General features: G+C 62.3%; 52 protein-coding genes. 22 read left to right on the forward strand and 30 right to left on the reverse strand.

Going from position 1 to position 43,063, the window contains the following annotated elements; all coding sequences use genetic code 11:
- Nucleotides 1–793: 793 nt before the first annotated feature.
- The 7 genes from NKK47_RS28895 to NKK47_RS28925 form a co-directional block, all read right to left on the reverse strand.
- Nucleotides 794–2,188, reverse strand: coding sequence for a helicase HerA-like domain-containing protein (locus NKK47_RS28895; RefSeq protein WP_352579169.1), 1,395 nt, complete (start codon nt 2,186–2,188; stop codon nt 794–796).
- Nucleotides 2,185–2,454 carry a hypothetical protein gene (locus tag NKK47_RS28900; protein ID WP_352579170.1) on the reverse strand — a complete coding sequence of 90 codons (270 nt, stop codon included), beginning with the start codon at nt 2,452–2,454 and terminating at the stop codon, nt 2,185–2,187. The genes NKK47_RS28895 and NKK47_RS28900 overlap by 4 nt, the downstream gene beginning before the upstream one ends.
- Before the next feature lies 1 nt (nt 2,455).
- Complete coding sequence (locus NKK47_RS28905) at nt 2,456–2,824, reverse strand: hypothetical protein (protein WP_352579171.1); 369 nt, start codon at nt 2,822–2,824, stop codon at nt 2,456–2,458.
- A 13-nt stretch (nt 2,825–2,837) separates the two neighbouring features.
- Complete coding sequence (locus NKK47_RS28910; RefSeq protein ID WP_352579172.1) at nt 2,838–3,065, reverse strand: hypothetical protein; 228 nt, start codon at nt 3,063–3,065, stop codon at nt 2,838–2,840.
- Between the two features lie 16 nt (nt 3,066–3,081).
- Complete coding sequence (locus tag NKK47_RS28915; RefSeq protein ID WP_352579173.1) at nt 3,082–4,545, reverse strand: S49 family peptidase; 1,464 nt, start codon at nt 4,543–4,545, stop codon at nt 3,082–3,084.
- Nucleotides 4,532–4,843, reverse strand: a complete 312-nt coding sequence (locus tag NKK47_RS28920) for a hypothetical protein (protein ID WP_352579174.1) — start codon at nt 4,841–4,843, stop codon at nt 4,532–4,534. Before NKK47_RS28920 ends, NKK47_RS28915 begins: the two co-directional genes overlap by 14 nt.
- 169 nt (nt 4,844–5,012) lie before the next feature.
- On the reverse strand, nt 5,013–5,309 hold the full coding sequence (locus NKK47_RS28925; protein ID WP_352579175.1) for a hypothetical protein: 297 nt from the start codon (nt 5,307–5,309) through the stop codon (nt 5,013–5,015).
- Between the two features lie 172 nt (nt 5,310–5,481).
- Between NKK47_RS28925 and NKK47_RS28930 the strand changes: the two genes are divergently transcribed.
- The 3 genes from NKK47_RS28930 to NKK47_RS28940 all read left to right on the forward strand — a co-directional run bounded on the left by NKK47_RS28930 (nt 5,482) and on the right by NKK47_RS28940 (nt 8,097).
- Nucleotides 5,482–6,657 carry a hypothetical protein gene (locus NKK47_RS28930; protein WP_352579176.1) on the forward strand — a complete coding sequence of 392 codons (1,176 nt, stop codon included), beginning with the start codon at nt 5,482–5,484 and terminating at the stop codon, nt 6,655–6,657.
- 205 nt (nt 6,658–6,862) lie between these two features.
- A complete protein-coding gene (locus tag NKK47_RS28935; RefSeq protein ID WP_352579177.1) occupies nt 6,863–7,396 on the forward strand; it encodes a hypothetical protein in 534 nt (177 codons plus the stop codon).
- Nucleotides 7,397–7,554: 158 nt separating this feature from the next.
- Entirely contained in the window at nt 7,555–8,097 is a 543-nt protein-coding gene (locus tag NKK47_RS28940; RefSeq protein ID WP_352579178.1) for a helix-turn-helix domain-containing protein, read from the forward strand.
- Between the two features lie 277 nt (nt 8,098–8,374).
- Here NKK47_RS28940 and NKK47_RS28945 read toward each other — a convergent pair whose 3' ends face one another.
- Entirely contained in the window at nt 8,375–8,596 is a 222-nt protein-coding gene (locus tag NKK47_RS28945) for a hypothetical protein (RefSeq protein ID WP_352579179.1), read from the reverse strand.
- A gap of 14 nt (nt 8,597–8,610) precedes the next feature.
- Nucleotides 8,611–8,907: a helix-turn-helix domain-containing protein gene (locus tag NKK47_RS28950; protein WP_352579180.1), complete on the reverse strand. Its 297-nt coding sequence runs from the start codon at nt 8,905–8,907 to the stop codon at nt 8,611–8,613.
- A 123-nt stretch (nt 8,908–9,030) separates the two neighbouring features.
- Between NKK47_RS28950 and NKK47_RS28955 the strand changes: the two genes are divergently transcribed.
- Both NKK47_RS28955 and NKK47_RS28960 read left to right on the forward strand, forming a co-directional pair.
- Nucleotides 9,031–9,480, forward strand: coding sequence for a hypothetical protein (locus NKK47_RS28955; protein ID WP_352579181.1), 450 nt, complete (start codon nt 9,031–9,033; stop codon nt 9,478–9,480).
- A 2-nt stretch (nt 9,481–9,482) separates the two neighbouring features.
- The gene (locus tag NKK47_RS28960; protein ID WP_352579182.1) at nt 9,483–9,887 is read left to right on the forward strand and encodes a hypothetical protein; all 405 of its coding nucleotides are present in this window, start codon (nt 9,483–9,485) and stop codon (nt 9,885–9,887) included.
- 142 nt (nt 9,888–10,029) lie between these two features.
- Here NKK47_RS28960 and NKK47_RS28965 read toward each other — a convergent pair whose 3' ends face one another.
- Complete coding sequence (locus NKK47_RS28965; protein ID WP_352579183.1) at nt 10,030–12,183, reverse strand: hypothetical protein; 2,154 nt, start codon at nt 12,181–12,183, stop codon at nt 10,030–10,032.
- A gap of 230 nt (nt 12,184–12,413) precedes the next feature.
- Between NKK47_RS28965 and NKK47_RS28970 the strand changes: the two genes are divergently transcribed.
- Together NKK47_RS28970 and NKK47_RS28975 are read left to right on the forward strand one after the other, a co-directional pair.
- Complete coding sequence (locus tag NKK47_RS28970; RefSeq protein WP_352579184.1) at nt 12,414–12,893, forward strand: hypothetical protein; 480 nt, start codon at nt 12,414–12,416, stop codon at nt 12,891–12,893.
- A 108-nt stretch (nt 12,894–13,001) separates the two neighbouring features.
- Nucleotides 13,002–14,177 carry a hypothetical protein gene (locus NKK47_RS28975; RefSeq protein WP_352579185.1) on the forward strand — a complete coding sequence of 392 codons (1,176 nt, stop codon included), beginning with the start codon at nt 13,002–13,004 and terminating at the stop codon, nt 14,175–14,177.
- Nucleotides 14,178–14,331: 154 nt separating this feature from the next.
- On the opposite strand, the gene NKK47_RS28980 is transcribed toward NKK47_RS28975, so the two are convergent.
- The gene (locus NKK47_RS28980) at nt 14,332–14,514 is read right to left on the reverse strand and encodes a hypothetical protein (RefSeq protein WP_352579186.1); all 183 of its coding nucleotides are present in this window, start codon (nt 14,512–14,514) and stop codon (nt 14,332–14,334) included.
- Nucleotides 14,515–14,564: 50 nt separating this feature from the next.
- On the opposite strand from NKK47_RS28980, the gene NKK47_RS28985 reads away from it, so the two are divergent.
- Nucleotides 14,565–14,984 carry a hypothetical protein gene (locus tag NKK47_RS28985; protein ID WP_352579187.1) on the forward strand — a complete coding sequence of 140 codons (420 nt, stop codon included), beginning with the start codon at nt 14,565–14,567 and terminating at the stop codon, nt 14,982–14,984.
- Here NKK47_RS28985 and NKK47_RS28990 read toward each other — a convergent pair.
- From NKK47_RS28990 to NKK47_RS29030, 9 genes are all read right to left on the reverse strand, one after another.
- A complete protein-coding gene (locus NKK47_RS28990) occupies nt 14,951–15,298 on the reverse strand; it encodes a DUF6074 family protein (protein ID WP_352579188.1) in 348 nt (115 codons plus the stop codon). The two genes, NKK47_RS28985 and NKK47_RS28990, sit on opposite strands and share 34 nt — an antisense overlap.
- Entirely contained in the window at nt 15,295–16,350 is a 1,056-nt protein-coding gene (locus NKK47_RS28995) for a hypothetical protein (protein WP_352579189.1), read from the reverse strand. Before NKK47_RS28995 ends, NKK47_RS28990 begins: the two co-directional genes overlap by 4 nt.
- Nucleotides 16,347–16,622 (reverse strand): hypothetical protein, encoded by a 276-nt coding sequence (locus NKK47_RS29000; protein WP_352579190.1) that lies wholly within the window; start codon nt 16,620–16,622, stop codon nt 16,347–16,349. The genes NKK47_RS28995 and NKK47_RS29000 overlap by 4 nt, the downstream gene beginning before the upstream one ends.
- The gene (locus tag NKK47_RS29005) at nt 16,619–17,002 is read right to left on the reverse strand and encodes a hypothetical protein (protein ID WP_352579191.1); all 384 of its coding nucleotides are present in this window, start codon (nt 17,000–17,002) and stop codon (nt 16,619–16,621) included. The genes NKK47_RS29000 and NKK47_RS29005 overlap by 4 nt, the downstream gene beginning before the upstream one ends.
- Nucleotides 17,002–17,187, reverse strand: a complete 186-nt coding sequence (locus NKK47_RS29010; protein ID WP_352579192.1) for a hypothetical protein — start codon at nt 17,185–17,187, stop codon at nt 17,002–17,004. The genes NKK47_RS29005 and NKK47_RS29010 overlap by 1 nt, the downstream gene beginning before the upstream one ends.
- Nucleotides 17,187–17,432, reverse strand: coding sequence for a helix-turn-helix transcriptional regulator (locus NKK47_RS29015; protein WP_352579193.1), 246 nt, complete (start codon nt 17,430–17,432; stop codon nt 17,187–17,189). Before NKK47_RS29015 ends, NKK47_RS29010 begins: the two co-directional genes overlap by 1 nt.
- Nucleotides 17,433–17,485: 53 nt before the next feature.
- Nucleotides 17,486–18,088 (reverse strand): hypothetical protein, encoded by a 603-nt coding sequence (locus tag NKK47_RS29020; RefSeq protein ID WP_352579194.1) that lies wholly within the window; start codon nt 18,086–18,088, stop codon nt 17,486–17,488.
- Entirely contained in the window at nt 18,085–19,404 is a 1,320-nt protein-coding gene (locus tag NKK47_RS29025; protein ID WP_352579195.1) for a tyrosine-type recombinase/integrase, read from the reverse strand. Before NKK47_RS29025 ends, NKK47_RS29020 begins: the two co-directional genes overlap by 4 nt.
- A 734-nt stretch (nt 19,405–20,138) precedes the next feature.
- Nucleotides 20,139–21,032 carry a LysR family transcriptional regulator gene (locus NKK47_RS29030; protein WP_352579196.1) on the reverse strand — a complete coding sequence of 298 codons (894 nt, stop codon included), beginning with the start codon at nt 21,030–21,032 and terminating at the stop codon, nt 20,139–20,141.
- 180 nt (nt 21,033–21,212) lie between these two features.
- On the opposite strand from NKK47_RS29030, the gene NKK47_RS29035 reads away from it, so the two are divergent.
- Nucleotides 21,213–21,863 (forward strand): hydrolase, encoded by a 651-nt coding sequence (locus tag NKK47_RS29035; RefSeq protein WP_352451920.1) that lies wholly within the window; start codon nt 21,213–21,215, stop codon nt 21,861–21,863.
- A gap of 431 nt (nt 21,864–22,294) precedes the next feature.
- On the opposite strand, the gene NKK47_RS29040 is transcribed toward NKK47_RS29035, so the two are convergent.
- Entirely contained in the window at nt 22,295–23,164 is an 870-nt protein-coding gene (locus tag NKK47_RS29040) for a LysR family transcriptional regulator (protein WP_352579197.1), read from the reverse strand.
- An 83-nt stretch (nt 23,165–23,247) separates the two neighbouring features.
- Between NKK47_RS29040 and NKK47_RS29045 the strand changes: the two genes are divergently transcribed.
- The 5 genes from NKK47_RS29045 (at nt 23,248) to NKK47_RS29065 (ending at nt 29,371) form a co-directional block, all read left to right on the forward strand.
- Nucleotides 23,248–24,321, forward strand: coding sequence for an alkene reductase (locus tag NKK47_RS29045; RefSeq protein WP_352579198.1), 1,074 nt, complete (start codon nt 23,248–23,250; stop codon nt 24,319–24,321).
- A gap of 127 nt (nt 24,322–24,448) precedes the next feature.
- Nucleotides 24,449–25,429: an NADP-dependent oxidoreductase gene (locus NKK47_RS29050; protein WP_352579199.1), complete on the forward strand. Its 981-nt coding sequence runs from the start codon at nt 24,449–24,451 to the stop codon at nt 25,427–25,429.
- Between the two features lie 251 nt (nt 25,430–25,680).
- The gene (locus NKK47_RS29055; protein ID WP_352454534.1) at nt 25,681–26,166 is read left to right on the forward strand and encodes a (2Fe-2S)-binding protein; all 486 of its coding nucleotides are present in this window, start codon (nt 25,681–25,683) and stop codon (nt 26,164–26,166) included.
- Nucleotides 26,163–27,152, forward strand: coding sequence for an FAD binding domain-containing protein (locus NKK47_RS29060; protein WP_352579200.1), 990 nt, complete (start codon nt 26,163–26,165; stop codon nt 27,150–27,152). Before NKK47_RS29055 ends, NKK47_RS29060 begins: the two co-directional genes overlap by 4 nt.
- Entirely contained in the window at nt 27,149–29,371 is a 2,223-nt protein-coding gene (locus NKK47_RS29065; protein WP_352579201.1) for a xanthine dehydrogenase family protein molybdopterin-binding subunit, read from the forward strand. Before NKK47_RS29060 ends, NKK47_RS29065 begins: the two co-directional genes overlap by 4 nt.
- On the opposite strand, the gene NKK47_RS29070 is transcribed toward NKK47_RS29065, so the two are convergent.
- Complete coding sequence (locus tag NKK47_RS29070) at nt 29,349–30,548, reverse strand: amidohydrolase (RefSeq protein ID WP_352579202.1); 1,200 nt, start codon at nt 30,546–30,548, stop codon at nt 29,349–29,351. The two genes, NKK47_RS29065 and NKK47_RS29070, sit on opposite strands and share 23 nt — an antisense overlap.
- Before the next feature lie 84 nt (nt 30,549–30,632).
- Between NKK47_RS29070 and NKK47_RS29075 the strand changes: the two genes are divergently transcribed.
- Both NKK47_RS29075 and NKK47_RS29080 read left to right on the forward strand, forming a co-directional pair.
- Nucleotides 30,633–31,463, forward strand: coding sequence for an AraC family transcriptional regulator (locus NKK47_RS29075; RefSeq protein WP_352579203.1), 831 nt, complete (start codon nt 30,633–30,635; stop codon nt 31,461–31,463).
- 70 nt (nt 31,464–31,533) lie between these two features.
- A complete protein-coding gene (locus tag NKK47_RS29080; protein ID WP_352454539.1) occupies nt 31,534–31,965 on the forward strand; it encodes a cupin domain-containing protein in 432 nt (143 codons plus the stop codon).
- Between the two features lie 54 nt (nt 31,966–32,019).
- Here the strand turns inward: NKK47_RS29080 and NKK47_RS29085 are convergent, their stop codons facing one another.
- The 4 genes from NKK47_RS29085 to NKK47_RS29100 form a co-directional block, all read right to left on the reverse strand.
- Nucleotides 32,020–32,466, reverse strand: coding sequence for a nuclear transport factor 2 family protein (locus tag NKK47_RS29085; protein ID WP_352454540.1), 447 nt, complete (start codon nt 32,464–32,466; stop codon nt 32,020–32,022).
- Nucleotides 32,467–32,596: 130 nt separating this feature from the next.
- The gene (locus NKK47_RS29090; RefSeq protein WP_352454541.1) at nt 32,597–33,151 is read right to left on the reverse strand and encodes a nuclear transport factor 2 family protein; all 555 of its coding nucleotides are present in this window, start codon (nt 33,149–33,151) and stop codon (nt 32,597–32,599) included.
- Nucleotides 33,148–34,131, reverse strand: coding sequence for an alpha/beta hydrolase (locus NKK47_RS29095; protein WP_352500888.1), 984 nt, complete (start codon nt 34,129–34,131; stop codon nt 33,148–33,150). The genes NKK47_RS29090 and NKK47_RS29095 overlap by 4 nt, the downstream gene beginning before the upstream one ends.
- A gap of 59 nt (nt 34,132–34,190) precedes the next feature.
- Nucleotides 34,191–34,694 carry a nuclear transport factor 2 family protein gene (locus NKK47_RS29100; protein WP_352454543.1) on the reverse strand — a complete coding sequence of 168 codons (504 nt, stop codon included), beginning with the start codon at nt 34,692–34,694 and terminating at the stop codon, nt 34,191–34,193.
- 125 nt (nt 34,695–34,819) lie between these two features.
- Between NKK47_RS29100 and NKK47_RS29105 the strand changes: the two genes are divergently transcribed.
- Entirely contained in the window at nt 34,820–35,728 is a 909-nt protein-coding gene (locus NKK47_RS29105) for a LysR family transcriptional regulator (RefSeq protein WP_352454544.1), read from the forward strand.
- A gap of 27 nt (nt 35,729–35,755) precedes the next feature.
- Here NKK47_RS29105 and NKK47_RS29110 read toward each other — a convergent pair whose 3' ends face one another.
- Both NKK47_RS29110 and NKK47_RS29115 read right to left on the reverse strand, forming a co-directional pair.
- Nucleotides 35,756–36,211 (reverse strand): carboxymuconolactone decarboxylase family protein, encoded by a 456-nt coding sequence (locus tag NKK47_RS29110; RefSeq protein WP_352579204.1) that lies wholly within the window; start codon nt 36,209–36,211, stop codon nt 35,756–35,758.
- Nucleotides 36,212–36,330: 119 nt separating this feature from the next.
- Nucleotides 36,331–36,774 (reverse strand): SRPBCC family protein, encoded by a 444-nt coding sequence (locus tag NKK47_RS29115; RefSeq protein WP_352454545.1) that lies wholly within the window; start codon nt 36,772–36,774, stop codon nt 36,331–36,333.
- 225 nt (nt 36,775–36,999) lie between these two features.
- Between NKK47_RS29115 and NKK47_RS29120 the strand changes: the two genes are divergently transcribed.
- Nucleotides 37,000–37,764, forward strand: coding sequence for a copper homeostasis protein CutC (locus NKK47_RS29120; protein ID WP_352579205.1), 765 nt, complete (start codon nt 37,000–37,002; stop codon nt 37,762–37,764).
- Between the two features lie 19 nt (nt 37,765–37,783).
- Nucleotides 37,784–38,281 (forward strand): GNAT family N-acetyltransferase, encoded by a 498-nt coding sequence (locus NKK47_RS29125; protein WP_352579206.1) that lies wholly within the window; start codon nt 37,784–37,786, stop codon nt 38,279–38,281.
- Between the two features lie 19 nt (nt 38,282–38,300).
- On the opposite strand, the gene NKK47_RS29130 is transcribed toward NKK47_RS29125, so the two are convergent.
- Complete coding sequence (locus tag NKK47_RS29130) at nt 38,301–39,323, reverse strand: acyltransferase family protein (RefSeq protein WP_352579207.1); 1,023 nt, start codon at nt 39,321–39,323, stop codon at nt 38,301–38,303.
- 374 nt (nt 39,324–39,697) lie between these two features.
- Between NKK47_RS29130 and NKK47_RS29135 the strand changes: the two genes are divergently transcribed.
- Genes NKK47_RS29135 through NKK47_RS29145 form a run of 3 tightly spaced genes read left to right on the forward strand, consistent with a single transcriptional unit; the run spans nt 39,698 to nt 42,130 of the window.
- Nucleotides 39,698–40,408 carry a fumarylacetoacetate hydrolase family protein gene (locus tag NKK47_RS29135; protein ID WP_352579208.1) on the forward strand — a complete coding sequence of 237 codons (711 nt, stop codon included), beginning with the start codon at nt 39,698–39,700 and terminating at the stop codon, nt 40,406–40,408.
- Nucleotides 40,405–41,055 carry a maleylacetoacetate isomerase gene (gene maiA / locus NKK47_RS29140; RefSeq protein WP_352579209.1) on the forward strand — a complete coding sequence of 217 codons (651 nt, stop codon included), beginning with the start codon at nt 40,405–40,407 and terminating at the stop codon, nt 41,053–41,055. The genes NKK47_RS29135 and maiA overlap by 4 nt, the downstream gene beginning before the upstream one ends.
- A 34-nt stretch (nt 41,056–41,089) precedes the next feature.
- Entirely contained in the window at nt 41,090–42,130 is a 1,041-nt protein-coding gene (locus NKK47_RS29145) for a zinc-dependent alcohol dehydrogenase family protein (RefSeq protein WP_352579210.1), read from the forward strand.
- A gap of 42 nt (nt 42,131–42,172) precedes the next feature.
- Here the strand turns inward: NKK47_RS29145 and NKK47_RS29150 are convergent, their stop codons facing one another.
- The gene (locus NKK47_RS29150; protein WP_352579211.1) at nt 42,173–42,922 is read right to left on the reverse strand and encodes a hypothetical protein; all 750 of its coding nucleotides are present in this window, start codon (nt 42,920–42,922) and stop codon (nt 42,173–42,175) included.
- Nucleotides 42,923–43,063: the final 141 nt, after the last annotated feature.

The raw sequence follows: 43,063 nt of genomic DNA on the forward strand, positions 1-43,063 counted from the left end.
GCTCTGCTCTGTCCACATCTAAAGCTTGAATCACAACCAAGCCTCAGACGGAACCCATAGCCAGCCGATTTTCAAAACGGTCTCTTACGTCCAAGCAAGTATTGATCTGCTCGGTCATTCGATGGCCGCGGCTTGAAAAAAGTGACGGATTTGACTGGAACCTCGTCCATGAAAGCGGATGCCGGGGCGACCACATTGAAGGTCAACCGGTAACCAGGGTATCTTTCCGCAAAGTCTCGAAGCATTGCGCTGCGCACGAACGAGACACATGACCGGCCCTGGAATGATTGGAACGCCATCAGAGCGTGAAACGACCCGCTTGGCACCCATATCTGAAAAAACAAGGGTATCTCTTCTAAATCCGAGGTTTGCCTTTTGTATTTTTCTTTCCGCGTCCTTACGTCCTTGAACTTGCTCTCAAAGCCGTGAGTTCCATAATTGATAAGGCCTTGCACCGTTCTTATTGACGAGGTGGCAATTGGTTCGAAGAACCATGTCCTCGGCTCGGAAGTTTCGACCGTCGGATCGATACGCCGTTGCGCAAAGTCAGACGCGAAATCCATCAAATCGCATGGTTCGCAGAATGCCCCCACCTCTAAAGCGGCGTCACTCCCCTTCTTACGAACAGATATTCGATAGAACCGTAGACCGATAGCAAATGACACCGACTCGCCCCCCCATTCCGACCCATGAAATCGAGAAAAGAAGTAAAAGTCTATATTATTGATTGTTCACAGTATTGATCCAATACCCCGTCGGGGCGGCTACTTCTCTCGAACCTGACGGCGACGGACTATATCACCCCTGCCATCTTCAATCCGATCGCAGCTACAGCCCCCCAGCTCGCGATCCCGACCAGCCGGCGCTTGACGCTCTTGCCTGGATCGGCGCTGATATCGATCGACGGAACGTGCCTCAGATAGATGTTAGCCTCCGGCGCTGCGGTGCCTTCCGGACCGGGATCAATCCCCCTCGCCTCCATCATGCGCCGGCTGAACGCCCGCCCTGCGGCGTTCTCGTCCAGCCCGGCATGGTATTTCTTCCGCAAGGGTGTCGACTCGAGCACGACCTGGCGCTCTTCATCTGAAATCGATCCGATCTGCCCGGCCGGCATGATGACCTGGACCTTCTCGACCTCGCTCGGGACGTTGTCCTCGCCGATGACGGAGATCAGCGCCTCGCCGATCTTCAACGTCGGCAATTCCTCGCGCGTCTTGAAGCCCTTGCGCGGGCGAATTGTATCGGCCGCCGCCTTGATCTTCTTCAGCGATTCCGCGGTGTGCGCGCGCATAGCATGCAGGATCCTCGTTCCGAGCTGTTCCAGGACTGCGGCCGGCACGTCCGTGGGCGATTGCGTGACGAAGAACACGCCCACGCCCTTGGATCTCACGAGACGCACAAGCCGCTCGATCTTCTGCAGCAGGTGTTTCGGTGCATCGGCGAACAGCAGATGCGCCTCGTCGAAGAAGAACACGAGCTTGGGCTTGGGCAGGTCGCCGGCTTCGGGCAATTTGCGGAAGAGCTCGGACAGCAGCCACAGCAGGAACGTGGCGTAAAGCTTCGGCGCCTCGAGCAATTGGTCGGCGTGCAGCAAGTTGATAGTGCCCCTGCCCTCTGCGTCGACAGCCATCAGGTCGAGGATATCAAACGGCGGCTCGCCGAACAGGCGATCCCCGCCTTGAGCTTCCAGCGCCAGCAAATTGCGTTGGATGGCTGCGATCGAAGCAGCGGTCACATTGCCATACTTCCGGCAGACGTCCTCCCGCTCTTCGATCATGTCGTTGAGCGACCAGCGCAGATCGTCCAGCGACAGCATGTAGGCCTGCTCGTCCTCCGATTTGCGGAACACGATATCCATCGCGCCTTCCTGCGCCTGATTGAGCCCGAGCATGCGCGCCAGCAGGCCAGCGCCCATGTCCTGCACGCTCGTCCGCACCGGCAGCCCGTGGCGGCCGAAGATGTCCCAGAAAGCGACGGGCGCAGCGGTGGCGACCCCTGAAAGGTCGCCCTTGATGTCGGCCGCGAAGACGGGAACGCCGGCGGCGCTGAATTGCTCGGCAAGGCGTTGCAGTGTGACGGTCTTGCCCGTGCCGGTGGCGCCGGTCACCAGGCCATGTCGATTGGCCAGGCGGAGCGGCAACGCGACAATTGCGCCGGCGGCAGTGCGGCCGATATCGATCCTGCTCATGATGCTGCTTCCTCCTGGACCCGCGGCGCCTCGAGCGCGCCGGAGAACGAACTGGCGTCCCAGCCGCCAGCAAAGAGCTTCTCGAACTTCGCCACCTTCGACGGGCTGGCGATGTAGGCCCGCTCCCGGCCGGACCAACGGCAATTCAGGCCGTCGCCGATCAGGCGAGCGGCCCGAGTTTTATAGCCTGTCGACGAAGGGCAGCGGACCGCGAGCATGCCTTTGGCGAAGCGAGCCTTTCCGATTGCGTAAGGCAGGTCGGTCATCTCAGCTCTCCGCCTTCGGCAGCCGGAAACCTTCCAGCCATGATGAGCCGTGGGTATTGCGCAGGTTGCGCAGCGTGCCGGTGTCGTCATATGGCGGACGGCCCATCCAGGCATCGCGAAGGACGGACTTCCATTTGCGTCCATGCTTGGCAGCATAGGCCTGCACGGCAGCAAGCTGTTCCGTTGTGAGGTGATTTTCAGATGCAAAAAGGGTATGAGCTTGGACAGCCATGCGAGGTTCCTTCCGTGAACTCGTTTCGGTGAGGCCCTGCCAGGAGCGCCAACTCTCGGCAGGGCCGTTTTGCATGGAATAGTCGCATAAATGGACGCTTTTCGCAAACGAAAAGGGCAAAAACAGCAATAAAAGCATGCGCTTAGGTCACTCAGGCAGCCTTGTCATGCGGCTGTTCAGCAGTGCCCTTGAATGTCGCCACCAGGTCGGCCTCCTCCACGATGTCGGCCTTGAACAGCGTCACGAGTGTGGCGGCGTGCGCCTCACGCTCCCTCGCTGATGCGCCCTTTGGCAAGGTCATATCCAGCACGCGGCACAGCAGCTCGAGGTCGCTTGGTTTGAAGATGCCGGCATAGGCAGCTTGGTGTTTCAGGCTCATGCACGCTCACTCACAATCACGGGCCACTGCGGCCCGGCCTCATAATGCGCAAGCTGGCGTCTGGTTGCGCACGCTGCGCTGCTGCCTCGCTCGCTCGCACAGAAGCAGGCGCGGACGCCGCGCGGCTTGCTTGCTTACGTGGGTGCTCTGCTGCCCGCACGCGCCCTGCAGAAAACGCGTTAAGGGACCGTATGAACGCCTCGCCGCCATTCGGCGAATGGTAGTCTGGATGCCAATCAAGCCCGAGGGCGCCGTCTTTGGCCTTCTGCGCGAGATAGGCTTCCGCCGGATCCACGGCGATCACCACGACGAGAGCCTGCAAGTCCTCCTTGGCCGCTTTCAGGATCTTGGCCGCCTGGTCGGCCGATATGTCGGTCTCGTCTCGTAGGTGGGCATAAAGAGCCGGGACAGCCAAACGATCGTCCAGTGCCAAGAAGGCGCTGTACCGTTGCCGGACCGCAAGGGCGCCTTTGCGTTGTGCGTCGGCGACAACTGCGATTTGCTCGGAGGAGAGCCCCTGTGACTGGTAAGACCGGATTTGAGCGTCTGTCAGCGTAGCATCAACGTGCACCGGGGCCGGCAAGGCCGCTGGCGCGGCTGCCAGCGCCAGCGAGGACCCCGCCGGCGGCATCGAGCCGGTGAGGGCGGGGCGAATGCTCCTGGCGCCCTTGCCGCGAGCGGAGAGGGCTCGCAAGGTGGCTTCGAACTGGCCAACCTCGTCGGCCATCCTGCGTTTGACGGCATTGGCGCCGACTTCCATGCCGCCTTGGCCGAAATCGTTCAGCACAGTCGACTTGGAAACACCGCGATACTTGGAGACGGCCGTCACGAAGACGTCGCCCAGATCATCGACGAGCTTCTGGACTCGAGCGCGGCCGGCGTCCGTGGTGTGATCGGGCCGCTTGCCTGGTGACTGCGACGAGACAAACTCGAGGCGCGCAATGCCCGCGCGCTCATCAGCTTTGGTCCTGTCCGTGACCCCGAGGACGACCCCAATGGAACCCAGAATGGCGGCGTCGCTCACCACGATGCGATCGGCAGCAGCAGCCAGCCAGTAGCCGCCGCTCGCGGCCATGCCGCTGACGTAGGCGGTGATGGGCTTCTGCGCGCGCGCAGCAAAGATGGCCGCCGCCAGTTCATCACAGCCCGATGCCTCTCCACCGGGGCTATCGATGTTCAGGATGATCGCGTCGACGGCTTTGTCGTCGAGCGCAGCTTGAAGATCCCGGCGCAGAATCTCGTACGACGTTGCGCCGGAAAAGGAGACCAGCAGATTGGCCCGCTTGAAAAGGGGGCCAGCAATGTTGAGGATCGCGACGTTGTCTCGAATGCCCAATCGCTCACCACGATCAGCGCGGTTCGCTCGATACGCCTCAAGGGCCTGTGGATCATGTTCACGAGCGGCGATCGTCAGCAGGTTCTCGACATGCTCGGGCAGCATTGCCCAGGGCGCCGACATTGCACTGTCATAGGCTCGCATGCGTGATCTCCTTCGGATCGCCATCTACAACCACCGCTTCCACCTCGTCGGCGAGCTCGGTCAACACTTCGCGGGCGATCCTTTTGGCCGTCTCGCCGTCGTGCGCCGTCATGTGGGGAAGTTCCGATCGCAGCCGGCCGGGAATCGACAAGACCGCTGCCTTCACGGTTGATGCGAAGGTCGTCCAGCTCTCGGTCACCTCCTCGAGCGTGAGAACCTCGCCTCGGATCTGTGCCAGCTTCAGCTTCTTGATTTCGCGGTCGACCTGTTCGGTCTCCGCTCGCTCGTCGGCAAGCAACTTTCCCGTGCTCGAGGCCTGGCCCGCCGCTTTGCTGCGAAGATCGTCAGCATACGCTTGGATCGAAGCGAGCGTTTCGAACCGCCCGCGGCCAGCCGCTCGCACGAAAACTCCACGCTGGATCCAGCGGTCGACACTGCGTCCGCCCATACCGAGAAGCACGGCAAGATCAGCAGCTGAACATGTTTCTGGGATCCATCGACCGCCTATCGGCTGGCCCTTCGACTTCGCCGCCAAAGCGGTACTCCTCAACGCCACAAACTGTGAGGAAATCTAACAGAGTTGCCACCGGAAACCAACTCTTCTGGGCATTCTCGATTGAACGACGACGTCGGCCCTTGAGAAAAACTAAATTCGGCGAATAACCGCGGGTCGCGGCGGCCGAAATTGATTCTGCCGTTGCGGCCGCGGCGAAGCTTTCAGCGGCCGCCTGGCCGAAGAATGAACCAAAGGCCGGCGTCGGCATCGGGACACCCGAACCGATCGGCGGCGCGCCAGCCGCGGAGGGATGGCACCGGGCCGTTGCCAACGTCAATCGTCACATCGGCGATGATGCTGTCGATGGCAAGGCTGACGCTGGCTGGAAGCGCGCTGTCGGCTCGGCCGGCCGGTAGTCTGAAATAACGACCCCCGAAGAATTGGCGGCCGGCCTTCGGGCCGGCGCCGCACGGCCCCTCAACCCCGTTGGAGTAGCTATCGTGAAGAATCCATTTTCGAAATCCAGTCCTATTTCAAAGATCGAAGCAGATATCGCGCAGAAGGAAGCCGCGCGCGGCGAACTGACGAAAAAGCAGTCCCTCGTCGACAAGGCGCTCGAGGAGCACAAGACCGCGATGCGCGCATTTGTGCGCGATAATCCGTCACTCGACCCGCCGGCGGAGCTCCGCCACTCGGTCGCGATTGCCCGCGACCACCTCGAGGCGATAGTCGAGAGCATCGCCGAGGGGGATCAGCAGTTGGTCGACCTTCGCACCGCACTGGCCGCCACGCGCGACCAGGACACGCGTGACGAGGCAGCCCGGGCCGACGAGGCGCTCGCGGACTTCGTCGACAAGGAAGTCGCTCCCGAGCTCGCCAAGGCCGCTGCTATCTTCGGCAAGGCGTGCGCTGCCTTCATGGCGAGGGTGCCCGAGGGGTTGAACGTCGTCGAGGCCCGATCATGGTCACGCGAGCAGCATCATCCGCTTCGGCACCATGACCATTTCATCCCGGCTGAGCTGCTCCGGGCGATCGTTGCCGAGAACCTCTTCGCCGCCGCGCCCGACCTCTTCGAACACCGGAGCTCGGTGTTCGGTCGCGACCAGGTTCTCGCCCGGATGTTCGGGCTCGATCGCCAGATCCCGGAAATGAGATCTGACGGAACGCCGCCGGCGGCCATTCGGGATCCTGCGACAGTGCTGTTGTCGGACCGGCTTCGCGCCCGGGCTGCTGCCAAGCGCGCGGGCCAGCCTACCGCGGTCGACTCCGACCCCGCGCCGGCGGCAGCCCCCGAGCCTGACATTGCGGCGGACGTCGAGGTTTTCGCCACACGCGACTTTGCCTTCGTCGAGAACGCAAGCGGTCGTCATCACATTTGCCAGCGACGGTGGGTGCACCTCGTGCCGTCGCTCGTCGCTGATGCGGCCGTCGACCAGGATGTCGCGCTGCGCACGGACACGCCAGAAGGGCAGGACGCCTTCGATGCCGAGAAGCAATACAGAAAAAACAGCATGTCGATCCCAGAATCCGGCCTCGGCCTGGCGGATTGTTTCGACCTTGGCGACGTGCTCGGCCTGGTAGAGGATCCCGGCGAGGACCTGGCCGCGGCGGAGTGAAGGCGAGTGGCGCGGCTTCGGCCGCGCCACCCGTTATTTTCCCTTTTTTTCGGGGTTCGGTGTTGGCCGAGGTTGGGGGCGAGGCTCCGGCTTGTGAACTTTGGCTCCCTCGAAGTTGCCCTGTCGGCTACCGGACGAAGACCCATCGCTTTTCTTGCCGGTATCTGTTTTCCTTGGCTGTGAATAGATTTGATGGTGTGTATGCATGAATAACAATCCCCTCTCGCAAAAACTGCAAACAGCCCAAGAGGACAGCCTAAAGGAAATCCTGCGTCAAGCTGAAGCTCATCTGGATGCACAGATGTTATCCGCGATCGCAGCGGATCAGCGGGCGTACACCTTTGCCGGATTAGCTTCGGCGGCTGCAGTGGTTCTAATCAGTGGGGCTTACGGTCTCGCCAGCGCGGAGCCGCCAAACGCTCCTCTCGCAATAGTGGCATCTACAGTCGCAGCGGTACTTATCGGCGCTTCGTGGTCGGCTGTTCATTCAGGTCGCTCTGTCGATTTCGGGTTTTCGGGCAGTCAACCTGGAAACTGGGAGGACGACATTTCGATCAAAAAACCTTGGGAGGCGTCACTTGCGGAGCAATGCGAGCACTATGACGAGCTAATCGTTCAGAATCGAACAGTCATGGCTGCAAACAGCCAGCTATTCAACAATGCCACCGACGCCGCACTGAAGGGCCTATTTCTCGGCGGAGTTGCGTTCGTTGGTTGGCTGCTTAATTCGCTTTTTTGAGCACAATCCGTCGAGCAGATCAGCGCAAGCTTTCGCTCGCGTGGCTTCGAAGCAGAACCAGCGCTCCGCCGTCGATCGCAATTCGATGTGGAAAGCGGGGACAGCGGCGCGCGCTGGTCGCGCTGCCCGGACGATCATGCTTTTATGAGACATTCCACATGCTGCCCGATCGTGGGCTCTCGGAAGGACACGCGGCGGCGGCCGTGCAGTTCATTTCGGGGGCGCCGCCGAGTTCCCGAAGCGAGGGACAGGGAATGCCAGGTGTCTTAATCAAGCCCCGCGAAGCGGCCGCTATGCTGGCGATTTCAATTCGCCAACTAACAGATCTGACCATGGCGGGAGAGATTCCCTTCGTAAACGTCGGCCGGTGGTCGAGAGTGTCGCGTCGCTACCATCTCAGCGACATTGAGGCTTTCATGGAAGCTCGGAAGACTAGGGTCACGCCATACACCAAGCCGTTTGGTAGCTACGCGTACAAGAGGTCAGCAGAAATCGATCGTGACCGGCGCGACGCGGAGCAGAGCGCTCGAGCACTGGCATGTTGGAACGCGGCCGTGGCCGCGCGCGAAGAGCGCGCCCGGGCCAAACAGGCGATGCATGAAAGAGCTGCAGAAAGGCGTCGGCTTCATGCTGAAGGGGTCGCCGCGCGGAAAGCCGAGCGCCTGAAAAAGAAGGCTAAAGCGGCCAAGCCAGCTATTTGATGCGTGACGTTTATCGCCGCCGCCGAGCGGCAATGTATTTGTCCATTGCATCGTCCGGGGCGCACGGCGTGCATACCGTCACGCCCGAAGAGAGCGTTTTGCCGTCATATCGATGCGGACCAAATTGGAACCACTGGCTGCATGCCGGGCAGCGCCGAAAGACCTTGCCGTCTCTCATTTCCATGTCCGGCATTGTCAACCTCCCCAAGCGTTATGAGGAAGTGCGCCATGAGTCGGCGATCGCGCGCAAGTTCCTCATCTTACGGCGGGCGCGCCTTTAATTGAGTTCGATCGAGATGATGCTCTCACCTCGCATTTTGAAACGATAGAAGGTGAGCGGATCGCCGTGGCTGCAAGTTCCGAAAATTACATCGGCGTTATCCGGCAACTGCGCGATCGCGTCCCTGAGGTCGCCGACGGTCAATCGGCCGGTGCTGCTGCCCGATATCATCCCGCCTGATGCAATGTGCTCTCGATTATAGTTCTTTTCTTCGGCCATTTCGATTTCCGTCCCTACATCTCGTTGTTTTGGATCATGCCGGCTTCCCCGCCTGGCAACAGAGTGGCAGGCGGCAACACTTTCTTGAGCCTCACACCCGGCCCGCCCTCGACGCAATCGCCATCGCCCAGAAAGACCACGCCGGCGGCCTCAAGGGCGAGGCACAGCACTTGCAAGGTGGCGCTTCGCGGCTCGGAGCCGCCACCTTCGAACACCCGGATGGTGGCTACGCCAATTGATGCAGCGTCCGCTAGCTGCTGCTGCGACCAACCGACGAGCGCGCGGGCAGCGCGACATTGTTGCGGCGTCATGATTTTTCGTCCCCCATTATTTTGAGCAGAACTATATGAAACATATTGACACGAAGTGAATGACGCCGCAACTTCGCTTGCACGCCAACAATCCCTGTTGTCGATCCCGTAGGGGGGAATATCATGTCGAACTCGTTTCGGGCAGCCGCCGAAGGCATGCCAAAAATCAGCCGCCGCTCCGTAATGGGCGGAATTGCCGCGATTCCTGCCGCGCTGGCTCCGGCGGCGGCGTTTGCGTCTTCGGAGGGACCGGACATCGACCCGAGCCCGCGGCGCGCGGCGACCGAACTCGATCCCCTGTTAGGCTTGATCGAGCGCTACCGAGCCGCGTGCGCTGCTTACCAATGCGGATCTCGCGGCAACCGTGACGACGAGGCGCTGGATGCACTTGCGGATGTCACCTACTTTCCGCCGATGCGCGATATTGAAGAATGGACGCAGCCTGCTGTGTCACGCGAAGGAGCCAGCGCCGCGCTGCGGCTTGTTCTCACTGAGATCGGGGACTTTCCGCCGTCCGGCATGCTTCCGCCGCTCCTCAATGCCGCCCTGGCCTATCTCGAAGCGGAGGCGTGAACATGTCCAAACTCACTCGCCGCACCTTACTCGGCGCATTGGCCGCCATTCCAGCCGCCGCAGGCCCAGGACGCGCGCGAAGTGCTGCGGACGCTCCATCGGTTGTCCAAGAACTGATCGACGCCCACCGCGCCGCCAGGGCGTCGCTGACCGCGGCGACTGTCCTATACGACGAGGCGTTCGAAAAACTGGCGAAAGCTGGCGGCGCTCCAACTTGGCGGGTCGTGCAGGAGGATGCGAGCGACGCGGAATGGGAAGCATTCCAGGCGCTTCGCGATTACCGGCCGGTCGACATGGGCGAGGTAGCCGCAAAGGCGCGCTACCTGCTCTCGACGATAGAGGTCGACGAAGAAGGCGTGCGGATAGCCGACAATGCGATCGAATTGCTGCGATCGCTCGCCGTCTGACGATCCGCCCGCCGTCGAAATGCGCGGGCCTGCAAGGATTCCACGGCGCCGGAGGCGGCGGGCACTGAGCGCGCCGCCATTTTCGGACAAAAGCCGGACAAATCCCGGACTTTTCCGGGACAAACACCGGACAGGCGCTTTTCTAAGGCACGACCCCGAAGTCGGAGTGCGCCCGCCGCATCTGAGCGTCGACGGCCGAGGCTGCCGCCGAAGCGGCAGCACCAATTTGGTGAAGTAGCCCGAGCAACGAGTTCGCCTTGGCGGTAGCGGCGTCGATCGAGGAGGGGTCAACCGTGGGCGAAACCGTCGTCGAGTTGACCTTTTCCATGCCCGCAATCATCTTGTCGAATGGGTTCGGCGGATTAAGGGTGTTCGCGATGCCGCCGGCCCTCTGCGGGCTAACGAACATCTTGCCGTAGAGGCTGTTGTCTCGCTCGTGTTCATCGGAATGCGATGGACCCCCGTAGAGCCTATTCTCGGCGAGGCGTCGCTTGATCCCCGCCATGTTTTTTCCGTTGCGTTGGCGCTCCCATTCGGTCTGGAACCATCCGCCTTGGGCGAGGTTCATCGAACCGGCAGCCAGGCCGGCGAGTGACCCCAATCCCAACATTGAAAGCCAGCCGCCACCCTTCTTGGCAGCAGCAGCACCACCTACGCCGCCGCCTTGCGCAATCGCGGCGGCCGTCAGAGCGGCAGCCGCTTCGTTCAAGGCGGCACCGGCGGTGATCAGGCCGTATATGCCGGCCGCGACCTTCCACGTGCCGTAGGCGGCCACGCCGGCACCCAGCACGCCCATGCCGCCAAGGACTCGAGGGTCGCCCTTGGCGACCATCTCAGCGAAGGAGTTGATAGTACCGGCCAGCGAGTTGAGAGCCGGCACGATCACCGGCATGACGGTTTCGCCGACGGAGGCAGACAGGTTTCGAAGCGACTCCTGAAAGCCGCGATAGGCGACGATTGGATCCTCGGCGGCTGCCCTTTCCGCCGCCTCAGTTCCCATGCCGCGATTGTAGAGGCCGACCAGGCGCTCGATCTGGGGCATCTGGGTGATCAGCCGCGTCAGCAACCCGGTGGCGCTGGAATTGCGTGACAGGCCCGACACAGCCTTGGCCACGGCCGTATCGTTGTTAATGTCGACACCGTCCTGCTTCAGGGCGGGCACAAGGTACTTTTTCACCCAAGCGTAGGGATTAGTGCCGAACAGGTCGGAGTCGACCAAATTGCCCTTACCCTCTCCGGAGCGCAGGCCCATTCGCTTCTGCTCGGCTAGGTTCGGTTTGCTGGCATTGTCACTGGCCCCGATCACGAAGGACTTGTAGGCCATGGCGAGCGCGGTGCCGGCGCCGTCGGCGCCCATGTCCTGGATCATTGCCGGAGCGACCGTGGCAAGGAATTCGGGACTTAGCCCGGGACCGGCAATCCGCGAGCGCCTCGCAAGTGACCAAACTGATCCAACGTCGAAGTCCTGGCCTTCGATCTGCGAAGCTTTGATGAATGCGTCGATGAGGTTGTTGACGTTCTGCACGCCTTCCGCGCCGTTCGAATTGGTGCCGAGGTTGTCGAGCCCCTTCATCAGGCCCATAAGGCTGCTTGTGGCCGCTTCGATCCCATTCGCCGATTGCAGGGTGACGAACCCCTGCACCATCCGGTCGAGCACTTCCATGCCACGTTCGGTCGAGCCCATCGTGTTGCGCGCGGTCCGCGCCATTTCCATGATGTCGGTGATGTTGACCGACGGGTACTTCTGCGAGAGCTGCTGCGAACGATCGAAGATCTGACCCTGCTCGCCCTGCGGGATGCCGGCCATCCGCTGCCGGAAGTACTCCCGCTGGCGCTCGGCCGAGGCAGCGATCGCCTCGCGGCCGAGCACGCCGGTCATGTAGACCCCAGTGTAGCCGCCGAGCATCACATAGGCTGGCCGCAGTGCCTTCTGGATGCCGCGGCTGATCCGGTTGGCCTCGCGCTCGGTCTCCCGCATCCCGGCGCGGACCTGGGCGAACTGCCCAAGTGTCGCGGTCTTCCATGCCGATATTTCGGACTTCTTCAGCGCCGCGGTCAGGCCGCGACCGGCCATGTCTTTCTGCAGATTGTCCCACGACCGGCGAACGACATCGATCTCTCGGGCGCCGAGCGCCATCTTCTCGAGTTGACGCTGGAAATTCTGCCCCCATTGGGCAGACGACAGGCGTTTGGCAGCCCTCTCGATCGAGGACATCGCGCCCTCGACCTTCTTGGCCTCGCCAAGACCCATCGCCTGCACGACGAGCTGTAAGCGACCAACCAACGTGCGTGCCATATCAAAACTCCGGCTCGAGATAAATTCGACTTCATGCTATCAGACATCGTCCTAAGATTCACCGTATTGGTGGGACGAAAGTTCGCATTGTGGAGGAAGTGTTGGCGCGTCGTGCGAATTCTATCGAAAAAATCAGAAGGAATCGCCTCGCGCGCGTAGCACGAAGGCATGCGGTCAACGAGACGCCGCCGACACGCAAGGTAGTCGAAGCGCCACCGCTCCAGCCGACCATGGCGGCGCTCGTCGACGACACGGCTGACGCCGAAATCAAATACCGGCACTACCACGACGCGCCAGCGTCTAAGCCGCTCGGGAAGGGCAAGCGCTTTCACACCGACAGGTACAAGGCGCCCTGGCCGCTCTTGAGTTGGTCGAACGCAAAGTGCGCCTATGTCGGGTACCTCACCGGGCGAGGCTACACGTCGCGCGAGATCGAAAGGATCCTGAATGACGGCACAAGCAAGGATACAATTCGCGGACAATGGCGGCGATGGGGCCTTCCTCTCCCGGAGGCGAAGGGGCAGCGATGTTCAATCATGCCCGTGGCGCTAGGCTTCGGCCCGCGAACGAAGCTCACGAAGAGAGCGAAGCAAGTCGGGATCGCGCCTGACGAATTCCTGCGCCGCATCATAGTGTCCGTGCTCGACGACGACCTCTATCAGGCCGTTGTCGACGATCGCTTCGATCCGAAGCCGGTGACGGGCAGGTGATGAACCAGCGGCCTTTCGTTCAGTCTCGCTCATGGACGTGCGGTTGCCAGATACGATGCCTGCGCCTGGCTCTTCAACATTTGCCGGCGACCGCCTACTGTGCACGGCATGACGCTCGAAGAATTTACTGCTCAACTCAACGCCACCACTTTCTGGAAGGAATTCACTTTCTCTGGGACGCGGTTCTTTCCTCGTCCGAAGCATCAGGTCGAATTGGCGGACGGAATCGTCAAGATCGGCTCGTTGGCCCTGGTGTTCCAGCTCAAGGAACGGACCGAGGAGACCTCAGACCCGGAGGCCGAACGTCAGTGGTTCCGGAGGAAGGTACTCCGGAAGGGGACGGATCAGATCAAGGATTCATTGCGGTATCTGGCAGAGAACGAGGAGATCCGCCTCACGAACGAGCAAGGTCACGAGGTCGCCGTGAGAGGAGCCGATCTACAGGACGTCAAGAAGATTGTCGTCTTCCTCGCCGGACGGTCACTGCCTGAGGACTGCTGGAGCACCAAGTTTCACCTCTCGGCCACGGCCGGGTTCATTCACGTCGTCGCAGCGAACGACTACCTGGGCATATTGGACAAGCTGCGCGTTCCCGACGACGTGCGCCTGTACTTCGAATATCGAGAGTCAGTCCTGCCGCGGCTGCGTGAGGATGGCGTGGTCGTCGAGGAGCCCGACATCATGGTGGCGTTCCTTTCGGAGAAGGCCCTGCCAGAACCTGGATCGATCGAGAAGTTGCGTGCCTTCGTGCAGGACCTCGATGCATTCGATCTCTCAAACATCATGCGGGACCTCCAAGATCACATCGTCAACCTCGAAAAGAGCACAGACTATTACCGGATCTTGGAGGAGTTTGCTCGCGTCCCAAGATCTGTTTGGCGCGAGTTCAAGACGAGGCTCGTCATCTCCCTAGAGGCTAGTAGGACTGGTGATCCTCGTCGACCGTTTCGGTTCGCATTCGCAAAGTCGGATTGTACGTTCATGGTCGCTAGCCTCGACCCAGAATTGCCTGCAACCGGCGAGGACGGCACCAAAATGAGAACCAACGCCCTGGTGATGTTCACCAAGGCGGCCAAGTACGATCTCAAGACCCGAATCGGCGTGGGACTCCTGATCTCGAAGGACGCCGATTACTTCCAGCTTGACTGGTGCCTCGTCGACGAACCCTGGACGATCAACGCCAAGATGGAGCAACTGCTCGCGACCCCCTCGCTGTTCGGAGCTGCTCGCGAGAGGACGGTGGACAGCTTCCACTTCCGCGCCGACGGCGTGGCTGGCGTCTAGGCCCACCGACGCCGACCGGCTGCCGCATTCACCTGGCGCCCGGCCAATTTGCAGCGAACGACCTCGCTCCTTCGGTCTGGGAGGTCTCAAAATGGCGCGACCTCCAATCTGCGAGGTCGTCGAAGCCATGGACTTTACAGACTGAGGTTTGCGTTCACCTGAGCGACCGCACTGGCCCAGCCGCCGGCGGCCGCGCCGGAGACGGCATTGTAACTGCCTGCTCGGCGGTGAATTCGGATTCGATCGCGAGGATGTCGGCGAGTTTCGGCATCTTCCTGGCCGATGCGCATCCCAAGATCGCACGGATTCGAGCGCGCTCTTCCTGTTCGATGGTCATTTCATTTCTCCGGCGCCGCTGTTTTGGGAGGTTCGGGCGCGGGCTGGCGCATGGGCCCGGCGCTCGATTTGAACTTCGTCTGTCGGAAGATCGGCGTCCTCGAGGGTCTTAGCGGCCCAGCTCATTGCAAGGCCGTAGCATTGGCCCCATTCGTCGGCCCGGCGAGCGGTTCGCTGCGCTCGGCGCGTCAGCTTGCCAACTCGGATCCTCGAAATGGCGCCGGCATGAGCGAGCTTCCCAAGGCGCTGACCGACGCGACGATGATGGAGGCCAGTGTCGTCAGCGAGCTGCGTCACGCGTGCCGTGCAGAGCCGCAGATCGGGATGCCAGGATCGCACAAGGCTCTCAGCCACCTCAAGCGTGCGGGCTTCGCCCGGAAAGGCGATACGAACCGCCTCGAGCCAGTTTGCGGGGCTGAGGTCTGCGGGTTGGATGCTCATGCTGCACCGTCCCGACCGTTCGGCGTGTAACCAAAGCGGTGGAAATCGATCGCGAATTGAACCGCTGATCTGAACGACCGAATTTCCCGCAGGATCACCTCCTCTGAGAGATTGGCCGCTGCGAGCTGTTCCCGAAGCGCTTGGACCGCCGCGTACCAGAAGTCATCGCGAATCTTGCCTTCTCGGGATTCCAGGCCTTCTGCGATCCTCAAAACAGTCACCGTTCGGCGCGCCAAAGGAAATGGCATCACGACCTCGCCGACGGTCTGCTTCCGCCTCCGCCTCGTCACTCGCGTCATCGGGAAGGTGATAACGTTCAAGTCTGGAAACAGCCCGAGCGTCATCTCGATACCCTTCTTCTTGCAGTCTCTGACACAGATGATCGTGGTGCTTCGATCGAGGCGGGGAGCCCATGCGACCCCGCCGTCGTTACGAACTCGACCTCACCATTCTTGATTGTGCCGTACGATATCAGTGGGCTGGACGAGGTCGGCGGTGAACCGCCTCCTACCGCCTGCGCTATCTCGTCGATGGTTGCGCTTGCCACCGTCGAGTGGACAGGTGCGTCCGGAGACCCGAAGGGATATGTATCCATATCCCTAGTGACCGCCGAACCTGTCCGCGCGCCCTCCGCCGAACCTGTCCGCTCTGCATTGTGTGCGGGGTCCGCCGGACCTGTCCGCTCACGCTTCTTGCGCTCATAATAATAGCTCCGGCTGATCCCTTCAGCCTCCCATGGCTTTCCGGTTGATACCTTCGCGAGATACGATTCTCGGTCGTCAGAACCCTCCTGCCGACGCGCCTGCCGCTTGCGCTCGATGTCATCGGCTCGGGCTTTAGCGGCGACCCGGTCCCGCTGCTCTTCAATCGATATGTCGGCGCTGTTCATGGTCCTAATTTCCAAGGCTGATCTTTCCTGCCACGTCAGCCGTACAAGTCTGCCCGCGTCGGTGTCGCTTAGGTTGTACCGCCTTCCCTCGATGCGCATCCGCACGGGCTCGAACACATGGTCAAAGTCTGGCATCAGGTGCGGCGCGAAGCGCGCGCACCAACCCGCCAGCACAGATTTGAGGTCCGAAGGCCGCTTCAACGCGTTGGCCGCATGAGCCACGATCAGGATGAAAGGATCGGCATCGATCTCCTCTGGAATGATTTTTCCAAACCGCATCTGAACGACCTGTTCGATCTCCCTCATGCGAAGAAGCGCCTTGTCCCAGAATCCCCCCTCTGATCGCTGCTCGGCGATGACGCACTTCCCGGCAATGATCTTGCGTCCGGACCGTCTTGCCTTGCGCGACGAAGAGGAATATTTTCCGCTGGCTGATGTTTTCTGATCTGCCGCCGCGTCTGGTTCGCTCCCAGACCGGCGGTTTTCTTTTGGGTCATCGCTCATCATGTCAGCTCCCCGCATTGACACCGGAAGCGCGCACGCCCGAGCTTAGCGACGGGAACGCGGACGGTTGCGCGGTGGCCGCAGCGGCACGCGACCAGGCGGCTAACTGTGTCGCCTGGCGCCGCCATCGCGGCGTCGATCTCGGCTCGCATCTCGCTCTTGGGGATCCGGCGCTTGGGCGCGCCGATCGGCAGCATGGCGCCGTCGACGGGTTCGGCGGCTTGGCGCGCGACGCGCGAGCGGTCGCGCTGCAAATCCCATCGCCGACCAGTCATTGTCTCGCCCCCAACATCGCGCTCGCGCGATCGATCGCTGCCGCTGTTTGACTCGAGGAAAGCCCGAACCGGGCGGTCACCGCACCTGCGGACGTGTCCGCATCGAATGCTAGCCAGACCGCCGCAACCGCGACCAGCACATCGCCGATCTCAACATCAAGGCTTTCTTCATGGCCGCGGTGTCGAAACCCCGCGATCATCTCGCGGACGCGCTCGATCGAGAGTTCGGTCGCCTCAATGCCGGCCCTGATGATCGCAAGATCGGTTGCACCTGGCTCGAGCCGTCGCAGTTCGTCGAAGAAGTTGTGCGGGTTTGACCAGTTGTAGGCCGTGCTGAGCAGGTGGCCTACCAGCCGGTTGTGAAGGGCTGCGGCGGTCATCAGGCCGCCCTCGCCAGCCGCAGATTGTTCTGTCGGACGACGTCGAGTGCTTGCTCGAGGGTCAACCCGAACCGGCGCTGAAGCTGAGGAATGGCAGCGCCGCCGCGCTCGGCGCGCGGCGTCTGGGCCAACCAGGTTGCTGCTTCGGCGAGACTAGCCGCAGTGGGTTTGGAGGTGGCCGGCATCAGGCGGCCGCCTTGTCACGTTCTGCCGCGAACTGCTCGAGCGCCTTGCGCAGTTCACCGACGCGCCAGCGGTTTGTGCTGGCGCTGATTTTCAGTGGCCTGGGGTAGCGCCCGGCGTTGATGCCGCGCCACAATGTTGAACGATGGATCGGCGTGTTGCTACCGCCGATGAGGCGGCATGCGATAGCCTCGTCGACGAGATCGTCGTCGCTGAGGCTGGTCGGGACCTGTTGGGTTGTCTCCATAGTGTCGCTCCGTGTTTCGGCGACACTCAATGAAGATCAAACTCTGACAGCTTTCAAAATGGTGGAAAGAACCCGTTTTTGGGCGGGCGTTTCACCATGTCGGCCTTATATGCCCGGATTGCCGATGCCGCCGCGTCGGCGGTCGGTGCGACGGCCAGGACCGGAGAGCATGAAGCCAGCAAAAACCGGACAAGCGGTCCACTTGAGCTTTGCTCGTCAGTCTGACCGTCAGTTTTTGTGGATCTACCAACACGTCGCGCCGAATTCTCCCAAAACTCGATAAGCCGCGTCGACAATGCCGAGGGAATTTGAGGGCGCCTGCCTTTGAGAGATGGGTGTTCGTCTGCAATCTTCTCAACCCAATTCAGCAAAGTGACGAGGTGCCCCTCCAATGTCATAGGCGCACCCCTATCATCGAAATGTCCTTCGAGATCAAATTCCTGTGGTTGCAGCTCGTTGAGCAGTTGCTCAGCCAAATCTGCAAGCTTTGCATTTCGTGCGAGGTCCTCCCTCAATTCATCTTCAGAGTTACCTCTCCATTCGCCAACGATCCATTCGACGCGTCGGCAGTCGGGATGATCTCCATCAATGCCAAGGGCTTCAGCGATCGCGACCTTTTGTTCACCAGTGTATATGACATCAGCTTCGATTCTCACGCTGCGCCCCTTGAGCCGAGAGGGACGATCGCAGCGGCGCCGACGTTGATTCCGGCCAACCGATCAGCCCAAAGCACTAGGGCGTCCCTCTTCTCCCGCATGTAGTCGTATCGAGCGTACACACGACTGGTAATGCTGGCTTTGGTTGCGCTGACGTGATTCAGAACGTGACCGATGGTGAACGGTGAGATGCCGAGTTCTTCCATATGGGTCGCCGCGGTTCGTCGCAGATCGTGGGCAGTCCAAGGCGCTATACCCATGATCGTTGCCACGGTGCGCTTGATAACCTCCTCCCGCTTGATCGCCTTGGCGATCGCGGCGCCTGTAACCGCGGCACGGGCGCCGGGACCGGGAAATACGAAATTCGGGACTTCTCTGCTTTTGCGCTCGGAAAGTACCCTCACCTCCGCGAGCTGCTCCCGCACAATATTGATCGCCATATCGGACAGCGGTACGACGTGCTCGCGCTTGTTCTTCGATCGGGCGACCGGAATAGTCCAGACCCCGGCATCGAGATCAATCTCTTCGAGCGTCATGCCAGCGACCTCGCCTACGCGCTGCGCAGTGACAAGACAGATGCGGATTACACGGCGGGTTGATTCACGCATGTCCGCGTCGTTCAATGCAGACCACATCGTTCTGATCTCATTGGCGGATAGAACTCGGTCGCGCTCCACGACGACGGAAGGCTTCTTCATGCCTTCAGTCAGGTTCTCGTCCAGGTCGCCCCGCGCTCGAGCCCAACGTACCATCGCACGAACATCTTCGAAAAGCCGGTTGGCTTCGGTATGGGCACCCCGGTCCTTTACAGCGTCGATCGCCTTGGTGATGTCTCGCCGGTGCAGTTCCCCAAGCTTCACGTCGCCGATACAGCCGGCCGATCTCTCCTCAATCCTCTTGCCACCGGCGTCACGGCCGGAAACGTTCTTGCGAAGACGTCGGGCGATCTCGTCGCCCGACCGCTTCGTTGAGGCATGTCGCTTCAGGTAGTTGTCGACCATGTCGGCGACACTCTGAGACGCAGCCGTGGCCTTTTTGTCGGCGATCGGATCCCCACCATCGCCAACCTTGGCGCGGGTGTCCCGCGCTCTCTGGCGAGCGCCCTTCTCGCCCCCAAGCGGGATCTCCGGATAGCTGCCAAGCTTCAACCAACTGCGCTTCGCCGGCGGTCCGTAGACCACGTACCAGGACTTCGCTCCGGCTGCGGACGCACGAAGAACGAGGCCCTTCACGATGGTGTCGAAGTAGTCGACTTTCCGGCCGGAATTCACCTTCGCCGATTGGCAAAACTTATCTGACAGCTCAACCTGCGGCATGCGTCCCTCGACCAACCGGTCTGCGTGATCTACAGGATGATCTACACAAAACCGCGCGTCGTGTCGAGATATCGCGCGACAAGGTGGAACGTGAAACACCACGCGAGCCCATGCACAGAAAGGAGTATCTGCACTTCAGCCTGTCGCAAGACGCTGCACGTAGCGTCGGTGGGAAACCTCTGTTAACCGGTTGGTCGCTGGTTCGAATCCGGCCCGGGGAGCCACCGCCTCTTCTACGCCATAGCGCGATATTGCGCGCCAGCGTGCAATTTCTCCCTACGCGTCGATCTCGATAGTCCTGCTTCCAGAGTGTCAGAGCATCGAGGACCGATGAAATCAGGCGTAGAATAGCAGGCTCGCCCGCCCACGCCTATTCGGCGGCTACCGCGCGGAGATACTGATGACCGGCGGCTTCGCGCCCGAGTGCGCCGTTCAGCTCGCCGCGGCGGCGTCCGAACGTTGCCGCCCGTTATTACTTGCCGTCGCTGCCTCAACGACAGCAGCTTACAGACGGGCGCGAGGTGTTCGTGGACGGCGGATTGCATAGCTTTGAGCCTGCGCGCGCGAGGCGTCGCTGGGACAAAGCGGAGAGGCCTCGCGCCAGATCTGCACAGGCAAGATCTCAACGCCTACTCGGTTGAACATAATCCGCGTGGACGTCGCGCCTGCGGCGTTGCCTGAAGAATTTACCCCCGTGCCTCCTGCCGGTGGGGAGGCTTCGCACCGTTCGTGTCCTAGTTGTCAAGACCCCAAAGATCCGTGTTCCGTTTGAAGTACTCAATCAGCATCTCGGTGAGCACCCGCACTTTCCGCGTGGGATGCTGACCCGGCGGTCGGACGACATACGCGGCCCCCGGAGGTACCGGATAGCGTGTCATGATCGGGACCAGCGCGCCGGAGGCCACATATTCATGTGTGATGCAATCGGGGAGCCAGGCGATGCCGAGACCTGCCGCCGCCGCGGCGGCAAGCGCCGTGGCGCTATCGGCCTTGAACCTGCCCTGCGGCTGGATCGTAACAATCTTGCTGCCATTTATGAACTGCCAGGCTTCCGTTCCCTGCATGAGGGCCTGATGGGTGACGAGTTCGTCCAGAGTCTCGGGTGACCCGTGCACCTCGATATAATCCGGGCTTGCGACAAGCTTTCCATGGATCGGCCCGACGCGCTTCGCGATCAGGTTGGAGTCTTGAAGGTAGGCGCCCCGGATCGCGCAATCGAAACCTTCTGCGATGAGATCGACGAAGCGATCGCTGTAGGAAGTATGGATGTGAAGCTTCGGGTGCAGACGCGCCATTTCCGCGAGCACGGGGGCGAAGTGGGTCGCGCCGAAAGTAAGCGGCATGGCAACCCTCAGGCGGCCGCGCAGCTCACCGGTGGGGAGGATCGTTTCCCGAGCCGTATCGATCTCTGCGCTGGCCCGGGCCGCATGGTCTCTGAACGTGATTCCCGCTTCGGTGAGCGCGGCGCCGCGGGTCGTTCGTGCAAGAAGCTGGACGCCAAGTTCCGCTTCAACCCGAAAGAGCCGCCGACTGACGATTGACTTGGAGACGCCGAGCCGGCGCGCGGCGGCCGATACGCCCCCTGCATCGGCCACTGCGACGAATGTCTGTAGATCTTCGATGTCCAATTCAGCGTTCCTCATTTCGCGACACAGCTTGCCTGATTATGGCACTACTGCATCACCAAAAGGAACGGCAAATTGCGTCCAGGCAACGTCGCCCGCTGGCGCATGTCTCCCGTGAACCCATTGCCGTCCATAGCGGCAGAGAAAGATTGCCGTCCATGGCGGCAGAGAAAGGAAGTCTTGATGACCCCTCGCAACGGCCTTGATTCGCTTCTTCGTCCTGAAGACTCGGTACTCGTTCTGATCGACCACCAGCCTTACCAACTCGCGAACCTGAACAGCCACGATCCGCAAGCTGTGGTCAACAACGCGACCGCGCTGGCGAAGCTAGCAAAAGCCTTCAATGTTCCGACCATTCTCACCAGCGTGATCGCGGGTCGTGGCGGCATCCTCTTCAAGCAGATCACTGACGTCTTCCCGGGGCAGGAAGTGATCGACCGGACTTGGGTGAACACCTGGCAGGACGAGAAGGTGGTGGACGTGGTCAAGGCGACCGGCCGCAAACAACTGATTATCGCAGGCCTTTGGACCGAAGTCTGCGTCGCGATGCCTGTCATCCAAGCCCTCGGCGAAGGCTGGGACGTGTCCGTGATCACCGATGCGTCGGGCGGCGTTTCGACCGAGTCCCACCAGATCGCCATCCAGCGGATGATCGCGGCTGGCGCAAACATGATGACCGTGATGGCGCTCGCTGGCGAATGGCAGCGCGACTGGGCGCGCACCGAGCATGTCGAAGAGCTGACCGAGATTCTCATCCAGCACTTCGGCGGCAGCGGCATCGCCTTCCTGTGGGAGCAACAACTCCTCAAGACGCCTGTGCCGAGCGAAGGCTGATTCGGGCCGGGATGGCGAGCATTTCGGTGAGGGTCGGAATCGATCCGTTTGCCGGCCCTCGCCATCTCACCTCACAGGGAAGCCTTGTGATGCCGAACCCACCTTCACGAGCAGTCGCTCGTCGCACATCCTGGATAGATAGCATCGGGGATGCCGATGGCCGTGAGTTCAGCCGTGCGCACCTCGCCCGCCCTCGCGGTAGAGCGATGGCCCGCTCCCTGAGCGTCGGTGTCGGCCCGCCGGCGAGGCGTAGGGCTTCTGCGCCGTCCGGTCACGTTTGCGCATTTTTGGCGACTCTGGTGCATTCTGGTGTAGGGGTATGGCAAATTCGTATTTCTCAGCTTCATCGACTCCGGCGAGCCACCGTCTTTTCGACGCTAAGGCGCGATGCAGCGCGCCGCCGTGCGACTTTCTCCGCGTAACGATCTGGGTCAAGTTTCCACCAGCCTGGCGGACAGGAATTCGATGAAGCGCTGGGTCTTGGCTGGAATGAGGCGAGTTTCGGTGACGGCGTGAATGCTGACCGACGATCCCTGCCATTCGGGCAGGACACGCCGGAGCCTGCCCGAGGCCAAATCTTCGGCGACGATCTTCTCGGCAAGGAGGGCGATGCCCTGGTGGTTGACCGCCAGGGCGCGGATCATCCCGACGCTATTGACCGTGAAGCGGCCTCCAACCTCGACTTCGATCTTGTTCATCCCCTGATGCAAGGTCCAGATCTTCGGCATGCAGATGCATTCATGCTCCGCCAGATCCGCCGGTGTCGCCGGCTCGTCGGACGCTTCGATGTAGCCAGGAGATGCATAGAGGTGGCGCGCGTGGCGCCCGATCAGGCGAGCGATCAGGCTGGAGTCTTCCAGCTCGCCGATGCGGATCGCTACATCGAACGGCTCGGCCACCAAATCGACGCGGCGCGGGGTCAGGTCGAACTCGAAGGTGATGCCGGGATAGTGCCGCGCGAAATCCACGACGATCGGCGTCAGGTAAAGCGTGGCGAAGTCGACCGGGAGCGAGACCCGCAGGACACCGCTCGGCTGCTCCAGCATCGCGCCGAGCTGCTCGTGTGCGAGCCGTGCCTCGTCGACGATGCGCTTGCTTCGTTCGTAATAGAGCTGGCCGGCCTCGGTGAGCTCGATCCTGCGCGTCGTTCGATGCAGAAGCCTCAGGCCGATCGCCTTCTCCAGCGCGCTGATACGTCGCGACAGAGTCGAGTTGGGCATGCCCAGAGCCTCAGCCGCCTTTCGGAAGCTCCTCGCTCTCGCCACCTCCACGAACAGCGCCATGTCGTTTAAGTGGCTCACGCTATTGCTCCATATTTGGAATATTGATTTCACTTTTGCCGGATTTATCCCGACATTGGAATAGTAGACAAGCGCTCCAGCAAATGGAGATCCCAATGAGTCCCTTATTCACCCCTGTCCGCGTCGGCCGCTACACTCTGCCTAACCGCCTCGTCATGGCCCCGATGACCCGCAGCCGCGCCGGCTTCGACGGTATGCCGGGCGAGCTGGCCACCGAATATTATTCCCAGCGCGCCGGCGTCGGCCTGATCGTCACCGAAGGCACCCAGCCCTCGGATGACGGCCAGGGCTATCTTACCACCCCGGGCATCTACACGCCTGCCCATGTCGCCGGCTGGCGGAAGATCACTTCTGCCGTGCACGACAAGGGCGGCCACATCTTCATCCAGCTCATGCATGCCGGGCGCATGTCGCATCCCGACAATACGCTGCATCACCGCCAGGGGGTCGCGCCGTCCGCGATAGCGCCGGGGACGGGTATGTTCACCATGACGGGGATGCAGGACATTCCCACGCCGCGCGCGCTGACGACCGAAGAGGTGCGCCAGACGGTCGCCGATTTCCGCCATGCCGCGCGCTCGGCGGTCGAGGCCGGCGCCGACGGCATCGAGATTCACGGCGCGAACGCCTACCTGGTCCAGCAGTTCTTCGCGCCCAGCGCCAACACGCGCACGGACGAATATGGCGGGTCGATCAAGAACCGAGCGCGCTTCGCCATCGAAGTCGCCACGGCGATCGCCGAGGAGATTGGCGCGGACCGCACCGCGATCCGCCTGTCACCCGGGACGACGATATGGGGGATCGACGAAGGCGCCGAAGGGCCGGACCTCTACCGCTATCTGGTCGCCGAACTCGACAAGCTCGGGCTCGCTTACGTGCACATCATGCACCAGGGCGACGAGGCGCTGCTGGCCGATATCCGTAAGCTCTGGCACCAATCGTTGATCCTCAATCGGCCAAGTCGTCCGCGTGACCAGATCGGCGCCGACGTAGCTTCGGGGCTGGCCGATCAGGAGTCCTACGGCCAGATGGTCCTGGCCAATCCGGACTTTGTGGAACGGTTGAAGACCAATGCGGCGCTGAATGCGGCAGTCCAAGCCACTTTCTATGGTGGCACCGCCCTGGGCTACACCGACTATCCTGCTTTGAGCGCGTAAAGCGCAAGCAAGTAAATCCCCAGACGCCAGTAGTCCAATAGATGTCTCTTACCTGAGACGGACTGCCTAATGAAGTCCTGCACGGGGGGACTTCCAATCCATGTCTTCCACAGGAAGGAGAAACCTCTTGAACCCACCCGATGGCTTCAAAAGCGCCCCCCGCCGGTCTGAACCGCTTGGCTCCGGCCGGGCCCTACGTCTTCAAGCATATGGCGGCACAGAGAGCTTGAAAGTCGATTGGCTATCCGCCCCCGAACCTGGTCCCGACCAAGTGCTCGTCCAGGTCAAGGCTGCCGGAGTAAACGGAATCGACTGGAAAATCCGTGACGGCTACGTCCGCGACAAGTTCAAGTTATCTTTGCCCGCGACGCTTGGCATCGAAATGGCGGGGGTCGTGCTGCGGACCGGCTCCAACGTCGAAGGCGTGAGGGTCGGAGACCGGGTCATGGCCGCGCTGGGTGGCCTGGGCGCTTATGCTGACCATTTGCTGATAAATGCCGAAAAACTCGTCAAGACGCCTGCGGTCCTGTCAGACATCGACGCGGCGGCAGTACCGGTGGCAGCGATGACGGCATGGCAAGTCCTTCAGGTCGCCGATTTCGACCTTCGGGGGCGGCGGGTGTTGATCCACGGCGCGGCTGGTGGGGTGGGCAGCTTCGCCGTCCAGTTCGCCAAGACGGCTGGAGCGACCGTCTATGCTACAGCCTCAACCAAGAGCGTGGCCCATGTCCAAGCCTTGGGCGCTGACGAAGTGATCGATTACCAGAAACAGAACTTCGAGGTTCTTGCGAGCGACATTGACCTTATCGTCGATCTTGTCGGGGGCCAGGTCTTAGACAAATCTTGGTCGGTCCTATCGCCTGGCGGCATCCTGGCCAGCATCGCTGCAACTGATGTGGTTTCGCGCGCCCCGGCAGGCCGTCATGGCATCTGGTTGTCAGTCAAACCTGACACCGCGCGCCTAGCCACAATCGCTCAAGAGATCGCTGACGGCTCGCTGCGGTCCACGATTGCAGAAGTGGTCGGCTTCGACGATCTGGCATCCGCGATCGAGCGCAATCGCACCGGCCATGCTCCCGGAAAGATAATCTTAGACCTCACCAGGTGACTTCAGCTCATGGTAATCGTCCCTAAAGGGGGGACCGTCTGCATTCGGCTCATGTTGGGACGGCCGTGAACCACAGTTATGCAGGGCCTTTCCGCTCCGCCGCAAATCTCAAATGCGCGTTTTTTAGCCTTCCCTGACCGGCAGCGCCTTTTCACCGGAATCGACCGCCCTATTTTCGCCTCGACAGGTGGGTGGCTGCTTGCTGGACGAGTCCTTGCGGCGAGTACGGCATGTGCTTCGAGGTACCCCACATGAACTTCCACGATCGGCACCTATTGCGGTTGCGGGTGAACGGAGAGGATCACAGCCTTTCCGATCTCGATCCCCGCGTCACGCTGCTCGACCTGCTGCGCGAGCGGCTTCATCTGACCGGAACGAAAAAGGGATGCAATTTCGGCGAGTGCGGCGCCTGCACCGTGCATCTCGACGAACGGCGTGTGAATGCCTGCATGATACTTGCCGTGTCCTGCGAGGGACGCGAGGTCACGACGATCGAAGGGCTGGCAGACGGCGATGCGCTTCATCCCGTGCAGCAGGCGTTCATCGATCATGATGGTTTTCAGTGCGGATTCTGCACGCCCGGCCAGGTGATGTCGGCGGCGGCGCTGATCGAGGAGGGACATACCGGCTCCGATGCCGAGATCCGCGAATGGATGAGCGGCAATCTGTGCCGCTGCTCGGCCTATCCGCAAATCGTCGAGGCGGTGCGCGCGGCGGCCGGGAGGGTGAGCCAATGACCCCATTCGTCTACGCGCGCGCCGATAGCCTGGGCGACACGATCGCGGCCGGTGCGGCGCCCGACAGCGCCTTTCTCGCCGGCGGCACCGAATTGCTCAACTGGCTGCGCCTTGGCATTGCCGGGCCGGCGCGGATCATCGATATCTCCCGCCTCGACGGGCTGGATCAGGTCGAGGCACTGCCCGGCGGCGGCTTGACGATCGGCGCGCTGACGCATCTCAACGATGTCGCGCAGCATGCGCTGGTCATGCGCGATTATCCGGTATTGAGCCAGGCGATCCTCAACGCCGCATCGCCGCAACTGAGAAATCTCGCAACGATAGGCGGCAATCTGCTGCAGAAGACGCGCTGTGCCTATTTCCGCGCCGAAGAGCAGCTGCCATGCAACAAGCGTCAGCTCGGCTCCGGCTGCTCGGCATTGCATGGCATCAACGACAATCACGCGATATTCGGCTGGACCGAGGATTGCGTCGCCACCCAGCCATCCGACCCGGCGGTGGCGCTGGCAGCGCTTGATGCGGTCATCGTCACCGCGCACCGCAGCGGCGGCCGGCGCATTCCGGCAGCCGAATTCCACCTGCTTCCCGATACGCGGCCCGAGTCGGACAATGTGTTGCAGCAAGGCGAACTGATCACGGCAATCGAGCTGCCGGCGCCGGCGCCGCGATCGGCTTACCTCAAGGTGCGCGAGCGCGAATCCTACGAATACGCCATCGTCTCCGCCGCCGTTGTGCTGGAGATGGACGGCCAAATCATTCGTCGGGCTGCCCTGGCGCTGGGGTCCGTCGCGCTGCGGCCGTGGCGGCTGAGCGCCGCCGAGGAGCAGCTCGCCGGTGCCGAAATCGGCGATCGCGAGGCGTTGAGCACCGCTATCGAGCAATCCTTCGCCGAAGCGCGTCCCTTGTCGCAGAACGCCTACACGATCGAACTGGCCAAGACCGCCGCTTTGCGGGCGATCGAAAGAGCAGCGAGGATGCCGTCATGATGATCAGCCAGCCTGTTGCCCGCCCTGACGGCGGCGTCAAGGTGACCGGCCGCGCCCGCTATGCGGCCGACTATTTTGCCCCCGATCTGCTCCATGCGGTACTCGTGACCGCGCCCGTTCCCGCCGGCCGCGTGACATCGATCGTCGTCGACGATGCGCTCGCCGAGGAAGGCGTCGTGCGTGTGCTCACGCATGAGGACATGCCCAAATTCGGCCGGTTCGCATCGCCGAGGGCCGAGCCGGATACGCAGATGCAGCAGGCCGAAGGCCCGCCGGCAGCGCAGAGCTTCATGCCCATGCAGGGCGACGAGATACGTCACGAGGGTCAGCCGCTTGCCATTGTGCTGGGCGAGACGCTGGAGGCGGCGGAGGCCGGTGCCCGCCGCGTCGCATTGCGCTACGAGTTCGCCGAGCCGGAATTGCCGGCACCGCCGGAGTGGACCGCCATCGACAAGGCTGCGGTCGTGCCGAGGGAGAGCGGCTTCCTGTTCCTGGAGCCGACGTTTACCAAGGGCGAGGTCGACCGCGGGCTTGCTGACGCTGCCGCCATGGTCGAAGCCGTCTACCTGCAGCCGTCGCGCCATCACAACGCCATGGAGCCCTCGGCGACGCTCGCCGAATGGAATGACGGAGAGCTGACGCTGCACGACGCCACGCAACACGTCTACGGTGTCCGCCAGGTGGTTGCCGCCCGCATGAATGTCTCGGCCGAGAAGGTCCGCGTGATTTCCCGCCATACCGGCGGCGGCTTCGGCGGCAAGGGCTGGATCTGGCCGCATCAGGTGCTGGCCGCCGCCGCCGCGCGCATCATGGAGCGCCCGGTCAGGCTGGCGCTCAGCCGCGCCAATGCCTATTCCTGCCTCGGTTATCAGCCGCGCATGGCACAGAAGATCGTGCTGGCGGCGGACAGGTCGGGCAAGCTGACGGCCGTGCAGCAGGACGTGGTCAACCTGACCACCGTGACCGACGATTTCGTCGAGTTCGCCACCGAAGCCTCGAAGGGTCTCTACGCCACGCCGGCCATGCGTCTCAGCCAGCGCGTGGAGCGCGCAAACGTCGCCATGCCGACGCCGCTGCGCGCGCCGGTCGAGGGTCCGGGCACCTGGGCGCTTGAAAGCGCGATGGACGAGCTCGCCCACCGCCTCGGCATCGATCCGCTCGACCTGCGTCTGGTCAACTATGCGGACACGGATCCGGCCACCGGCCAGCCCTGGTCGTCGAAGAAGCTGCGCGAGGCTTATGAGGAAGGCGCCCGCCTGTTCGGCTGGCGCGAGCGCTCGCGCAAGCCGCAACGCGACGGCGACTGGCTGATCGGCTACGGCATGGCGACCTGCAGCATGGGCTGTTTCCGCAACCCGACGCCTGCAGCCGAGGTCAGGTTGCACCGGGATGGCACGGTGCTCATCCGCACCGGCACCCAGGACATAGGGACCGGAACACTCACCATCTTTCCGCAGATCGCGGCCGACGTGCTGGGCCTGCCGATGGAGAGGATCGAGTTGGAAATGGGCGATACACAGCTGCCGGAGGCGGGGCCGACCTATGGCTCGTCATCGACCATGGGGGTGGGCGCGGCGGTGCTTGCCGCTGCCGAAGATGCGCGTTCGCAGCTTGCCCGTCTTGCCAATCTGCTGCCGGACGAGGTGGAGATGCAGGACGGCAAGATTCGCCGCAGAGGCGCTGCCGGCGGTCAGACGATCGCCGACGTGATGAGCCATACCGACATCGGCGAGATCACCGGCTCCGGCTCGTTCGATCCGGCGCAGCATGGCAAAGGCCTCGCCATGCGCACTTTCGGCGCGATTTTCATGGAGGTCGGCGTCGATCCGGGGCTCGGCCTGCTCAGGCTTCGTCGCGCCGTCGGCAGCTACAGCGCCGGCCGCATCGTCAATCCCCGCACCGCACGCAGCCAGATGACGGGCGGCATCATCTGGGGCTGGGGCATGGCGGCAATGGAGCAGAGCAGGCACGAACCGGTGCTTGGCCGGTTCCTGTCGAAGAACCTTTCCGGGGTTGCCATTCCGGTCAACGCCGACATTCCCGGCGACATCATAATCCACTTCGTCGATGAGGTGGACGAGCATGCCAGCCCGATCGGCGGCAAAGGCATCGGCGAACTCGGCGCCACCGGCGTTGCCGCTGCTGTTGCCAACGCCGTCTTCGACGCCACAGGCAAGCGGATCCGGGAGTTGCCGATCACGCCGGAAAAACTGCTGTAGAAGGATCGGCCCGCGGAAGCGTCTGCTCGACGAGGTTGACGTAATAGCGCATCACCGTCGGCACGATCTCGTCGTTGAAAACGTAGCGGTCGCCGTGCAGGCCTTCGCCCGGGCCGACCTCGCCGGCACCGATCCACGCATAACAGCCGCTGGCGTCGCGGATCATGAAAGCGAAATCCTCGCAGCCGAGACTGGGGCTGAACTCGGTCAAGACATTCTCCCGGCCGACGACGGAGGCGGCGGCCTCGACGGCGCGGGCCGTCGCATCCGCCGTATTGATCAGCGGCGGATAGCCCTTCCTGTAGTCGAGCCTGGCCTTGAGCGAATGCGCGGCGGCAATACCTTGTGCGATCTCGCCGATCAGCCTCTCGCAATGGTCGGAAAGGCCGTGCTCGAAGAAGCGGCAGGTGCCTTGCAGCCAGACCTTGCCCGGCACGATGTTGCCGACATTGCCGCCATGGATCTGCGTGATGCTGACGACAAGCGCGCTCTGCGGGTCGACCGAGCGGCTGACGATGCGCTGGACGGCTTGCACGAAGGCGCTGGCGGCCAGGATCGGGTCGTCGCCGAGCTGCGGCATGGCGGCATGAGCGCCAAGACCCTCGAAGGTCAGTTCGAAATTATCGACGGCCGCCATTTGCGGCCCGACGCGGGCGGCGATCGTCCCCAGCCTGATGCCCGGCCAGTTGTGGACCGCATAGACCGCTTCGACCGGAAAGCGCTTGAACAGGCCGTCCTCGATCATGCGCATGCTGCCGCCCTCGTTTTCCTCGGCCGGCTGGAAGATGAAAGTGACGGCGCCGTCGAAGGCGCGGGATTCGCTGAGCAGTTTGGCGGCGCCGAGCAGCATCGCGGTGTGGCCGTCATGGCCACAGGCGTGCATCACGCCCTCTCTCCTCGAAGCATAGGGCAAGCCGGTTTTCTCCAGCACCGGAAGCGAGTCGAGCTCGGCGCGAAGGCCGATGGCGCGCGTTCCGTTACCGCTGCGCAGGACACCGACGACGCCGGTGCCGCCGATCCCCTCATGCACCTCGTCGACGCCGAAAGAGCGCAGTTTCTCTGCAACGAAACGGGCCGTTTCGTATTCATTGAATCCGAGCTCCGGATTGGCATGGATACGGTGGCGCCAGCCTATAACCTCTGGTGTCAGCGCGGCGACGGGGTCATTATGCAGCATGATGCCTCCTTTCCGCCGACAAAAAGCGGCTTGGTTTGCCAGCCATAGAAGGCCCGGCGAGAGGCGTCTTGAACCGGATTGACCATGGCAAGGACAAACGAAGCGGCAGAGACCGGGAAATACTGGCGCCATCCGTGCTTTCCCGACCTTGGCCTGTTCGAGGCGCGCTTCACCCAGCACCGCTACGACCTGCATACGCACCCGACCTATGTGATCGCCCTGATCACCTCCGGCTGCGAGCGCATTCGCATCGGCCGTCAAAGCGTTCTCGCTCCGGCGGGCGCCATTGCCGTCGTCAATCCTGAGGAGTGGCATGACGGCGAACGCGGGGCGGATGAAGGCTGGGCCTACCGGACGTTTTATCCTTCGGTGCCGATGATGAGCGCGCTTACCCGCGAACTCGGCCGCGACGGCGCTCCAGTATTTTCGCGCGCGACTATCGAAGACAGCATTCTCGCCGCAGCATTGACGGCAGCGCACCAGGGCTCGACATCCCCGGACACAATGACGGCCGAGACGTCCCTGCTCGTGGCGCTGAGACGGCTGATCGTTCGGCATGGCGACTCGAGCGGACAGGCCGAAGAGATCGAAAGCTCCGGATCACAGCGAAGATTTTCGATCTACCGCGATCTTGTCGAAAGCGAGCTTGGCTCACAGCTCGATCTCAAGCGGCTTGCCGGCGCGGCTGGCGTGACCCGGTTTCAGATCATCCGCGACTTCAACAAGGTAATTGGCCTGACGCCGGCGGCCTATATCCGCGACCGGCGATTGCGCCGGGCGAGCGCGCTGATCGAACGGGGATTTGGCCTTGCCGATGCCGCCATCGCGGCAGGTTTCGCCGACCAGAGCCATCTGTCCCGTACATTCCGGGCCATGCATGGCATGACGCCAGGCATGTTCAGAAGAGCGGGATAAGGCGCTCCTGAACAGACAAGCTTGCGCGCCAATGCTTGCTGCGCAATGCTGACGCAGCTCGGGGGGAATCATGCGAAAAATCTTGGCTTCGACGCTGCTGCTCGCGGCAGTTCTATCCGCAACGGCTGCCCAGGCGCTGGACGCCAGCGGCACGCCGGTTGTCGTGACCCCGCTTGCCTCTCGCACCGAGACTGCATCCGGCCAGCCGATCACGCTGCCGCAGAAGAACGTCCAGGTCCTGGTCTCGGCCTATCAGATCGCGCCGGGCGCGACCTTGCCGGTCCACAAGCATCCGTTTCCGCGCTATGCCTATGTCGAGGCCGGCACGCTTCAGGTCACCAACGTCGAGACCGGCAAGAGCAACACCTATCAAACAGGTGATTTCATCATCGAGATGATCGGGCAATGGCATCAGGCGACCAATGTCGGCGCCGATCCGGTCAAGCTGCTGGTCATCGACCAGGTCGAAGAAGGCACCAAGAACACGGTGTTGCGCCAGTAGCTGCCACGTCTGAAAACGGCGTCCGGGCGGATCCAGCACGGCGCGTAACAGCCGTCAGAACGCGAATCCCTCCGGCAAATTGTGATTCCAATAGCCTTCCTCGACAAGTTCACTTATGCGCCAGCCCTCGGACGTGCGTACGACGCGGTCTCGATACCAAAGCCCCTGGAAGAAGACCTGCCTTTTGCCTTCGCCGAGGTCGACCACCATCGGGCATGAACAATGCACGCGCGCGCTGGCCTCATCCCCTCGGAGATCCAGAAGGATTGTCGAAATGGCGTGCTGCGAGATCAATATCTTCGAAAGGGCGCCTTTCATGTAAGCAACATGCTCGTCCACACCGCTCCTGATTCCACCTGTTACAGTGTCGTCAAGCACGGCATCGGGTGTGAATATTTTGCGATAGGCTTCCCAGTCGCGATCGTCCACCGCATAGCAATAGCGAACAAGCAGCTGTTCGATCTCAAGCCTATCGGAAACCTCCTGCAATGAAAGGGTCATGTCCTGTCTCCGCGGTTGGCGGCACTAATGCCGCATGCGCCAAGCCTGCCCCGACATTTCGATCAATATTCACGTTGCCGATGCCCCGAGCAACCTCGCCGCGCGATTGGGCATGCGCTAACCCGAACACTCATTTGGCCTCCGCCTTTACCCGGCCGGCAGCGGCGGCCAGCACGGCGCGATCCCCCTCTTCGTACAAGCGGCGGATGGAGATTGCCTTGACGCGCCAGCCTTCCGGCGTCCGCACCAGCCGGTGGAGATAGCTGCCGCCGACCGTCCAGAACCGCCCGTCGATCCAGTGGGCTGCGCGGACATGGCTGCGTGCGACCGCGTCATTGCCCGCGCCCTCGACGGTGATGTTGGTGATGAGGTGCTGGGTGGCGTCGAAGCCCGGCAGCAGCCCTTGCCATTGGGCGATCAGCGCGTCGCGGCCGCTGGTCGTGACCTCGCCGCCGAAGAGGCTGGTATAGTCGGTCGTGACACGGGCCGCGAAATAGGATCTGACCCGGTCCCATTCACGCAGATCGGCATAGAGGCCAATCCCGGCAATCGCTTCCGCGATAGCGATCCTGTCGTCGACCGTCAGCGCATCTCCCGATGCGCTCGAGGCGGGCGTCGAGACCGCGGAAATCATCGCAGCGGAAACCACCGAGACCAGGACATGCCGGCGGGTGACGAGGCTCATTGTCCCGCCTCCCCCGCACCGCCCAGCGTTGCGCGGAAATGCGCGGCGACGGCATCGCTCGCCGCCTTCACCGGCGCGGCACGGTCGTAGAAATCGAACTGGGTGACGTTGTCGAGCCACAGCTCCCGCCTGGAGCTGGTCAGCCGCGCGTAAAACTTGTGCGCACCCTGCGGAATGGCAGCCGCCTCGCTGTGCACCATCAGAAAAGGCTGGTTCAGGCGCGGAGCCGCCCGGATCGCATCGAACCCCAACCAGCCGCGCCAGAACGCCGGATCGGCCTCGTTGCGCCAGGCCGGGAGCATGCCGCGATCGGGCTCGGTGTAGTAAGGCACCTTGAACATGACCGCGCGCTCGTCGGTCAGGCTCGCGGCCGGCAAGAACGTTTGCTTGCCGGTGCGGCGATACTCGGTCTCGGCCGCATCGCCGGCGGCTTCAAGCCTGGCGACGCCGTCGTTGCCGCCATAGGTCTGCTCGACCACTTCGGCATCCTGCAACCAGGGCGCAACGAGGGCGACCGACTTGATCGCGGCGTTTCCTGCCGCGGCGGTGACCATATAGCCGGAGCTGGCGCAAATGCCGAGCCCGCCGATGCGGTCCTGATCGGTCTCGGGCCGGGTCGCGAGATAGGCGACCGCCGCTTCGATGTCGGCGATCTTGGCGTTAGGATCCTCGTACTGGCGGCGCATGCCGCCGCTTTCGCCCCAGCCGCGAAAATCGAAGGTCAAGGCGACGAAGCCGCGATCGGCCATCTCGCGGGCGTAGCGGGCCGGCATCTGTTCCTTCACCGTCATCCAGGCGCCGGTCACGACCAGCGCCGGCCGAGGTTTTGCCGCGTCCAGATCCTCTGGCAAATAGAGCTCGCCGACAAGCTGCTCACCATGCGAGGAGAATGTGACGCGCTCGACGCGCGGTGCGGCGACGGCATTGGAGGCGGCGAGCGCGGCGGTGGTTGCTACGGCAAGTGTCAGGGTTTTAAGCATCGCAAGTCTCCTTTGGCTTGGAGTGAGAAGCGCTGCGCGTTGCGAGAAAGACCGCCGTCTCAGCGCTGGCCAGCCAGTCGGCCGGGCAGCGGCTTCAGCGGGTAATGCGCCCAGTAGAAGGCGTCCGACTGGTACATGTCGGTCAAAAAATTCTGTGCCTCGGCGATCTTGCCGTCCTGGATGCGAAACATCAGCGCGTAGAGCTGGTCGATCTCGGGACCTGAGCCGACATTCGACCAGCCGCGATGGACGTCGACGACGAGGTCGCCCTGCGCCTGGAAGAAGATCGGCCCGGCCTTGAATTTGCCGTCGGCCAGGCCGCGGAAGAAGGCGACCACCTCGTCCGGCCCGCGCTTGTCGCCGGCGAGCGGATGATGGCCGGGAATGCGCCACACGATGTCGGACGCAAGGAAGGACCGGACGGCCTCGGGATTGCCGGTCGCGTAAGCTGCGTAATAGTCCTTGACGAGCTGGATATTGCGATCTTCCAGCGGACCGCCGTGCGCCGAGGCGGCAGACGCCGCCAGAAGAGCGCCGGCGGCGAGCGAAGCGAGCCTGGTCATCGGTCCTTTCTCCCTGCCTGTTCGAGCCACGCAACAGCGAGCCCGTTCGTCGAGCCCAACATGAGGCTTTTTGTTCGCCGGAAAAACCAGTAGAGTTCGACAGGGCTATTTGGAAAATCCTTACAATGCGCCTCGACCAGTTCAGCGGCATCGTCGCCTTCGTGAAAGTCGCCGAGGCCAGGAGCTTCACCCGCGCCGCCGCCGAGCTCGGCGTCGCTCCGGCCTCGTTGAGCGAGGCGGTCAAGGGGCTCGAGGAGCGTCTGGGGGTGCGGCTGCTCAACCGCACGACCCGCAGCGTTGGCTTGACCGAGGCTGGCGCCCACTACCTCGACCATGTGCGCCCGGCAGCCGAAGACATCTGGGCGGCTGGTGCGGCTCTGCGCGAGAGCCGCGATCGTCCCGCCGGAACACTGCGGCTCAGCCTGCCGTGGATCGCCGCTCCGCTGCTGATCGAGCCGCTGATGCGGCCGTTCATGGATGCTTATCCCGAAGTGCGGCTCAATCTGATCTTCGACGACAGCTTCGTCGACATTGCCGCCGAGGGCTTCGATGCCGGCCTGCGCATCGGCGAGCTTCTCGAGAGAGATATGATCGGCGCGCGCCTGGGCGGGCCCCTGCAGATGGTCGTGGTGGTCAGCCCCGATTATCTGGCGCGCAACGGCACACCGAAACGGCCGGCAGACCTCGCCGCCCATCGCTGCATCGCATTCGCCCTCACCCGCACCCGCACGATTTCACCCTGGGAGTTCATCGTGGAGGGACGCGAAGTCGCATTCACGCCGGACGCATGTCTGGTCGTGAACACGCTTCCGCTGTGCATTACCGCCGCCGCGCAAGGGCTTGGCCTCGCCTTCGCGGTCGAGGGCCTCGCCGCGCCGCTTCTCGCCTCAGGCGCGCTGGTCAAGGTGCTGGAGCCTTTCTGTCCCGCTTACGAGCCGCTCCACCTCTATTATCCGAGCCGCCGCCTGGTACCGCCGAAGCTGCGGGCCTTCATCGACTTCGTCCGCGCGAATTCGCACAAGCTGCGGATCTGATGTGGCTTTTCGAGAACCCGGCCCCGTTCAGCCCCAGGCGCCGACCATCTGCCTGGTGGTTGCGTTGAGCCGGTTGAATGCGTTGATCAGGGCAATCTGGACGACCAGGGCGGCAAGCGCCTTTTCGTCATAGTGCCGGGCGGCCTCGTCCCAGACTGCATCCGGCACCGGATCCGGCCGGTCGGCCAACCGGGTTGCCGCCTCGGTCAGCGCCAGTGCGGCGCGTTCGGCGTCGGTGAAGTAAGGTGTTTCGCGCCAGGCTGACACGGTGAAGACGCGCTCGTCCTTTTCGCCGGCCTTCTTCAATTCGCGCGCATGCATATCGATACACACGCTGCATCCGTTGATCTGGCTGGCGCGTAAATGGACGAGCTTGCGCGTCACATAGGACAGGTCGGCAGTCTCTGTCGACTTGTCCAGCGGGAGCAGCGCCTGCAAGGCGCCGGGAATGAGCATCACCGGGTTTTTCAATCGTGCTTGCATAGTAGTCTCCTTCGGGCGTGTTTTTTCAAGCCCGGACGACGAACATCCGGGGTCTCGATATTTCTTGGTTCTGTCAGTTCGCCGGCCGCCGCGTTGCGGCAAGGCGAGCGCCGGGATCTTCAGCTTTGCGAGGCAGTCACCCGCTCAAGCCGCTCGAGAATGCGCGGCCAACCGCTTCCCATGCCGATATAGCCGCGCTCGTCCTCGGACCGGAACCCGGAATGCTCCATGCGCACCCGCGTCGCTGTACCTTCGGGCGTCAACGACCATGTCACCACGGTCTTCAGACCGCTGTCGGATTCGGTGCCGTCGCCCCATCTGTAGGCTAGCAGGCGTGGCGGCTCGATCTTCAGCACCTCGCAGTTCGTCACGCCGGACCAGCCAGGCACCGGCGTCGCGCGAAAGGTAAAGCGATGGCCTTGCTCAGGCGCAAAGTCGTTCTCCATCAGCCATTCGGCAACTAGATGCGGCACGGTCAGTGCGCGCCATATCTTTTCAGCCGCATGCGGGATCAGACGCTCGACGACAATGGATTTGGTTTCGATTGTGGTTGCTTCAGTCATGACTTCGGACCCGTTGTTTGCGGTTTGGCTGGGCTATCAACAACGCGCTCTCCATGAGAACCAATAACCCACCAGCTATGAGTTACGTATAACGCTTAAGTTATGAATGTGTCAAGCGGCGGAATGGCAGGCGCGCCCGCAAGCACATTGAGCCAACACTTCCGGCTTTCATCGCACCATGCCCGATGCTACCGCTGGCTAGCTGAAATCATCGACGGATCGCCCATGACCGAGACCGAACGCCCTCGCCTCCCGCTGATCGAGATCTGCGTCGAAGGCATAGACGGTCTGCTGGCCGCGCAAGCCGCCGGCGCCGACCGTGTCGAGCTCTGTGCCAGCCTGATCGAAGGCGGCATCACACCGAGCTTCGGCACGGTGCGCACGGCGCTCGAGCTGGCGACGATCCCGTTCCACGTCATCGTGCGGCCGCGCGGCGGCGATTTTCTCTATAGCGAAGCCGAATATCGTTCGATGCTCGCCGACGTCGGCGCGCTTGCCGAGCTCGGCGTCGCCGGTGTCGTCGTCGGTTGCCTCGCTGCCGACGGCACTATCGACGAACAGCGCATGAGCGAATTGGTTAAGGCGGCGGGAAGCTTGAACGTCACCTGCCACCGCGCCTTCGACATGACCCACGACCCGACAGAGGCGCTGGAGACGCTGATCCGCTGCAAGGTCGGCCGCGTGCTGACCAGCGGCCAGCGCGACACGGCGCTCGAGGGCGCTGACCTGCTCGCCGATCTTGTCAGGCAAGCCGGCGACCGCATCATCATCCTCGGCTGCGGCGGGCTTGATCCCGAGAACATCGGCAAGGTGCGGAGGAAAACCGGGTTGAGCGAAATGCACTTCGCCGCGCTCAAGGACATGCCGAGCGCCATGCGTTACCGCAACCCAGGGGTCGGCATGGGCGGCACCGATCTCGACCGCGAATACCGCAACACCGTGACCGATGAGGCGATGGTGGCGGCGACCATCGCAGCCGCCCGGCTGTGATCCTGGAAGATCGAACAACATGATCGAAGTGCGTTTGCCGATCGAACGGGTTTCGCCGCGTGATGAGTCCGCAATCCTCGCGCTCAACAACGAGTATGCCGCCGAATTGTCGTGGCTCGAACCAGAGCGCCTGTCCTTCCTGCTCGGCGAAGCGTTTTACGCGCGCCGCATCGGCACGCTCGAAGCCTTCATCATTACCTTCGACCAGGACGCCAGCTACGACAGCCCGAACTTCCTGTGGTTTCGCGAGCGCTACCCGCGGTTCGTCTATGTCGATCGCGTCGTGGTCGCCGCCGCAGCGCGCGGGCGCGGCCATGCCCGCCGGCTGTACGAGGATCTGTTCGAGCAGGCGTCACGCGTGGGCCAGGCGATCGTCACCTGCGAAGTCAATGCCGAGCCACCCAATCCGGCTTCGGACGCCTTCCATGCCGCAATCGGCTTTGCGGAAGAGGGCGACGCGGTAATCCACGGCGGCAGGAAAGCCGTGCGGTATTATGCAAGACGGATCGCCGGCTAAACGGCGGGCGCCGTTCGCCCTACCAATTGCGGTTCAGCCAGGAGCGGGCCGGCTTTTCGATGATGTAGTAGCTGCACAGCGCGCAAGCGAACGCCGCCGCAAGCATCAACCACGGCGAACTGCCTTTTATGTCGACGAATTGATAAAAGGGCTGCTGCCAAAGATACAGCGAATACGACCACAGCCCCAGCATCGTCATCGGCAGGGACGATAGAAACCCGGTCAGATACCGGCTGCTGAAGTCGAGCAAATTGACGGCGAGCGCCAGCAGCGGCACCGCGACCAGATAGTGGATGGGGGTTGGCACGGCAGCCATGAAAAGGAGCACAGCCACGACTGTGGCCGCCAGGGCAACGTGCGGCCCCTTGAGCAGTGTCGGCAGCCTGTCGTCGGCCTTGAGCAGGCATAACACCGCCGACAGCAGGATCGAGGCGATGTGCACGTCGGTGCGCCAATAGCTGCCCTCGTAGCCTATTGCGAGCACCCGGTAGGAGATGGTGCCGTTTGCCATGGCCAGCACCGACAATGCGCCGAGCAACATGATGATCCGGGATCGCCCCGAGACGACGACGCTGATCAGCGCCAGGATGATATAGGCGTGCTCTTCGACGCAGAGCGACCAGATATGGTCGAGCGCGCCGGCGCGGGTGACGAGAATTCCGGCATAGTTGTAGGTGAACGTCAGCGCCGTCAGCGCCGCCTTCCACTTGAAGGCGATGAATGTGCCGGACAAGGCAACCATCGCGGCGACGACAAAAATTAGCAGTGCCGGGTAGATGCGGGAGAACCGGCGCTTGAAGAATTTCTTCAGCGGATAGTATTCGACAAACAGGATCTCGGCCATCAGCCGGCCGCTGAGCACGAAGAAGAATTCGACGCCCAGGACGCCGAGATTGATGCCGGGAACGGGGAAGAAATGGCCGATCAGCACCAGCGCGATCGACAGGCCGCGCCAGCCGTCGAGATAGGCAAGCCTGGTTCTTGCCGAGCTATCGGCGACAGGCCTGGACACGACAAGACGCGTCGCGGAGATGTCCGTCATGCCGGTCCCTTCATTGAACCTGCGAAAGGCGGGCTGGAGGCCGCATTCCTCCGGCTATATTGCAGCGCACCAGAACTTTGTGCAAGTGCGAGATAACGACACGCCCGAAGTACGGGGACGGACCGAAAGGGGGCTGTCACGTCCGTTCCCCGAAACCAACGGTCGACAGTCTCAGGCGTTGACGGCAGGCGCTGCGCGCCATGGCCAGCTTAATGGCAAATAGTACATTGCCATCTTGGCTGGCTAAAGCAGAATGTACCCACGATTTCCGCGGCGCCGTGCGGCAGGCCTGCTCTTCCGCCATCCAATGCCTTGCCCGTTTGCCCAAATCAGCCGAATGTGCCGGGGACAGATCCACTGAACAGAGACAGTGCATGACCGGCTTCGTCCTTCCCCTGCCCGCAACCCCGTCGGTGGCCGTGGCCGGCTCGCCGGAGCGTTTTGCGGTGCGCCGGATCTTCTGCGTCGGCCGCAACTACGCCGCTCATGCCCGCGAGCTCGGCAATGATGAGCGCGACCCGCCCTTCTTCTTCACCAAGCCAGGCGACGCAGTGGTCGATGCGGCGGTCGGTTCGGGCACGATTATCCCGTACCCGCCGCTGACCCAAAACCTGCATCACGAAATCGAGCTGGTCGTCGCGATCGGCGGAGCCGGCTTCCGCATCCGGCGCGAGCGCGCGCTGGACCATGTCTGGGGCTACGGCGTCGGCGTCGACCTGACTCGCCGCGACCTTCAGGACAAGGCAAAAAAGGCGGCAAGGCCGTGGGACTGGTCGAAAGCCTTCGACCGTTCAGCGCCCTGCGGCCCGCTGGTTCCGGCGCAAAAATCCGGTCATCCCGACAAGGGCCGCATCTGGCTCGAGGTCGACGGCGAGATCAGGCAGGACGGCGACCTCGCCGAACTGATCTGGCCGGTTCCCGACATCGTCTCGATTTGCAGCGAGGCGCTAGAGCTTAAGCCCGGCGACCTGATCTTCACCGGAACACCGGCTGGCGTCGGCGCCGTCGGGCCGGGCGAAAAGATCACCGGTGGCGTCGACGGCATCGGCGAAATCGAACTGACCATCGGCCAACCGATCCGATGAGCGACATCGTCCTCCATAACTACTACCGCTCCTCGACCTCTTACCGGGTGCGGACCGCGCTGGAGATGAAGGGCCTGTCCTACGACTACGTGCCGCATCATTTGCGCCACGGCGAGCATCTCGAACCCGCCTACCTCGCGGTCAATCCGCAAGGGCTGGTGCCGGCACTGGTCCTGGACGACGGCACGCTGCTGACGCAATCGCTGGCGATCATCGAATATTTCGACGAGACCACGCCTGAGCCGCCGCTGCTGCCCAAGGATGCGCCTGGCCGCGCCCGCGTCAGGATGCTGGCGCAGATGATCGCCTGCGACATCCATCCGGTGAACAATCTGCGCGTGCTGACCTCGCTGCGCACACTGTTCGGCGCCGGCGACCAGGATGTCGTCAACTGGTTCCGGCACTGGGTCAACGAAGGCTTCCAGCCGCTTGAAAAGATTCTGGCTTCCTCGCCCGAGACCAAGACATTCTGCCATGGCGACACGCCGGGGCTGGCCGACATCTGCCTGGTCGCACAGGTCACCAGCAATGCCCGCTTCGGCGTCGACATGACGCCCTACCCGACGATCTCGCGCATCAATGCCGCCTGCATGGCGCTGCCGGCGTTCCAGAAGGCCGCGCCTGAGAACCAGATCGATGCCGAGTAGACCGCAAATTGCATGAAGTGATGAGGAACTGCCGATGAAAGCCGTCGTCTTCGAAAAGTTCGGCGAAACGCCAACGATCCAGACCGTTCCCGATCCGGAGCCGGCACCGGAAGGCGTCGTCATCAAGGTGGAGGCGACCGGCCTCTGCCGCAGCGACTGGCATGGCTGGATGGGCCACGACGACAGCATCCGCCTGCCGCATGTGCCGGGCCACGAACTGGCCGGCGTCGTGGTCTCCGCAGGCAACCAGGTGACCCGCTGGAAGGGCGGCGAGCGCGTCACCGTGCCGTTTGCCGTCGGCTGCGGCCGCTGCTTCGAATGCACGTCGGGCAACCACCAGGTGTGCGAACATCAGTTCCAGCCCGGCTTCAGCGCCTGGGGTTCGTTCGCCGAATATGTCGCCATCGATCATGCCGACACCAATCTCGTGCGCTTGCCCGACGGGATGGAATTCGCCACCGCCGCCAGCCTCGGCTGCCGGTTCGTCACCTCGTTCCGCGCCATCGTCGACCAGGGCCGGGTGACGCCCGGCGAATGGGTGGCGGTGCACGGCTGCGGCGGCGTCGGCCTGTCGGCGATCATGATCGCCAGCGCCATGGGCGCCAATGTCGTCGCCATCGACCTCACCGACGAGAAGCTGGACTTTGCCAAAAAGATCGGCGCGGTGGCGACGATCAACGCGGCAAAGACGCCGAACGTGGTCAAGGCGGTCAAGCAGATCACCAATGGCGGCGCGCACATGTCGATGGACGCGCTCGGCCACCCCAGTACCTCGTTCAACTCGATCGCAAACCTGCGCCGCCGCGGCCGCCACGTGCAGGTCGGCCTGATGCTCGGCGACCATGCCAGGCCGCAGATACCGATGGACAAGGTGATCGCATTCGAGCTCGAAATCCGCGGCAGCCACGGCATGCAGGCCTTCCGCTACCAGGCGATGATGGAGATGATCCGCACCGGCAAGCTGAAACCCGAACTGCTGGTCGGCAAGAAGATCAGCCTCGAAGAGGCGCCGGCCGCATTGATGGCGATGGGCGGCTTCGAAGGCATAGGCATCGGCGTGGTGACGCGATTTTGAATGTTAGCGGGCGCATGGGGCAACTCATTGCACCCAATGAGATCAATCAAGTAATGGCTGAATACCGTCTGAGGGCGGGAAGCCAGCCACCAGCAGCCAGCCATGCTCGTCGCGCAAATACAGTTGACCGGAGCCCCACTTTACCGCGTGCCCCCTCGCCTCGAAGCAATCACCGCACATACAGGCCCAGCCGCTCGCCCCCTTCACAGCACCGTCTACCATGTATTTTTTGTCGTCAAAAGAATGACGGCACAAATCACAGAACTCAGGAGGAGGAGAGAAGTAGGTACGTCTGACCGTCGCCTTGTTGATATCGACCAATGAATCGAGTGAAGGACTAGAAATGTTGGCCAAGCTGTTCAGTCTGTACTTTTCGAACATCTCATCCAGGGGACCTTTTGGTAAACCGATAACCCATGCGGTAGCGGTCACAATGCCTTTCTCATGATCAACATTCGTGACTCTCGCCAGTCCAGAAAAAACACTCTGTCCGGAACTCGGCTTGAACAACATAAAAGCAGTAGATGAAGTTATCCAATTAGCGTCAATAAAAATAACCAATTTAAATGTGCCAATATTTGCGTAAATATGTGGATCCTTACCTAAGTCGCCTGAGAATTTTTGAGTCCATTTTCCTTTTATGTCGATCGCCTCCATCGGAACATTTTTTGTCCTAAAGCGGAGTCGATCAAAGGAAATTGCAGCTCCTACGTAGCCGTCGCTGAGGTTCAAATCCTGTGTTGGAACTGCGAGTACTGCAAGGTTAGATAGGACCGTTTGAAAAGCAGTCATAACGTGATTCAGCTCCCACCCTAAACTGTGGAGGCTTTTGTCATCGCGATACCTACTTAGCCTGAAAAATTCACGGTGGGTTGGCGGATGTGGTTCAAGCCGTTGAAATGACGTAGAATTTGGTTGCTAAGGCCGATCCGA

This window comes from Mesorhizobium sp. M0019 (assembly GCF_040323975.1).
Classification (GTDB): domain Bacteria; phylum Pseudomonadota; class Alphaproteobacteria; order Rhizobiales; family Rhizobiaceae; genus Mesorhizobium.

What these genes read in the sequence shown, in the direction of transcription:
- NKK47_RS28955 (WP_352579181.1), top strand. Translation starts at nt 9,031, where the DNA reads ATGTCGAACTCGTTTCGGGCAGCCGCCGAAGGCATGCCAAAAATCAGC.
- NKK47_RS29055 (WP_352454534.1), top strand. Translation starts at nt 25,681, where the DNA reads ATGAACTTCCACGATCGGCACCTATTGCGGTTGCGGGTGAACGGAGAG.
- NKK47_RS28910 (WP_352579172.1), bottom strand. Translation starts at nt 3,065, where the DNA reads ATGAGCCTGAAACACCAAGCTGCCTATGCCGGCATCTTCAAACCAAGC.
- NKK47_RS29075 (WP_352579203.1), top strand. Translation starts at nt 30,633, where the DNA reads ATGGCAAGGACAAACGAAGCGGCAGAGACCGGGAAATACTGGCGCCAT.
- NKK47_RS28985 (WP_352579187.1), top strand. Translation starts at nt 14,565, where the DNA reads ATGGGCCCGGCGCTCGATTTGAACTTCGTCTGTCGGAAGATCGGCGTC.
- NKK47_RS29045 (WP_352579198.1), top strand. Translation starts at nt 23,248, where the DNA reads ATGGAGATCCCAATGAGTCCCTTATTCACCCCTGTCCGCGTCGGCCGC.
- NKK47_RS29150 (WP_352579211.1), bottom strand. Translation starts at nt 42,922, where the DNA reads ATGACTGCTTTTCAAACGGTCCTATCTAACCTTGCAGTACTCGCAGTT.
- NKK47_RS29095 (WP_352500888.1), bottom strand. Translation starts at nt 34,131, where the DNA reads ATGCTTAAAACCCTGACACTTGCCGTAGCAACCACCGCCGCGCTCGCC.
- NKK47_RS29115 (WP_352454545.1), bottom strand. Translation starts at nt 36,774, where the DNA reads ATGACTGAAGCAACCACAATCGAAACCAAATCCATTGTCGTCGAGCGT.
- maiA (WP_352579209.1), top strand. Translation starts at nt 40,405, where the DNA reads ATGAGCGACATCGTCCTCCATAACTACTACCGCTCCTCGACCTCTTAC.
- NKK47_RS28900 (WP_352579170.1), bottom strand. Translation starts at nt 2,454, where the DNA reads ATGACCGACCTGCCTTACGCAATCGGAAAGGCTCGCTTCGCCAAAGGC.
- NKK47_RS28990 (WP_352579188.1), bottom strand. Translation starts at nt 15,298, where the DNA reads ATGACGCTCGGGCTGTTTCCAGACTTGAACGTTATCACCTTCCCGATG.
- NKK47_RS29120 (WP_352579205.1), top strand. Translation starts at nt 37,000, where the DNA reads ATGACCGAGACCGAACGCCCTCGCCTCCCGCTGATCGAGATCTGCGTC.
- NKK47_RS28980 (WP_352579186.1), bottom strand. Translation starts at nt 14,514, where the DNA reads ATGACCATCGAACAGGAAGAGCGCGCTCGAATCCGTGCGATCTTGGGA.
- NKK47_RS29110 (WP_352579204.1), bottom strand. Translation starts at nt 36,211, where the DNA reads ATGCAAGCACGATTGAAAAACCCGGTGATGCTCATTCCCGGCGCCTTG.
- NKK47_RS29015 (WP_352579193.1), bottom strand. Translation starts at nt 17,432, where the DNA reads ATGGAGACAACCCAACAGGTCCCGACCAGCCTCAGCGACGACGATCTC.
- NKK47_RS28935 (WP_352579177.1), top strand. Translation starts at nt 6,863, where the DNA reads ATGAATAACAATCCCCTCTCGCAAAAACTGCAAACAGCCCAAGAGGAC.
- NKK47_RS28975 (WP_352579185.1), top strand. Translation starts at nt 13,002, where the DNA reads ATGACGCTCGAAGAATTTACTGCTCAACTCAACGCCACCACTTTCTGG.
- NKK47_RS28960 (WP_352579182.1), top strand. Translation starts at nt 9,483, where the DNA reads ATGTCCAAACTCACTCGCCGCACCTTACTCGGCGCATTGGCCGCCATT.
- NKK47_RS29005 (WP_352579191.1), bottom strand. Translation starts at nt 17,002, where the DNA reads ATGACCGCCGCAGCCCTTCACAACCGGCTGGTAGGCCACCTGCTCAGC.
- NKK47_RS28940 (WP_352579178.1), top strand. Translation starts at nt 7,555, where the DNA reads ATGCTGCCCGATCGTGGGCTCTCGGAAGGACACGCGGCGGCGGCCGTG.
- NKK47_RS29065 (WP_352579201.1), top strand. Translation starts at nt 27,149, where the DNA reads ATGATGATCAGCCAGCCTGTTGCCCGCCCTGACGGCGGCGTCAAGGTG.
- NKK47_RS29010 (WP_352579192.1), bottom strand. Translation starts at nt 17,187, where the DNA reads ATGCCGGCCACCTCCAAACCCACTGCGGCTAGTCTCGCCGAAGCAGCA.
- NKK47_RS28995 (WP_352579189.1), bottom strand. Translation starts at nt 16,350, where the DNA reads ATGATGAGCGATGACCCAAAAGAAAACCGCCGGTCTGGGAGCGAACCA.
- NKK47_RS29135 (WP_352579208.1), top strand. Translation starts at nt 39,698, where the DNA reads ATGACCGGCTTCGTCCTTCCCCTGCCCGCAACCCCGTCGGTGGCCGTG.
- NKK47_RS29025 (WP_352579195.1), bottom strand. Translation starts at nt 19,404, where the DNA reads ATGCCGCAGGTTGAGCTGTCAGATAAGTTTTGCCAATCGGCGAAGGTG.
- NKK47_RS29105 (WP_352454544.1), top strand. Translation starts at nt 34,820, where the DNA reads ATGCGCCTCGACCAGTTCAGCGGCATCGTCGCCTTCGTGAAAGTCGCC.
- NKK47_RS29035 (WP_352451920.1), top strand. Translation starts at nt 21,213, where the DNA reads ATGACCCCTCGCAACGGCCTTGATTCGCTTCTTCGTCCTGAAGACTCG.
- NKK47_RS29080 (WP_352454539.1), top strand. Translation starts at nt 31,534, where the DNA reads ATGCGAAAAATCTTGGCTTCGACGCTGCTGCTCGCGGCAGTTCTATCC.
- NKK47_RS28950 (WP_352579180.1), bottom strand. Translation starts at nt 8,907, where the DNA reads ATGACGCCGCAACAATGTCGCGCTGCCCGCGCGCTCGTCGGTTGGTCG.
- NKK47_RS28965 (WP_352579183.1), bottom strand. Translation starts at nt 12,183, where the DNA reads ATGGCACGCACGTTGGTTGGTCGCTTACAGCTCGTCGTGCAGGCGATG.
- NKK47_RS29125 (WP_352579206.1), top strand. Translation starts at nt 37,784, where the DNA reads ATGATCGAAGTGCGTTTGCCGATCGAACGGGTTTCGCCGCGTGATGAG.
- NKK47_RS29100 (WP_352454543.1), bottom strand. Translation starts at nt 34,694, where the DNA reads ATGACCAGGCTCGCTTCGCTCGCCGCCGGCGCTCTTCTGGCGGCGTCT.
- NKK47_RS28970 (WP_352579184.1), top strand. Translation starts at nt 12,414, where the DNA reads ATGGCGGCGCTCGTCGACGACACGGCTGACGCCGAAATCAAATACCGG.
- NKK47_RS29060 (WP_352579200.1), top strand. Translation starts at nt 26,163, where the DNA reads ATGACCCCATTCGTCTACGCGCGCGCCGATAGCCTGGGCGACACGATC.
- NKK47_RS29090 (WP_352454541.1), bottom strand. Translation starts at nt 33,151, where the DNA reads ATGAGCCTCGTCACCCGCCGGCATGTCCTGGTCTCGGTGGTTTCCGCT.
- NKK47_RS29070 (WP_352579202.1), bottom strand. Translation starts at nt 30,548, where the DNA reads ATGCTGCATAATGACCCCGTCGCCGCGCTGACACCAGAGGTTATAGGC.
- NKK47_RS28905 (WP_352579171.1), bottom strand. Translation starts at nt 2,824, where the DNA reads ATGCTTTTATTGCTGTTTTTGCCCTTTTCGTTTGCGAAAAGCGTCCAT.
- NKK47_RS29085 (WP_352454540.1), bottom strand. Translation starts at nt 32,466, where the DNA reads ATGACCCTTTCATTGCAGGAGGTTTCCGATAGGCTTGAGATCGAACAG.
- NKK47_RS28895 (WP_352579169.1), bottom strand. Translation starts at nt 2,188, where the DNA reads ATGAGCAGGATCGATATCGGCCGCACTGCCGCCGGCGCAATTGTCGCG.
- NKK47_RS29145 (WP_352579210.1), top strand. Translation starts at nt 41,090, where the DNA reads ATGAAAGCCGTCGTCTTCGAAAAGTTCGGCGAAACGCCAACGATCCAG.
- NKK47_RS28945 (WP_352579179.1), bottom strand. Translation starts at nt 8,596, where the DNA reads ATGGCCGAAGAAAAGAACTATAATCGAGAGCACATTGCATCAGGCGGG.
- NKK47_RS29000 (WP_352579190.1), bottom strand. Translation starts at nt 16,622, where the DNA reads ATGACTGGTCGGCGATGGGATTTGCAGCGCGACCGCTCGCGCGTCGCG.
- NKK47_RS28915 (WP_352579173.1), bottom strand. Translation starts at nt 4,545, where the DNA reads ATGCGAGCCTATGACAGTGCAATGTCGGCGCCCTGGGCAATGCTGCCC.
- NKK47_RS29130 (WP_352579207.1), bottom strand. Translation starts at nt 39,323, where the DNA reads ATGACGGACATCTCCGCGACGCGTCTTGTCGTGTCCAGGCCTGTCGCC.
- NKK47_RS28925 (WP_352579175.1), bottom strand. Translation starts at nt 5,309, where the DNA reads ATGCCGACGCCGGCCTTTGGTTCATTCTTCGGCCAGGCGGCCGCTGAA.